This is a genomic window from Gordonia sp. NPDC003422 (assembly GCF_053588675.1).
Genome location: NZ_JBSFQL010000004.1, coordinates 1 through 57,671, shown reverse-complemented (window position 1 = coordinate 57,671; position 57,671 = coordinate 1). Strand labels below are relative to the sequence as shown.

The 57,671-nt window shown below is 63.5% G+C and carries 46 protein-coding genes, 1 tRNA gene and 1 pseudogene (1 of these 48 running past the window's edge); 25 read left to right on the top strand and 23 right to left on the bottom strand.

All coding sequences use genetic code 11. The annotated features are described in order from the left end of the window. Positions 1-29, bottom strand: the 5' end (the start) of a protein-coding gene (locus tag ACWDTF_RS05120; RefSeq protein ID WP_240860453.1) for a PH domain-containing protein. Its footprint begins 439 nt before the window's first position; the window shows 29 of its 468 coding nt (coding positions 1-29); its start codon is at positions 27-29; the stop codon falls past the left edge of the window. An 81-nt stretch (positions 30-110) separates the two neighbouring features. After that, positions 111-401: a cell division protein CrgA gene (gene crgA, locus ACWDTF_RS05115; RefSeq protein WP_240860452.1), complete on the bottom strand. Its 291-nt coding sequence runs from the start codon at positions 399-401 to the stop codon at positions 111-113. A gap of 124 nt (positions 402-525) precedes the next feature. On the opposite strand from crgA, the gene ACWDTF_RS05110 reads away from it, so the two are divergent. Next, positions 526-1,179, top strand: a complete 654-nt coding sequence (locus ACWDTF_RS05110) for an aminodeoxychorismate/anthranilate synthase component II (protein ID WP_240860451.1) — start codon at positions 526-528, stop codon at positions 1,177-1,179. A gap of 4 nt (positions 1,180-1,183) precedes the next feature. Here ACWDTF_RS05110 and pknB read toward each other — a convergent pair whose 3' ends face one another. The 7 genes from pknB to ACWDTF_RS05075 all read right to left on the bottom strand — a co-directional run bounded on the left by pknB (position 1,184) and on the right by ACWDTF_RS05075 (position 10,914). Continuing rightward, positions 1,184-3,103, bottom strand: a complete 1,920-nt coding sequence (gene pknB, locus ACWDTF_RS05105; RefSeq protein ID WP_449754052.1) for a Stk1 family PASTA domain-containing Ser/Thr kinase — start codon at positions 3,101-3,103, stop codon at positions 1,184-1,186. Next, entirely contained in the window at positions 3,103-4,440 is a 1,338-nt protein-coding gene (locus ACWDTF_RS05100; RefSeq protein WP_240860449.1) for a protein kinase domain-containing protein, read from the bottom strand. The genes pknB and ACWDTF_RS05100 overlap by 1 nt, the downstream gene beginning before the upstream one ends. Next, positions 4,437-5,924, bottom strand: a complete 1,488-nt coding sequence (locus ACWDTF_RS05095) for a penicillin-binding transpeptidase domain-containing protein (protein WP_240860448.1) — start codon at positions 5,922-5,924, stop codon at positions 4,437-4,439. Before ACWDTF_RS05095 ends, ACWDTF_RS05100 begins: the two co-directional genes overlap by 4 nt. Next, the gene (locus ACWDTF_RS05090) at positions 5,921-7,351 is read right to left on the bottom strand and encodes an FtsW/RodA/SpoVE family cell cycle protein (protein WP_449754051.1); all 1,431 of its coding nucleotides are present in this window, start codon (positions 7,349-7,351) and stop codon (positions 5,921-5,923) included. The genes ACWDTF_RS05095 and ACWDTF_RS05090 overlap by 4 nt, the downstream gene beginning before the upstream one ends. Beyond that, the gene (locus ACWDTF_RS05085; protein ID WP_240860443.1) at positions 7,348-8,886 is read right to left on the bottom strand and encodes a PP2C family protein-serine/threonine phosphatase; all 1,539 of its coding nucleotides are present in this window, start codon (positions 8,884-8,886) and stop codon (positions 7,348-7,350) included. The genes ACWDTF_RS05090 and ACWDTF_RS05085 overlap by 4 nt, the downstream gene beginning before the upstream one ends. Next, entirely contained in the window at positions 8,883-9,344 is a 462-nt protein-coding gene (locus ACWDTF_RS05080) for an FHA domain-containing protein FhaB/FipA (protein WP_449754050.1), read from the bottom strand. Before ACWDTF_RS05080 ends, ACWDTF_RS05085 begins: the two co-directional genes overlap by 4 nt. A gap of 340 nt (positions 9,345-9,684) precedes the next feature. Beyond that, a complete protein-coding gene (locus ACWDTF_RS05075; RefSeq protein ID WP_308221065.1) occupies positions 9,685-10,914 on the bottom strand; it encodes an FhaA domain-containing protein in 1,230 nt (409 codons plus the stop codon). A 485-nt stretch (positions 10,915-11,399) separates the two neighbouring features. On the opposite strand from ACWDTF_RS05075, the gene ACWDTF_RS05070 reads away from it, so the two are divergent. After that, positions 11,400-11,485 (top strand) — tRNA-Leu (locus ACWDTF_RS05070). Between the two features lie 179 nt (positions 11,486-11,664). On the opposite strand, the gene ACWDTF_RS05065 is transcribed toward ACWDTF_RS05070, so the two are convergent. Next, a complete protein-coding gene (locus tag ACWDTF_RS05065) occupies positions 11,665-12,450 on the bottom strand; it encodes an abortive infection family protein (protein ID WP_012831983.1) in 786 nt (261 codons plus the stop codon). 161 nt (positions 12,451-12,611) lie between these two features. Here ACWDTF_RS05065 and ACWDTF_RS05060 point away from each other — a divergent pair, with 161 nt between their 5' ends. The 3 genes from ACWDTF_RS05060 to ACWDTF_RS05050 are packed head-to-tail and all read left to right on the top strand — an operon-like array spanning position 12,612 to position 21,177. After that, on the top strand, positions 12,612-16,613 hold the full coding sequence (locus ACWDTF_RS05060; RefSeq protein ID WP_449754049.1) for an Eco57I restriction-modification methylase domain-containing protein: 4,002 nt from the start codon (positions 12,612-12,614) through the stop codon (positions 16,611-16,613). Next, positions 16,610-20,071 carry a helicase-related protein gene (locus tag ACWDTF_RS05055; RefSeq protein WP_449754048.1) on the top strand — a complete coding sequence of 1,154 codons (3,462 nt, stop codon included), beginning with the start codon at positions 16,610-16,612 and terminating at the stop codon, positions 20,069-20,071. Before ACWDTF_RS05060 ends, ACWDTF_RS05055 begins: the two co-directional genes overlap by 4 nt. Continuing rightward, a complete protein-coding gene (locus ACWDTF_RS05050) occupies positions 20,068-21,177 on the top strand; it encodes a Swt1 family HEPN domain-containing protein (RefSeq protein WP_449754047.1) in 1,110 nt (369 codons plus the stop codon). The genes ACWDTF_RS05055 and ACWDTF_RS05050 overlap by 4 nt, the downstream gene beginning before the upstream one ends. 198 nt (positions 21,178-21,375) lie before the next feature. Here the strand turns inward: ACWDTF_RS05050 and ACWDTF_RS05045 are convergent, their stop codons facing one another. Both ACWDTF_RS05045 and ACWDTF_RS05040 read right to left on the bottom strand, forming a co-directional pair. Then, on the bottom strand, positions 21,376-22,809 hold the full coding sequence (locus ACWDTF_RS05045) for a hypothetical protein (protein WP_449754046.1): 1,434 nt from the start codon (positions 22,807-22,809) through the stop codon (positions 21,376-21,378). Beyond that, positions 22,806-23,879, bottom strand: a complete 1,074-nt coding sequence (locus tag ACWDTF_RS05040) for a hypothetical protein (RefSeq protein ID WP_449754045.1) — start codon at positions 23,877-23,879, stop codon at positions 22,806-22,808. Before ACWDTF_RS05040 ends, ACWDTF_RS05045 begins: the two co-directional genes overlap by 4 nt. A 75-nt stretch (positions 23,880-23,954) precedes the next feature. Between ACWDTF_RS05040 and ACWDTF_RS05035 the strand changes: the two genes are divergently transcribed. Continuing rightward, positions 23,955-24,566 (top strand): hypothetical protein, encoded by a 612-nt coding sequence (locus tag ACWDTF_RS05035; RefSeq protein WP_449754044.1) that lies wholly within the window; start codon positions 23,955-23,957, stop codon positions 24,564-24,566. Continuing rightward, positions 24,563-26,218, top strand: coding sequence for an ATP-binding protein (locus ACWDTF_RS05030; protein ID WP_449754043.1), 1,656 nt, complete (start codon positions 24,563-24,565; stop codon positions 26,216-26,218). The genes ACWDTF_RS05035 and ACWDTF_RS05030 overlap by 4 nt, the downstream gene beginning before the upstream one ends. A 592-nt stretch (positions 26,219-26,810) precedes the next feature. Here the strand turns inward: ACWDTF_RS05030 and ACWDTF_RS05025 are convergent. The 3 genes from ACWDTF_RS05025 to ACWDTF_RS05015 form a co-directional block, all read right to left on the bottom strand. Beyond that, positions 26,811-27,836 (bottom strand): HIT family protein, encoded by a 1,026-nt coding sequence (locus tag ACWDTF_RS05025; protein ID WP_449754042.1) that lies wholly within the window; start codon positions 27,834-27,836, stop codon positions 26,811-26,813. Further along, a complete protein-coding gene (locus tag ACWDTF_RS05020) occupies positions 27,833-28,324 on the bottom strand; it encodes a TIR domain-containing protein (RefSeq protein ID WP_449754041.1) in 492 nt (163 codons plus the stop codon). Before ACWDTF_RS05020 ends, ACWDTF_RS05025 begins: the two co-directional genes overlap by 4 nt. Positions 28,325-29,030: 706 nt before the next feature. Beyond that, positions 29,031-30,767, bottom strand: coding sequence for a hypothetical protein (locus ACWDTF_RS05015; protein ID WP_449754039.1), 1,737 nt, complete (start codon positions 30,765-30,767; stop codon positions 29,031-29,033). Between the two features lie 1,197 nt (positions 30,768-31,964). On the opposite strand from ACWDTF_RS05015, the gene ACWDTF_RS05010 reads away from it, so the two are divergent. Together ACWDTF_RS05010 and ACWDTF_RS05005 are read left to right on the top strand one after the other, a co-directional pair. Next, on the top strand, positions 31,965-32,801 hold the full coding sequence (locus tag ACWDTF_RS05010; protein ID WP_449754038.1) for a hypothetical protein: 837 nt from the start codon (positions 31,965-31,967) through the stop codon (positions 32,799-32,801). Then, entirely contained in the window at positions 32,798-34,585 is a 1,788-nt protein-coding gene (locus ACWDTF_RS05005) for a hypothetical protein (protein WP_449754037.1), read from the top strand. Before ACWDTF_RS05010 ends, ACWDTF_RS05005 begins: the two co-directional genes overlap by 4 nt. A gap of 427 nt (positions 34,586-35,012) precedes the next feature. Here ACWDTF_RS05005 and ACWDTF_RS05000 read toward each other — a convergent pair whose 3' ends face one another. From ACWDTF_RS05000 to ACWDTF_RS04990, 3 genes are all read right to left on the bottom strand, one after another. Further along, positions 35,013-36,251 (bottom strand): IS701 family transposase, encoded by a 1,239-nt coding sequence (locus ACWDTF_RS05000; protein WP_449754036.1) that lies wholly within the window; start codon positions 36,249-36,251, stop codon positions 35,013-35,015. 216 nt (positions 36,252-36,467) lie between these two features. Next, a complete protein-coding gene (locus ACWDTF_RS04995) occupies positions 36,468-36,737 on the bottom strand; it encodes a hypothetical protein (RefSeq protein ID WP_433257193.1) in 270 nt (89 codons plus the stop codon). Positions 36,738-37,102: 365 nt separating this feature from the next. Beyond that, on the bottom strand, positions 37,103-38,170 hold the full coding sequence (locus tag ACWDTF_RS04990) for an Hsp70 family protein (RefSeq protein WP_449754035.1): 1,068 nt from the start codon (positions 38,168-38,170) through the stop codon (positions 37,103-37,105). A gap of 175 nt (positions 38,171-38,345) precedes the next feature. Between ACWDTF_RS04990 and ACWDTF_RS04985 the strand changes: the two genes are divergently transcribed. From ACWDTF_RS04985 to ACWDTF_RS04975, 3 genes are all read left to right on the top strand, one after another. Further along, complete coding sequence (locus ACWDTF_RS04985) at positions 38,346-38,819, top strand: nucleotidyltransferase domain-containing protein (protein WP_240860417.1); 474 nt, start codon at positions 38,346-38,348, stop codon at positions 38,817-38,819. Further along, positions 38,819-39,217 (top strand): HepT-like ribonuclease domain-containing protein, encoded by a 399-nt coding sequence (locus ACWDTF_RS04980; protein WP_449754034.1) that lies wholly within the window; start codon positions 38,819-38,821, stop codon positions 39,215-39,217. Before ACWDTF_RS04985 ends, ACWDTF_RS04980 begins: the two co-directional genes overlap by 1 nt. A gap of 437 nt (positions 39,218-39,654) precedes the next feature. After that, positions 39,655-40,623 carry a DUF808 domain-containing protein gene (locus ACWDTF_RS04975; protein WP_449754033.1) on the top strand — a complete coding sequence of 323 codons (969 nt, stop codon included), beginning with the start codon at positions 39,655-39,657 and terminating at the stop codon, positions 40,621-40,623. Here ACWDTF_RS04975 and ACWDTF_RS04970 read toward each other — a convergent pair. Further along, on the bottom strand, positions 40,612-41,004 hold the full coding sequence (locus ACWDTF_RS04970) for a hypothetical protein (protein WP_355277879.1): 393 nt from the start codon (positions 41,002-41,004) through the stop codon (positions 40,612-40,614). The genes ACWDTF_RS04975 and ACWDTF_RS04970 overlap by 12 nt on opposite strands. Before the next feature lie 256 nt (positions 41,005-41,260). Between ACWDTF_RS04970 and ACWDTF_RS04965 the strand changes: the two genes are divergently transcribed. Beyond that, positions 41,261-44,011, top strand: a complete 2,751-nt coding sequence (locus tag ACWDTF_RS04965) for a cation-translocating P-type ATPase (RefSeq protein WP_449754032.1) — start codon at positions 41,261-41,263, stop codon at positions 44,009-44,011. A gap of 242 nt (positions 44,012-44,253) precedes the next feature. On the opposite strand, the gene ACWDTF_RS04960 is transcribed toward ACWDTF_RS04965, so the two are convergent. Further along, a complete protein-coding gene (locus ACWDTF_RS04960; RefSeq protein ID WP_449754031.1) occupies positions 44,254-45,408 on the bottom strand; it encodes a serine hydrolase domain-containing protein in 1,155 nt (384 codons plus the stop codon). A 126-nt stretch (positions 45,409-45,534) separates the two neighbouring features. On the opposite strand from ACWDTF_RS04960, the gene ACWDTF_RS04955 reads away from it, so the two are divergent. Next, on the top strand, positions 45,535-46,335 hold the full coding sequence (locus ACWDTF_RS04955; RefSeq protein WP_449754030.1) for an oxygenase MpaB family protein: 801 nt from the start codon (positions 45,535-45,537) through the stop codon (positions 46,333-46,335). A 119-nt stretch (positions 46,336-46,454) separates the two neighbouring features. On the opposite strand, the gene ACWDTF_RS04950 is transcribed toward ACWDTF_RS04955, so the two are convergent. Beyond that, entirely contained in the window at positions 46,455-47,159 is a 705-nt protein-coding gene (locus tag ACWDTF_RS04950; protein ID WP_449754029.1) for an endonuclease/exonuclease/phosphatase family protein, read from the bottom strand. A gap of 55 nt (positions 47,160-47,214) precedes the next feature. On the opposite strand from ACWDTF_RS04950, the gene ACWDTF_RS04945 reads away from it, so the two are divergent. Further along, complete coding sequence (locus tag ACWDTF_RS04945; protein WP_449754028.1) at positions 47,215-47,997, top strand: M15 family metallopeptidase; 783 nt, start codon at positions 47,215-47,217, stop codon at positions 47,995-47,997. Between the two features lie 176 nt (positions 47,998-48,173). Here the strand turns inward: ACWDTF_RS04945 and ACWDTF_RS04940 are convergent, their stop codons facing one another. Further along, entirely contained in the window at positions 48,174-49,451 is a 1,278-nt protein-coding gene (locus ACWDTF_RS04940) for an integrase core domain-containing protein (protein ID WP_449754027.1), read from the bottom strand. A 132-nt stretch (positions 49,452-49,583) separates the two neighbouring features. Between ACWDTF_RS04940 and ACWDTF_RS04935 the strand changes: the two genes are divergently transcribed. From ACWDTF_RS04935 to ACWDTF_RS04915, 5 genes are read left to right on the top strand one after another with little or no spacing between them, the layout of a single operon-like run. Then, complete coding sequence (locus ACWDTF_RS04935) at positions 49,584-49,946, top strand: ArsR/SmtB family transcription factor (RefSeq protein ID WP_109239101.1); 363 nt, start codon at positions 49,584-49,586, stop codon at positions 49,944-49,946. Further along, entirely contained in the window at positions 49,943-51,046 is a 1,104-nt protein-coding gene (arsB, locus tag ACWDTF_RS04930) for an ACR3 family arsenite efflux transporter (protein WP_449754026.1), read from the top strand. The genes ACWDTF_RS04935 and arsB overlap by 4 nt, the downstream gene beginning before the upstream one ends. Then, positions 51,039-51,722: an arsenate reductase ArsC gene (locus ACWDTF_RS04925; RefSeq protein WP_449754025.1), complete on the top strand. Its 684-nt coding sequence runs from the start codon at positions 51,039-51,041 to the stop codon at positions 51,720-51,722. Before arsB ends, ACWDTF_RS04925 begins: the two co-directional genes overlap by 8 nt. Positions 51,723-51,763: 41 nt before the next feature. After that, on the top strand, positions 51,764-52,189 hold the full coding sequence (locus ACWDTF_RS04920) for an arsenate reductase ArsC (RefSeq protein ID WP_449754024.1): 426 nt from the start codon (positions 51,764-51,766) through the stop codon (positions 52,187-52,189). Further along, positions 52,186-52,596 carry an arsenate-mycothiol transferase ArsC gene (locus ACWDTF_RS04915; protein WP_449754023.1) on the top strand — a complete coding sequence of 137 codons (411 nt, stop codon included), beginning with the start codon at positions 52,186-52,188 and terminating at the stop codon, positions 52,594-52,596. The genes ACWDTF_RS04920 and ACWDTF_RS04915 overlap by 4 nt, the downstream gene beginning before the upstream one ends. Before the next feature lie 22 nt (positions 52,597-52,618). On the opposite strand, the pseudogene ACWDTF_RS04910 reads toward ACWDTF_RS04915, so the two are convergent. Further along, positions 52,619-52,879 (bottom strand): annotated as a pseudogene (locus tag ACWDTF_RS04910) (glyoxalase/bleomycin resistance/dioxygenase family protein); the annotation flags it as partial. A 348-nt stretch (positions 52,880-53,227) separates the two neighbouring features. Here ACWDTF_RS04910 and ACWDTF_RS04905 point away from each other — a divergent pair. The 5 genes from ACWDTF_RS04905 to ACWDTF_RS04885 all read left to right on the top strand — a co-directional run bounded on the left by ACWDTF_RS04905 (position 53,228) and on the right by ACWDTF_RS04885 (position 57,646). Beyond that, positions 53,228-54,187 carry a PstS family phosphate ABC transporter substrate-binding protein gene (locus ACWDTF_RS04905; protein ID WP_449754022.1) on the top strand — a complete coding sequence of 320 codons (960 nt, stop codon included), beginning with the start codon at positions 53,228-53,230 and terminating at the stop codon, positions 54,185-54,187. An 8-nt stretch (positions 54,188-54,195) separates the two neighbouring features. Next, on the top strand, positions 54,196-55,140 hold the full coding sequence (gene pstC, locus ACWDTF_RS04900; protein WP_449754021.1) for a phosphate ABC transporter permease subunit PstC: 945 nt from the start codon (positions 54,196-54,198) through the stop codon (positions 55,138-55,140). Next, complete coding sequence (gene pstA / locus ACWDTF_RS04895) at positions 55,140-56,060, top strand: phosphate ABC transporter permease PstA (protein ID WP_449754020.1); 921 nt, start codon at positions 55,140-55,142, stop codon at positions 56,058-56,060. The genes pstC and pstA overlap by 1 nt, the downstream gene beginning before the upstream one ends. A 122-nt stretch (positions 56,061-56,182) precedes the next feature. Continuing rightward, entirely contained in the window at positions 56,183-56,977 is a 795-nt protein-coding gene (gene pstB / locus ACWDTF_RS04890; RefSeq protein ID WP_449754101.1) for a phosphate ABC transporter ATP-binding protein PstB, read from the top strand. A gap of 72 nt (positions 56,978-57,049) precedes the next feature. Then, positions 57,050-57,646, top strand: coding sequence for a response regulator transcription factor (locus ACWDTF_RS04885; RefSeq protein ID WP_449754019.1), 597 nt, complete (start codon positions 57,050-57,052; stop codon positions 57,644-57,646). Positions 57,647-57,671 lie beyond the last annotated feature (25 nt).

Genomic DNA, 57,671 nt, shown 5'->3' with positions numbered 1-57,671 from the left:
GCCCAAGAGGCGTCGACAGAGTTATCCACAGAAGTTACTCACAGTGGGGATGAATTACACACATGTGATTTCCACAGTGTGGAGAACCTGATGCGGACAATATGCGCAGGTCAGCGCCACCGCATGGTCATCAGGAGGCCGGCGACCATCAGTGAGAAGCCGATGAGGAAGTTCCACGCCTCGAGGTTCGCCATCCAGTGCAGGGGCTGGCCCTCGCCGCCGTATGTGGTGTTGCTCGCGGCCAGGTAGTAGACGACGAGCCAGGCGAGTCCGAGCACCATGAGCCCGAGCATCACGCCCACGTAGATCGAACTGGACGGTCCGGCCTTGACCTTGACCGGGGTCCGGCTGGCCGGGTTGATGGTGTAGTCGGTCTTCTTCCGGACTTTTGACTTCGGCATGACTTCCTCTGTAGTACGACACCGCGCAGTTGGGATGGCTCCCGGCGCGCGCAAAAGCTCTCCTCTACGGTATCTCACCTGGTCGCCGTCGTAACCACCCCTGCTGCGGCGGTAGCCTGTCGGGGTGCAACGCATCCTGGTCATCGACAACTACGACAGCTTTGTCTACAACTTGGTCCAGTACCTGGGCCAGCTCGGTGTCGAGGCTGTGGTGTGGCGCAACGACGACCCGCACTTGGACACCGAGAATCTTGTCTCGGCGACAACCGGATTCGACGGTGTGCTGCTCAGCCCGGGCCCGGGGACCCCGCAGCGCGCCGGCGTGACGACGCCGATGGTGACCGTCGCGGCCGAGCACGGGTTCCCTCTGCTCGGTGTCTGTCTCGGACATCAGGCGATCGGTGCGGCTTTCGGCGCGACCGTCGACCGTGCGCCAGAACTTCTGCACGGCAAGACGTCTCAGGTCGCCCACGACGGCGTCGGCGTCCTCGCCGGCCTACCGGATCCGTTCACGGCCACCCGCTACCACTCACTGACCGTGGTGCCCGACACCATCCCCGACGAACTCGTCGTCACCGGTCGCACCGAATCGGGCATCGTCATGGCCATGCAACATCGGGAGCTGCCGATTCACGGCGTGCAGTTCCACCCGGAGAGCGTGCTCACCCAGGGCGGCCACCGCATGCTCGCCAACTGGCTCGCGGTGTGCGGCATCGAGATCCCCGAAGAGCGCGTCGCCGCGCTGGAAGCCGAGATGGCGGCTGCCATCACGCGCTGAGGAGTCAGTTGGGCAGCAGACTCGCTTGTCCGACGACGATGCTGATCGACCCGTTCTTGCGCACCTTGCTTCCCGGGGCGGGGTCTTGCCCGATGACCTTGCCGTCGTCGGGGCTGCCGAGCGGGACGTTGCGCGTCGACCGCGTCAGCGTGCTGCGATCCCAACCTGCCCGGCTCAGCTCGGCCAAGGCTTGGGCGGGGGTGCTGCCGCGGAGATTGGGCATCACGAACAGGTTGCCGCGCGACACCGAGACCTGCACGACGCTGCCCTCGCTGACCTCGACGTCGGCCGACGGCGACGAGCTGACCACTCGACCGGCAGGCTGGTCGGAGTCGACCTGCACGACGACCATGCGGAGCTGGATCTGCTCGAGATACACCTGCGCCTGCTGCCGGGTTTGACCCACCAGATTAGGCACGGTCACCAGCTTGGGACCGTTGCCGATGCGCAGTTCCACGACCCCGGTCACGGGCACCTCGGTGCCGATCATGGGGGCGGTCTCGACCACCTTGTCCTTCAGTTCGGCGGTCGAGTCGACGCGGACGGTCTTGACGTCGGTGAAGCCGAGGCGTTTGAGCATCTCGGTCGCTTCGGGCAGCGTCTTGCCGCGGACGTCGGGGATCTTCTCGCGTGGTGGACCCGACGATATGTAGAGCGTCACCTCGGAACCCTCGGCGGCCATCACGTTGTCGCCGCCCGGTGTGGTGCGGGTCGCGTGGCCGACGTCGATGGTGGCACTCGGCTCCTGGAGTTCCTTGACCTCGAACCCGGCCTTCTCCAGCGCCGACCGCGCGTCGGGTGTGGTCAGGCCCGCGACATCGGGCACCGAGACCTGCCGGGCGGAGTCGTCGGAGCTCCACGGCGCCCAGAAGAACAGCGCAGCGACCAGCAACAAGACCACGGCCGCGACCGCCCCGAACATCACTGGTTTGGAGCGGCGTCGGACCGCCTGCGGCCCGGTGTCGTCGTCCTCGCGTCGATGTGAACCACCGCCGGCCGCCTCGGCGCGCATGGCCTTGCGTGGGCCGGTGTCGATGAACTCGGTGCGTTCGGCGTCCGACAGCAGCAGCGGCGCCGACGGTTTGCCGCCGGCGAGCACCTTGATCAGATCGGCGCGGAGATCGCCCGCCGACTGGTAGCGGTTCTCCTTGTTCTTGCTCATCGCCTTGAGGACCACGGAGTCGAGTTCGCGCGGGATCTCTGGCTTGACGTGCGACGGCCACGGCGGATCCTCGTGGACGTGCTGGTGTGCGACGGCGACCGGCGAATCACCGGTGAACGGCGGCTCCCCGGTGAGCAGCTCGAAGAGCACGCACCCCATCGAGTAGATGTCGCTGCGCGGATCGACCTTGATGCCGCGCGCCTGCTCGGGCGACAGGTACTGCGCGGTGCCCATCACGGCCGACGTCTGCGTCATGGTCGCGCTGGTGTCGCTCATGGCGCGGGCGATACCGAAGTCCATCACCTTGACCGCACCGGACTTGTCGATCATGACGTTGGCCGGTTTCATGTCGCGGTGCACGATGCCGTTGCGGTGTGAGAAGTCCATGGCGGCGGCGACGTCGGCCATCCACGTCATCGCCTGCCGCGGGGCGACCGGACCGTTGGAGCGCAAGATGTCGCGCAGCGTGTCGCCGTCGACGTACTCCATCACGATGAACGGCAGCGGACCGTCGTCGGTCTCGGCCTCACCGGTGTCGAAGACCTGCACGATGGTCGGGTGGTTCAGCTTGGCCGCGTTCTGGGCTTCGCGTCGGAAGCGCAGGTAGAACGTCGGATCGCGGGCCAGATCGGCGCGCAGCACCTTGACCGCGACATCCCGGTGCAGGAGAAGATCGCGGGCGTAGTGGACCTCCGACATACCGCCGAACCCGAGCGTTTCGCCCAGTTCGTAGCGGTCGGAGAGGTGATGCGGCGTCGACATCATGGTATCGGCGGGAAGGACAACCAGGGCGGTGCGGTCTGAGCGCCGGGGTCGGTGCTCTCGCTCGTCTGGGGTTCGGTGGTCGGTGTGGTGGTGTTCTCGGTGGTCGTGCGGGTCGTCGGCCGCCGAGTGGTGGTCGTCGTGGTCGGCGTGGGGGTGTCGTCTTCGGTCTCGGTGGTCTGCGGCGGTGCGACCGTCGTCGTCTGGAACTGCGTCACCGTCGTCGACGACGGGGTCGGCGCGCTCGCCCCCGACGAATCCTTGGTGAGCAACCAGAAGCCGATCAGGCCGATCGCACCGACGAGCAGCGCGGCGGCCACCCCGGCGAGCACCTTCTGGCCGGTGGTCCAGCTGTCATCCGGGGGCGGGATCGGCGTGGAACGGGGGGCGGTCGGCGGGCGTGACGCCGCACTTGCCGGCGCGGTACGGGACAGCGCCGCAGCACCAGCGGCCCCGGCAGCCGCTCCCGCGACCGCGGCGGCACCCGGACGCGGCGGCCGACGACCCGCCCGCACCGCGGCGACGGCGTCGGCGAACTCGCCACCGTTGGCGTAACGCTGACGCGGATCCTTGGCCATCGTGATCTCGATGAGTTCACGCACACCCGACGGCAGGTTGCTCGGCAGCGGCGGCGGGGTTTCCCGAATGTGCTTCATGGCCACCGTGATTGCGCCGTCACCGAGGAACGGTCGGCGGCCGGTGAGCGACTCGTAGCCGACGACGCCGAGCGAATAGACGTCCGACGCCGCGGTCGCCTCGTCGCCGGTGGCCTGCTCGGGCGAGATGTACTGGGCGGTGCCCATCACCATGCCGGTCTGGGTGACCGGTGCGGAGTCCACCGCCTTCGCGATACCGAAATCGGTGATCTTCACCTGGCCGGTCGGGGTGATCAGGATGTTGCCGGGCTTCACGTCGCGGTGCACGAGCCCCTGGCTGTGCGCAGCCTGCAGCGCCCGACCGGTCTGCTCGAGCATGTCGAGGGTGTTGGTCAGCGAGAGCCGGCCGAGACGGGAGATCACCGAGTTGAGCGGCTCACCGTCGACGAGCTCCATCACCAGATAGGCGAGCGCTTCGCCGCCGGCCCGATCGGGTGTCTCGCCGTAGTCGAAGACGTTGGCGATGCCGGGGTTGTTCAGCTTGGCGGTGGTCTGCGCCTCCGCGCGGAACCGTGCGATGAACTCAGGATCGTTGGTGTACTCGGCCTTGAGAACCTTGACCGCCACCCGACGATTCAGCCGGGTGTCGAGCGCCTCCCACACCTGTCCCATACCGCCGGTCGCGATCAGCCTCATCAGGCGGTAGCGATCGGCGATGGTCATGCCGTTCTGCAAGGTCATCGACCTGGACCTCCCACCACTGCGTTGATCACTTCCCGTCCGATCGGTGCGAGATCGGCGCCCACCGACTTCACGCCATTCCTACCGTTTTCCACGACGACCGCAAGGGCCACCTGTGCGTTCGTCGACGGACCGAACGCGATGTACCACGTCACCGGCGTCGCGTTCGGGTCCGACAGTTCGGCCGTCCCGGTTTTCGACGCAACGGTGACAGCGCCGCCGCTACCGTTGGTCTCCTGTTCGGACAGCACCATCATCCGGGTCAGGGTCGACGCCTGATCCGAGGTGATCGGCTGGTTGATCGTCGCCGGTTGAGTGGTCTCGAGGGTGCGCAGATCAGCCGCCTGCAGTTTATCCACCAGGTACGGGCGCATCCGCACGCCACCATTGGCGACGGTAGCGGCGATCATCGCGTTCTGCAGCGGGGTGAGGCGGACGTCGCGCTGACCGATCGCCGATTGGGCGAGCACATCCGGGGAGGTGATCGAACCGACGGTCGACTCGGTCACGGTCATCGGGATGTTCGGTCCGGGCTGATCGATCCCGAACAGCCGGGCGGTCTCGGTGAACACTGTCGTCGCATCTTTCATCTTCGTGGTCACCAGGTCGGCGAACGCGGTATTGCACGAGAACTTGAACGCCGTTTCGAGCGTTACGGTTCCCCCCGACGACCCGGGGCACGTCTCGCCGTCGTAGTTCTCCAAGCTCTGGTTGGTGCCGGGCAGCACGATCGACGGCGACGCGGTCAGCCGGATGCTGGTGTCGATCCCGTCGCGCAGTGCGGCCGCCGACGTGATCACCTTGAACGTCGATCCGGGCGGGTAGAGCTGGTTGATGGCGTGGTTGAGCGTGGGCTGACGCGGATCCTTGGTCAACCGGTCCCAATTGCGGAACTGCTCGTCGGCGTCGTGGCTGGCCAGCAGGTTCGGGTCGAAGCTGGGTGTCGAGACCATCGCGAGGATCTTGCCGGTGTTCGGTTGCAGCGCCACCAGCGAACCGCGGCACGGACCGTCGCACGGCCCGTTGCGCAGGGCGTTGTAGGCGAGCCGCTGGATCCGGGGGTCGATGGTGGTGACGACATTGCCGCCGCGCGGATCACGGCCGGACAGCATGTCCATGAACCGTTGACCGAACAGCCGGTCGTCGGAGCCGTTGAGGATGCTGTTCTCGGCATCCTCGATCTGGCTGTTGCCGTAGATGTGCGAGAAGTAGCCGGTGATGGGTGCGAACCCGAACGCCGTCTCCCCCGGATACACGCGTTGGAACTTGAAGCGGCCGTCGGTGGGCACCGAACTGGCGATCACGGTGCCGCCAGCCGTGATGAGACCACGCTGCCGGGAGAACTCGTCGAGCAGGATGCGGTCGTTGCGGCTGTCGGTGCGCAGGCTGTTGGCCTTGAACACCTGGACGTAGGTCGCGTTGGCCAGTAGTGCCACCATCATCAGGATGACCGCGACCGACACCCGTCGGATCGGCTTGTTCATGCGCGGGTCACCGCCTGCGTGGGCAGCGATTCGACCGGCTTGGGTGCCGGTCGGCGCTTGGCCGGATCGGGCTCGCGGGCCGCGTTGGAGATCCGCACCAGCAGGGCCAGCAGAATGTAGTTGGCCAGCAGCGACGACCCGCCGTACGACATGAACGGCGTCGTCAGACCGGTCAGCGGAATGAGTTTGGTGACGCCGCCGACCACCACGAAGACCTGCATCGCGATGGTGAACGACAGCCCGGTGGCGAGCAGTTTGCCGAAGCTGTCGCGGACGGCGACGCCGGTGCGCAGTCCGCGCATGATCAGCACCAGGAACAGCAGCAGGATCGCGGTGAGGCCGGCCAAGCCGAGTTCCTCGCCGATCGTCGCGATGATGAAGTCGGTGTTGGCGAACGGGACGGTGTTGGGCCGGCCCGACCCCAAACCGGTGCCGAGCAGGCCGCCGGTGGCCAGGCCGAACAGGCTCTGGCCGATCTGATAGCCGTCGCCGTAGAAGTCGGCGAACGGGTCTCGCCAGATGGACACCCGGAGTTGGAGGTGGCTGAACAGCGAGTACGCCAGGACCGCCCCGGCCGCGAACAGCGTCAGACCGATCACCAGCCAGCTGACCCGTTCGGTGGCGACGTACACCATCGTCAGCATCGTGGTGAAGATGAGCAGCGACGTGCCGAGGTCGGACTCGAAGGCCAGCACGCCGATCGCGATCGCCCACGCCGCCAGCAGCGGTCCGAGGTCACGTGCGCGCGGAAAATCCATCCCGAGGAAGTGTCGGCCTGCGGTGGTGAACAGGTCGCGCTTGGCCACCAGGAACGCCGCGGTGAAGATGATGATGAGGATCTTGGAGAACTCGCCGGGCTGAATGTTGAAGAAGGGCGTGCGAATCCAGATCTTGGACCCGTTGATCGTCGACCATCCGGCCGGCAGGATCGCCGGGATCGCGAGGAAGATGATGCCGCCGAGACCGAGGGTGTAGGCGTACCGAGACAGCGTGCGGTGATCGCGTACGACGATGAGGATCGCCGAGAAGGCGATGACGCCGAGGAACGCCCAGAGCAACTGCTGGTCGGCGTTGCTGGTGTGTTCGGTGGGGACGGGTGTCTCGTTGGATGCGGTGCCCAGGTCGAGCCGGTGGATGAGCACCAGGCCCAGCCCGTTGAGGACGGCCACCACCGGCAGCAGGATCGGGTCGGCGTGGGGTGCGTACCGGCGGATCACGAAGTGCGCCGCACCGAACAGCAGGATGTAGGCGCCCACGTACTTGAGGAGCGCCCAGGTGATGGACTGCCCTTGTGCGGCTTGCACGATCAACAGCGCCACCGTGACCAGGCCGATCGCGAACACCAGAAGCAGAAGCTCGGTGTTGCGGCCGGTCTGCTCGTTCGGTTGACGCGGGGGTGCGTGCGGAGCGGGCGCGGACTGGGTCATTTTTGTCGGCAGTCCGGGTAGCCGACAGGTGGGGTGTTCGGCACGGTGCCGGTGGCGTTCGGATCGTCGAGCGGGGGTCGCGTGGTGGACGGTGCCGGAGCGGGGTTCGGGCGCGTCGGCGCCGTGGTGGCGCCCGGAGTCAGCGTCGAATCGGCTCCGCCGCCGCCCGGATATCCGGGTTGGTTGCTCGGCGTCGTCGTGCCGGTCCGCGGTGGCGGAGTGCTCGTCGGCATGTCCTGGCACACCGGAAGCAATTCGCCGCTGATCGAGTTCTCGACCTCGTCACGACTGAGGTTCTTGATCTTCAGGTCGACGATCGACTGCGCGGTGGCCTGTTTCAGATCGAGCAGGCGCAGGGTGCGGGCACATTCCTGGCCCTCGTCCTTGAAGACGATCTGCGGCACCATCTGCGCGTCGGTCTCGATGCATCCGTTCGCCGCAGGCCGATTCATCGTGCGGAAGAGGAACTTCTCCGGCGAACCCTGACGGATCACGACGTTGCCGTCGGTCAGGTTGTTGACCTGGGTGGTGTCGGTGGCGGTCGCGTAGTAGTTGCTGTAGATCGTCGCCCGGATCACGAAGTACCCGATGACGAGTGCAGCGACGACGATCAGCGCCACGCCGAGTGCGATCCAGCGGCCCAGATGACTGCGGCGGCCGGTCGGCGCCGGCTCGTCGAGGACGGTGGGGCGCAACGGTTCCGCGGGTGGCGGCCGCAGCGCAGCGGCGCGTCCGGCCGCGGTCTTCGGGTCCGGGGTGTAGGTGTCTTCGTGGCCGCCGGCGGCACCACCGACGATGGGCCGGGAGTCGCCATATTCGGTGTCGACGACGTCGCCGATCACCACGGTCACGTTGTCCGGACCACCGCCGCGGAGTGCGAGCTCGATGAGGCGGTCGGCGCATTCGCGGGGGTCGGCGATGGAACCCAGTGTCTCCCCGAGGGTTTCCTCGGTCACGACGTCGGACAGGCCGTCGCTGCACAGCAGGTAGCGATCCCCGGCACGGGCCTCGCGCACGGTCAGTGTGGGTTCCACCTCGGTGCCGGTGAGGGCGCGCATGATCAGCGAACGCTGGGGATGGGTGTGCGCCTGTTCGGCCGTGATGCGACCCTCGTCGACCAGGGTCTGGACAAAGGTGTCGTCGCGGGTGATCTGGGTGATCTCGCCGTCGCGATACATGTATCCGCGCGAATCACCGATGTGGCACAACCCAATTCGACTTCCGGCGAACAGGATTGCGGTGAGCGTGGTGCCCATGCCCTCGAGTTCGGGCGACTGCTCCACCTGCGCGGCGATCGCCTCGTTGCCGGCATGGGTGGCGCGGTCGAGCGCGCTGAGGAGGTCGCCGCCGGGTTCGTCGGCGTCGAGGGAGCTGAGCGCCTCGATGACGAGTTGGCTGGCCACCTCGCCGGCCGCGTGCCCGCCCATGCCGTCGGCGAGGGCGAGCAGGCGAGGACCGGCGTACGCCGAATCCTCGTTGTTGGACCGGACCAGGCCACGGTCGCTTCGGGTGAAATAGCGCAGGACAAGGGTCACGGGCGCAACTCGATCACGGTCTTGCCGATCCGTATCGGCGTGCTGATCGGGACCTTGACCGGCGTCGTCACCTTGGTGCGGTCGAGGTAGGTGCCGTTCGTCGACCCGAGATCCTCGATGTACCAGTCGTCGCCGCGGCGCGAGAGCCTCGCGTGGCGTTCTGACGCGTAGTCGTCGGTGAGAACAAGGGTCGAGTCGTCGGCGCGGCCCATGAGGACGGGCTGGCTGCCGAGGCTGATGCGGGTGTTCGCGAGCGCGCCGTGGGTGACGACGAGGTGTCGGGCCGATCCGCGCTGCGCGGGGCTGCGTCGTCGCTTGTCGCTACCGGAATAGCGGGGGAGTCGGAGGCCGCCTGCGCTGGCGATGTCGGTGCGCAGGGTCCGGATCACGGCGAACACGAACAGCCACAGCAGCAGCAGGAACCCGATGCGGGTCAGCTGCAGCACCAAGCCCTGCATCTTTCGTTCACCTCCAGCGCCATCACACGTCCGGTCTGTTCGCTCCGCCCCCTGGCGCCAGTCGAATCAGCAGACCCGACTGCATCTTATGGGCAGATCGCTCAAACTCCGTCATTCGGATATGACAGTTCAGTATCAACCGTGACCGCCGTGCCGTGCGGCACTTCGGTCGGCTCGTCGCGGTAACCACCGCTCCCTGAGGTGCGAGGAGCGCATTCCCCTCCGCTCCCTGAGGTGCGAGGAGCGCCGGCCCCACCGCTCCCTGAGGTGCGAGGAGCGCTAGCGACGAGCCTCGAAGGGCCGGTGAGACGACCTCGCGACCCACCAACCGTCGCAGCTGCTACTGGAAGCGCACCGTGATGTCGGAATGGCCCACCCGGATGCGGTCACCGTCGGCGAGTTCCCAGCTGTTGACCGCGACGTCGTTGACGGTGGTGCCGTTCGTCGAGTTGAGGTCGGTCAGCATCGCGGTGTTGCCGTCCCAGCGGATCTCGACGTGGCGACGCGAGACGCCGGTGTCGGGGAGGCGGAACTGCGCGTCCTGACCACGTCCGATGACGTTGGAACCCTCGTGCAGCTGGAAGGTGCGGTTGCTGCCGTCCTCGAGGAGCAGGGTGATCGACGTCGGTGCATAGCCGGCCGGTGCGCGACCGTAGGCCTCATGCGGCTGCTGATAGTCGTAGCCGGGCTGCTGGCCGTAGGCAGGCTGCTGGCCGTAGGCCTGGTCGTACCCGGGCTGCTGTCCGTAACCCTGGTCGTATCCGGGCTGCTGGCCATAGCCCTGGTCGTACCCGGGCTGCTGTCCGTAACCCTGGTCATATCCGGGTTGCTGGCCATAGCCCTGGTCGTATCCCGGCTGCTGTCCGTAGCCGGGCTGGGCGCCGTAGCCCTGCTCGTAGCCGGGCTGCTGGCCCTGCTCGTATCCCTGCTGTCCGTAGCCGGGCTGCTGTCCGTACTGGTCGTAACCGGGCTGGCCGTACTGGTCGTATCCCTGCTGTCCGTACTGGTCGTATCCGCCCTGTTGGTAGTCGTAGCCACCCTGCTGGCCGTACGCGGGATCGGCGCCCCTGCGCTGGTCGTATCCGGGGTTGTGCGTCATCTCTGGGGCTCCTACTGGTTGTGGGGCATTTTCTTGTGGTCTGTTCGCTTGCACTGGGGGAGGTCCCGCCGGCGGCGGTGGCACCGGACGCGGCGCCGCATCCGGGTTAACGGTGCCCCGTGCCCGGAAAATCCCCGTGTGCAAGGACGGCGATTGGTCGAACTCTACGACGACTTTGCCGTAGGTCTGCCATCCATTGTCTTTGATGAAGTTTTCCAAATGCTTCGAGAATGTCTTGCGATTCAGCTCATATTCGGCCGCGATCTGGTGGTGATCGGTGGGACTGAACAACAAGGTGTAGCTATTTGCCGCGAGTACGGTGCCGTCACCGACGTCCCGTACGGACTCCTGAGCTTCCCGCTGCAACCCGTTCTCAATCTCCTGCGGGGCCACTTGACCACCGAAAACGCGCGCAAAGCTGTCGTCAACCGCACCTTCGAGCTTGCGTTCGATCCGTTGCAGGATCCCCACCCGTGACCTCCTTTCGCGGCATATGAGCGTGTCGCCGTGCATCTGGCCTTGATTGATGATAGCGACAAGTGCAAACAATCGTGCCATCAAGACAACTGGTGCACCGTGTGTAACATCCGCAACAGCTTCTTCGCCAACTCACCATTCAGCCGTTCGACGCTCTTCCCCTGCTGATTTCAGTAGACGAGGCGTCCGTTCTTGCTGGTTGAGCGGGAGGCTCTGAACTGCGAGCTGCTCCTTCATTGCTGGTTGAGCGGCGACGGCTGCCCGACCGCGAGCCGTCCCTTCTTGCTGGTTGAGCGGCGACGTGCGAGCGTAGCGAGTTCGACGCCTGTCGAAACCCCGGTGCGCCGACAGTGTCAGCAACCAGCTGGCCACCCACCGCAACAATCCAGTTTGGAATCGCGACCAACCGGCTGTTATCGTTCTCGGGTCCGTTGGTCTCCCAGGCCGACGAACATGCCCGCCGAGCAATCGGCGGCCACGGGCGAGTGGCGGAATGGCAGACGCGCTGGCTTCAGGTGCCAGTGTCCTTCGGGACGTGGGGGTTCAAGTCCCCCTTCGCCCACCACGGAGCAGTTCAGCTCAAAGTGGTACATCAGGTCAGGTTGCGGAATCGTAGCCTGACCTTTGGTTTTGTCGCGGGCGGCTCGATGGCTCGCCAAAACCTTTGATTGTGGGGACATTGGGTTGACGTGTCCCGTGCAGCGCGTATGCGGGCTATGACTATGTACCGACGTACTCCGGGGATCACGCCTTCCTATCCGGTTTCTCGATGTGGGTATCGATCAAGAACCCGGCAATTGCAAACCCCGCGTTGACCGCGAGCTTCGCATGCCGCGGTGCAGGGCCAACGGAGCGTTTGCCACGACCATGAGCATCGCTGAGGGCATTTCGCATTCCGGCGAGGCCGCTGACGACTGTTGCAGCGCCGCTGAGAATTTGCTTGATGATTTGTTCGGAGTGCTGGTCAGGCGAGACCTCCATCGCCGATGCCGCAACCTTGTAGAGCTTCGCGAGGTCCCAGGAGTTTTCGTAAGCAACTGACCGTTCGTCGCAGATGTGCTTGCAGACACTTTCCAACGTTGTGCGAGTAGCGGTGATCGCGCCGTCTGGGTCGGACGTCACCTTGCCCAGCGCCGCCGTCCACGACTTTGTGACTGCCTGCCAGTCCTCCAGCTTTTCCAAGCCTTGGCTGGCTGCTTTGGCACCTGGGGTCCCATCGGCTAATAGGAGCGAACGGAGCTTCTCGATCTCCTCGTCTGGAGGCATTCCGTACCTACTGCCACCGTCGTAGCTGCAGAGCTCGAGCAGAAAGGTCTTCTGCTGCTGCAACGGCATTGACTTGAGGCCAGCTTGGAAGATCTGCCACCGTGACATGGCTCCACCACCCCAGCCCTGGTACGGGCCAAGCGCATCGGTGTACTCGGCAAAGATCTCGTGGATCTCGGGGCCGCTGAATCCTGTCTCGCGCGCGAACATATCGGTGGCTAGCTTCATGACGCGGTAGGGCAGGTCGTTCGTCTTCGAGGACACGTACTCATTGTTGGCTATGAATCACTGGATCGCGTGAAGCTCCATCGAGTCAGTACCGCCGGCGGGTGCCAGGACTTCCCCCATTCCGTCGGCCGACGCCGATAAGGTTTCTGACCGGGCGGCACGATGGCAGCCCGTAGGTGAGCCGGAGGAGTACAGCTGTGCGTTTGAGCGCCGACAAGACCGTGAAGTGGACTGCAGCGTCCGCGCCCGACGGGGTTGCTCCTGAGAAGGTCTATTTCGGCCCGGACCCGCACCACCTCGGAGGCTTCCAGGTTGCTGTCGCGCGTGCTGCCTCGGCGCCGTCCCGCCAAGTGCTTCGAGAACTCTTTAACGCGCGCAAGGGCAAGACGCAGGTCCAGCTCATCATCGCAATACTCCACGACGAGACCGCTTACATGTTTGGCCCCGACCCTCAGGCGCAGGCCGTTGAACTCCCGATCGAACAGGCTCAGCGTCAGCTTCAGTCCGTGCTTGCCGAACCTGACGTGCTGGCCGCGACGGAGCGATACGCAGCCTTCCGGAAGGCGAACGACACTACGGGTGTCGTGGGCTTTACCAATAGCGGTCTGTTTGCGACGCACCACATTACGAGCAATGTCCCGAAGCGATCCGACTGGGAGGCTCTCGGCAAGAACGCCGCGCCACTGCTCAGCAAGCGGGGTAGGCAGCTTGTCGAGGCTCTTGGGTTCGGCACGTCACCAGGGCCAAACGGAACGATGCTGCTTTCGACGGGTGGCCACCCGCCTCGCGCGGTTGCAGTTCTACTTGACGACTCCGAGCACTTTGACACTAAGACCCAGCGCTTCCAGCTTTCGCCGGTGGCGTTTGGCCTGGCGGTCGCGTCGAGGCAGGAGGTTCCGTGGCTCGTCGTGCTTCGGAAGGATCAGATCAGGCTGTACCCGGGCCGCGACGGTGTCGGCGTTGGATCCAAGGGCCAGGCCGACACGTTCTTCGAGGTCGACTTGTCGACCATCGATTCCGAGTTCGCTGCCCTGCTTCCCCTGGTGTTTTCTGCGGATGCACTCGTCGCCGATGGCACAGCAGATGGACTGCTGCGCGACAGTGCCCGTTACGCGACAGAGTTGGGCGCGCGCCTTCGGGAGCGAATTTACGACGAGATTGTTCCTCCTCTGGCGGTCGAAGTCGCACACCGTCTTGCGAAGAACGCAGGTGTGAAACTCGATGCTGATGGACTCGCGCTCGCCTACCGTGTCACCCTTCATATTCTCTTTCGACTGATCTTCCAGGCATATGCCGAGGACCGTGGCCTTCTGCCGTCTGGCCGAAACGAGGGCTTCGACGCAAACAGCCTCAAGACAAACGCCCGACGATTACTCGACGCGGATACTAGCGACTTCGGAGATTCATCCACTATCTGGTTCGACCTCGTGCAGGTGTGGAACGCGATCGATCACGGTAACCCGCAGTGGCAGATTCCCGCATATAACGGAGGGCTTTTCTCCACGGACCCGGACCGATCGCCCGAAGGCGCACTTATAAAGCGAATCGAGCTGCCGGATAATGTGCTCGGCCCAGCGCTCAAGAGTCTTCTCATTGACATTAACGAGGACGGAGTACTCGGCGCTGTCGACTTCCGCTCGCTGAGCGTTCGCGAGTTCGGCACTATCTACGAGGGCCTCCTGGAGAGTTCGCTCTCTCTTGCCGAGGAGAACCTCACGGTTGACAAGAATGGAGCGTGGGTACCGGCGAAGCGTGGTGATGAGGTGTGGGCGCGCTCCGGGGAGGTCTACTTCCACACAGCGTCTGGAGAGCGAAAAGCGACCGGTTCCTACTTCACGCCAAAGATAGTCGTGGATCACCTCATAGAGCGGTCGATTGTCCCCGCACTCGGTGTCCATCTACAGAAGATTGCCGATCACCTAAACAACGGTGATGCATCCGCCGCTGCACGTGACTTCTTCGATTTCCGCGCGGCAGACCTCGCGATGGGCTCTGGGCACTTCCTAGTCGCGGCCGTCGACAAGATCGAAGCGCTCATGCGCACTTTCCTTACGGACCATGCAGTTCCAGGCGTTGTCGAGGAGCTGTTAAGGCTCGCGGAGGTCGCACGGAACGCTCTCGGCACCGACGATGTCGCCAAGAGCGAGGTCGACGAGGTGGGCCTTCTGCGTCGGCAAGTCGCGCGCCGCTGCGTCTATGGCCTCGACATCAATCCGATGGCGGTCGAATTGGCTCGCCTCGCCCTGTGGATTCACACGTTCGTGCCCGGCCTCCCTATGAGCAACCTCGACCATGGGTTGGTGAACGCCAATAGCCTTACTGGTATCGGCACAATCGACGAGGCACTCGATGCTCTGCAGCCCGGCCGTAAACCGGGTGAGATCAGCCTCTTCGATGAAATTCTCACCGATCAATTGGCGTCCTCGAAGACCCTGCTTATCGATGTTGCAAGCGCCAGCGAGGCGAACAAGGCAGAGGTGCAAGAGGGCGCGCGGATGCTTGCTAGAGCGCGTGCGTCTGCAGCTACCGCAAACAAGATCTTTGACGCTGCTGTTGCTGCACGGATCGGTTGGATCCAGCCTGGACTAATTGTGGACAAACCGTCCTTGCAATCAGTCCTTGAGCGCCCCGAGACAGCGAAAGCCGCGGAGCAACTCAACCCAGCTCACATGCCGTACCTCTTTCCAGAGGTCTTTCTGCGTGATCGGCCCGGGTTTGATGTAATCCTTGGCAACCCTCCCTGGGAGACCGTCAAGGTAGAGGAACAGAAGTGGTGGGGCCTCAGGATGCCGGGGCTGCGTTCACTGCCGCAGAAGCAGAAACGAGCCGGACTCGTTGCCTTCCAGAAGGCGCGACCGGACCTTGTTGACGAATATGAGGCTGAACGACAGACAGTTGACGCCTACGCCACCGTGCTGCGGACAGGCCCATTCGTTCTTGGGAGCGGGGACGTCGACCTCTACCAGGCGTTCGCGTGGCGAAACTGGCAACTACTGCGGCTCGGGGGACGAAGTGCCGTCGTACTCCCAAGAACAGCTTTGTCAGGGTCACCGCTCGAACACTGGAGAAGACTCGTGTTGGCCGAGGGGTCCTTTGCGGACGTGTGCTTCCTGCTCAACAACCAGCAGTGGGTGTTCCCAGAAGTCCACCCGCAGTACACAATCGGTTTGACTGTCATGGAGCGAGGCGGAGATCAGCTCGTCAGGTGGGCAGGACCGTTCGCTAGCGAGGAAGCCTTTGCTAGAGGAGCGGATAAGTTGGCGTCAGTTCCGAGTGACGAGTTCGCCACGTGGTCGAATGCCGCATCGTTTCCACTTATTCCTGATCCGAAATCAGCCGAAGTATTCCGACAGATGAAGAAGAGCCCGCGATTCGATGAATCACGTTCGGGCTGGGAGTTTCGCCTAACCAATGAGTTACATTCTACTAACGATCGCTCGCTCTATAATTTCGATTTAGCCAAAAGCGCAGGAAAGACTCCCGTACTTGCTGGCTCGTCCTTCAATTTGTGGACGCCTGACGCTGGCGACCCGTATGCGTACAGTGTCACTTCGAAGCTGCGTGAGCACCTGAAAAAGAAGCTCGCGACGCAACTTCGGCAGCGCAGGTCCGCTTACTTCGGGATGACTTTCGGCGTAAAAGACCTTCCGATGGATCACGCCAGGATCGTCTTCAGAAAAATTGCACGTCCGAGTGACAGTCGCACCTCAATCGCATGCCTCATTCCACCAAGGAGCTCGATCACCGAGGCTGGGCAGATTGTTGTGACCGTTCAAGGTGATCCGAAGGCGGAGGCATACTTGCTCGGCGTTCTCAGCAGCATTCCATTCGACTGGGCGGCCAGACGGTGGGTCGAGCTAAATTTCAACTTCTACCTGATGAATCCGATGCCTGTGCCCAGATACACGCCTGGTGGTCCGTTGACGACGCGCATGGTAGAGATCGCTGGAAAGCTCGCCGCCGTTGATGAGCGTTACGCCGATTGGGCGGCCGCGGTTGGCGTTCGGGTCAGCTCAGTGAAATCGGCCCCCGAGAAGGACAGCCTGATTGCCGAACTCGATGCGCTGGTGAGTCTGATGTACGGCCTTGAGGAGGATCAGGTCGAGCACGTGTTTGCAACTTTCCACCGTGGTTGGAACTACGAGGCCCGTCTCGACGCGGTCATTACTCACTATCGAGAGTGGAAGGGTAAGGCATGACCCAGCTTCCTGACTTTGCGACCAATCACGCATCGACCGAAGCCGGGCTCACGGTTGCTGACAAAGTCAATGAACTGTTCTGTCTGCTGCGTGAGAACAAACTGACTGCTCCACCGATTGCTATCGCGACGGCCTACGTCAACCCAGCGGGCTTCGCGCTTCTCGCTGACGAGTTGGAATTAGCGCCCCGAGTACGGCTGTTGCTCGGTGCTGAACCCGAGGAGGAATCGGTCCGGGCAATCACATCGGGTGACTCCGATCAGGACGCGCGACGAGATGCTGCACTCGAACACCACCAGGCCTGGCTGGAAGCGGAGCGGGACACAATGGGCTTCGCTCGTACTCCTACGGCCGAGGCGAAGCGGATGGTCGAGTGGCTGAAGAGCATTGACGTCGAACAGAATCCAAGAGTCGAGGTGCGTCGCTATTCGGGGGGCTTTCTGCACGGGAAGACGTACCTTGTCGAGGACAGCGCGGCGCAAGCCGCGATTGCGGGGTCGTCGAATATGACTTACGCGGGCCTCGCCCGCAATGCGGAGTTGAATCTTGGCACGGGTGGTGGGACGAGTGCGGCCGGGAAGGTGCGGGAGTGGTTCGAGCACTACTGGTCACAGAGCGACCCGTATGACCTCGCTGAGCTCTACGGCCGCCTGTGGGATCCGCATACGCCGTGGGTGGTCTACCTTCGGATGCTTTGGGAACTGTATGGCGAGCACCTCGATTCCGACGAGAACCCTGAACCCCACACGCGCCTTGAGCTGACGCGCTTTCAGGCGGATGGGGTGGTGCGTATGGAGCGCCTTCTCGATGAGCACGGCGGTGTCCTGGTCGCCGATGAGGTTGGCTTGGGAAAGACATATCTTGCGGGCGAGGTCATCTACCGAACAGCAAACATCAATCGGCAGCGGGTGCTCATCGTCGCGCCGGCCGCGCTGAAATCGTCGATGTGGGAACCGTTCTTGGAATCCTACGACTTCAGCCGCTGGGTGAAGGTCTACTCCTACGAGGAGGTACGCAACCGCCTCGACCCGGACAGAGGGCCGATTGACACGTTCCTCCAAGAAGTTGCGGACTATTCACTCGTCGTCATCGACGAGGCGCACAACCTGCGCAACTCGGGAGCCCAGCGGTCAGGTGCAGTGGATCGGGTCATCACCGCTGGTGGGCCCAAACGCGTTGTGTTGCTTACTGCTACGCCTGTCAATAACTCGCTCACCGATCTCGAAACTCTGGTGAAGTACTTCATCCGCGACGACGCCCGCTTTGCGGCGCTGGGAATCCCGAGCATCCGCGAGTACATCAAGCACGCGCAGGCCATGGATCCCGTCAATCTGACACCCGAGCATCTGTTTGACCTGATGGATCAGGTTGCGGTGCGTCGGACCCGAAAGTTCGTCAAGGAGCATTACGCCAACGAGCTGATCCGGGGCGCGGATGGGCAGCTGACCACTCTGAGGTTCCCGCAGCCCAAGGTTCGCCGTATCGACTACGACCTCAACGATGACGGCCTGGCTCTCATTGACGCGATGGTCTACGCGCTCGACGACCCGACCGATCCACACGCCACACGCGCGTGGGAAGAACGCAGTCGCGATCCGCAGCGGCTGATGCTCGCACGCTACCTCTCCAGCATGTACACGGTCGACCACGACTTGCAGGAATACCAGATCACCAACGCAGGCCTGCTTCGGTCCGGCCTCCTCAAGCGACTCGAATCCAGTCCACAGGCGCTCCACGCCTCTCTCGAAAACATGATCGCCTCCCACGAGAGCTTCCTGGAGGCGCTCGGAAAGGGCTTCGTCCTCAAAGGCGAAGCGCTGAGTGATTGGGTCTCCTCCGACTCCGACGACCTCGACGCCTTCGTGGCCGAATTCGACAACGACGAACAGATCGAATCGGTCGACGGTTACCACCTCACCGAACTTCAGGGTGACGTCGAGTCCGACATCGCTTTGCTCTGTGAGCTGCGAGATCTCGCCCACGTTGTGATCGAAGGTGTCGAGCCCAAGGTTGAGCAACTCATCGAGGAACTGACGACGATTGCGGCCGACGCGCAGCGCGTCGACCCGCGCGGTCTCTCGCATGCCGACCGCCGGAAAGTCATCGTATTCTCGGCCTTCACCGACACGATCATCCCCATCCACGAGGCCGTCGTGGAAGCAATCGAATCAGCGCCCGCAGGATCTCCGTTGGCCGACTACCGTGCTCGCATCGCCCCGCCAATCATGGGCTCCTACGCCAGAACCCACGAACGCGGAGCAACCGGCGGCGTCGACCAAGGAGGCCGAGCGTCAACCATCGCCGGCTTCGCACCCGCGACGGCCGGACCTCGAAACGCAAAGGGCGAGCCAGCGGCGAAGGACGAGTTCGACATCCTCTTCACCACCGATGTGCTCTCCGAGGGTGTGAACCTCCAACAAGCCGGGCAGATGATCAACTATGACCTGCCATGGAACCCCATGCGAATCGTCCAGCGACACGGTCGTGTCGACCGCATCGGCTCCAAGCACGACTACGTCCACTTGGGGCTCTTCTTCCCGGCCGAACGCCTCGACGCCCTGCTGGACCTAGAGGCACGTCTTGAAGCAAAGCTGGCGCTAGCCGATGCGGCGGTCGGGGCAGGGAGCGTACTCCCGGGCCGCGGACCAGGACACGAAGTGAATCTCACCGACGACCAAGTCGTCGACGAGTTCGAGAAGCTACTCGACGCCGGTGGATCGAGTGCCTCACTGTCCGGCGAGGAGTACCGTCGGCGACTGTCCAGTGCGTTCAACATGGACCCGCTGCTGAAAGCCGACATCCTCAGTCTCCCCTACGGTTCGGGAAGCGGATTCGTGAACCCCGTGGTGAACGGCAACGGCTACGTCTTTTGCATCAAGATCGGAAAGAGCCCGAAGCCCTGGTTCAGATATGTGCCGGTCGACGACGACTGGTCGCTCCGCCACAACGAAGACGGCCAACCATTGATCTCTCCCGACACACTCCTTTCCCTCCGCGTCGCCGATCCACAAAACGCCAGCGCTGATCGATGGCTCCCCGACGGGGTCTACGGCCACGCATTCGACGCGTGGGAGGTCGCCCGCGACAGCGTCTACAACGTCTGGCAGGAGCTAACCGACCCGAATGCGTTCCAACCCGACCTGCCATTGTCCTTCCGGGACGCATACGCACTCGTGTTTAAGAGAGGCGGGTATCTCGGCAGGGACGCTCAGATCGCGCTCGCCAATCGCCTACGCAGCGTCCCCTCCGCCAAAGTGTCGCGTCAGGTCCGTGGGGCCATCAACCAAGGTCGCACCGATGAGGAACGCATCAAGCTCGTCACCGAGGTGCTAGACGAGGCCGGAATCAGCGCGCCACCGCCACGCGAACCCCTCCCCGATGTCGAGAAGCACGAAGTCCGCCTCGTGACCTGGCTCGCCGTGAAAGGTACACGGGCACTTGAGGAGACAGCACAGTGACCTTCGATGCACGCTACTCCGTCGATCAAAGCCTGCACCACCTCGCGCAGCGACTCGACCCGATCATCGGCACCAAGTTGGCGCCCAGCCTCAGCGGCCTTCCATGGCCGACAGTCCTGAGTGAGCTCGACAAGATGAAGGGCAAACCACCCAAGTCTTACTCTGCTGAAGACCTGCAATCGCAACTCAGAATGATCACCGAACGCCTCGGCAAACTCGGGTTCCCGTTTGATGACTACACACGCGTGGTCACCACGCTCGGCAACGAACTGCGGATTGTCCGAAACCGGTGGGCACACCATGATGACCTGACTACATTGGATGCCTGGCGCGCAAACGATTTCGCGGTACGACTCCTAGAGCACTTCGGTGACGACCAGGGTGCCGCCGATGCGCGAAAGCTTCGTGACGAAGCATTCGACGCCTTGGTCGAGGCGAAAGTTCTCGCTGAGCACGTCGCACCGACGCCTCCGCAACAGCACACCGAGGCGCCGGAGCCCGATGCCGAAGCTGAGCCGGACTCGGACGTCGTCCGCCCAGACCCTGCCGTGTTGAAGCGCTCCGACTCTGCGAGCACCCCAACCATCGGCTCCGGACGGTCGGAGTTCGAACCGTGGACAGTCGTCGTGGTCGGTGATGTTGATGTTCTCGATGCCTTGCCGAAGAAGGTCGCCAAGGAACAGGTCCGTGCTGTCGCGACTGAGATCGCCGAGTTCGAAGGCCCGATCCACATCAATCGGCTGGCCCAGCTCACAGCTGCATCCTTTGGAGTGCGACGGCTTTGGCCGGCGCGCGAGAAGAAGCTGATCTACCAGATCAAGCAGACCGGGCTGGTCATCGATACCGACAAAAGTGTCTGGCCAACCGATCTCGATCCAGCAACATGGGCTGAGTTCCGTCCCAACGACAGCACTGTCGACCGACCTTTCACCGAGATCAGTCCAGCCGAGATTGCTAACGCAATGCGCTTGCTTCGAGCCGACAACCCAGCGATCAGCGACGCCGACCTCGACGCGGCGACCCTTCGAACCTTTGGACGGAAGCGAAAGACCAAGCAGTTCGCTGCACAACTTGAACGGGCGCGACATCTCGTTGATCAGAAGTGATCGGACCGGAATTCACTCCAGGCTCCGGCGAGTTTACGCAGCAACGAGGAGTGCAGGGATCGGGTGGAGCATTGTTCGCTGCGATGCGACGGCGCGGTGTAGCCGAGGACTTCCCCCAACGGCAGAGCCTAACCGAGAGTGGTGTACCGAGAGGGAGGGCTTCAGCGTCGGGCAGTCCTGATGCCACATGTGAAGCGCTCAGATCCACAGCTCCTGACCACCGACCTTGAGTTCGGCCGTTCGTGCCGCAACGTCCACCGCGATTCGTAGCACGTCTCCGGGCTTTGTCCCCATGGCCTTGATTGCAGGAAACCATCCCCAGCAGAAGGTGTGCTCGGCGCCAAGCTTCACCGTCGCGACTGTCGCTCCGTCAAACTCGACCTTCAATGCATCGCCAGCGAGCATGTTCTGGATCTCGGAGACGAACGTCATCACTCCTGTGTTCATGAACGAGGTTGTGACATCCATGGTTTGGACGATCCGACCGTCGTGCGCCCACGCCCAAGACTTTCGTCGCGGCTCCGCCATCGACCGTGCCTTCGCAGCTTGTCGGATCACCTGCACCGCTGCGGGGTTCGGTGTACTGCCGCGGAGGCCCCACACATTGGAACCGAACTTCTCCATCCACTCCGCGTAGGTGGTCCACACCCCGTAGGTCCCCTTCGAAATACCTGCGTCAATACACGCCTCCTCCAGCGACCGGCGGTCCATCACCTGGTACGGCGACTCCTTGAGAACAGCGATCATCGTGGCGGAGATACTGCCCTGGACGTCGTGATAGTCGAGCGGTTCCACCGGCCGCACGAGTTCGCCGTCGACGACGAAATACGGACTGTCTTCGAAGAACACCGTCATCGCGGCGACGGGCGGAAGTACGTCGATCTTGCGGAACTTCCACATGCGCCGCGCGCCTTCGTGGATCGAGGCCACAGTTTGCGGGGAGTTGACGGACAGAATCGACCGCGCGGTATTGACGAGACGGTTGGCATGCAGTCCATCGTTGTCCTTCTCAACCCACAGCCATTCTCCCGCCCAACGGACGCTCGGCTCGCGCCTGAGGACGATCTCGATGTCGGCGCAGTCGAGCGGGATGCCGGGGCTGGCGAGGTCCTGACGGATCTCCTCGACAGTGGTCAAGCCATGGGCGCTCGTGTGCCTGCTCGCTGTCGACAGCGCCTTCATCAGCGGTACCTCCGACTCCTCGACGACCCAGCCGTCCATACAGACAAGGTCGGTTCCGACAAGTCCGGTGGGTGAGGTTCCGGTGATGCCGAGGATGTTGAGGAACGCCGCACCGGTGAGAGTTGAACGCGTCAGACCCAACGAAGCCAGGTGATCACCGATCGGTTCGGGTACCGGCGAATCTGCAACGAGGACATTGGCGATTTCCATTGCTTGTGCGACCGCGACGCCCTCTAGGTGCGGCTTGATCTTCGCCACGACTTGGCGGACACGCTCCCGGGTGACACCGATCGCGGCGCCCGCTTCATCGAGCGTCGCGGCCTCGCCGGCGGTGCCGACACGCATGGTCATGGCTTTGAGCCAGGCCTCGGATGGCGCTTTTGTGAATGCAGTCGTGTATGCCTGCACGATCGCGGCCTCGACCTCGTCCTCGAACGTCGGCTCTGTCATGAAGACGTGCCCTCCCCTTCTGTGGTCATGATGGCTGCTGTGCCGGCGAGGACGTTCAACGCCAGTGTCACGCGGGTCCCGACAGACACACCCAACTCAGTGAGCAGCGGGCCGAAGCCCCAGATTCTCGCATTCCGCACCGTCACATGCGTCGGCTTCGTCACCGACGCGACGCTGAACTCGCGGCCCTCAACGATCTCCGACACCGCACGGGGCACCGCGATAACCGGACTCGGGCCGCGCGGAACGGAGAACTCGATCTGGAGCGACCCGTCCGCGCTCCATGCGAAGGACGTCGGCCGGCTGCGCGCGGTGCGGCGCGGCTCGGTCACTCGAACATGCTCGTCGGCGGCAGCAGGCCGCCGGCCCCGCAGCGCCCACCGTCCGCGACTGACTCGAGTAACTGCTGGGTGCATGCTCAAAGCGGTGGCGACGGTCGTCGGTTTCAGCCCCGCTTCTTCGGCCGAATCGAGCAGTACCTCTCGATCGACGCCACCCGGCTCGTTGGCGAGGGCTCGCGACAGGAACCGGCCGACCTTATCCAGGTCCTCGGGGAGTACTGCACCGACGATAGGCGGTTCGCCGGCGCCGGATCGGGCCGAAACGGTCAACCCGCCGACATCGTTCGCCCAGTCGCGAAAAGCGTCGATGTTGTCGGGTAGCGGTGAGTACGGCGGTTTGCCCCCTGCCCGTGCCCAGGCGTTGAGGACCTCGTCGTAAGGGAGCGGGCCGGTCATGGTGAGCAGTCGACGAACCGCCCGGGCGGTAGCGGGTGAGTCGGCCGACGGCTCTCGAGGCGCCCGAAGCGTAGCCGACGAACTCACTGAGTTGCTCGCGCTTCCCGCCGGCAGGTCCATCATGCGGAGCAGGTCCTTGCGCGCTCGACGGACGGTCTCCCGCGAGACGCCGAGATCGGCAGCGATGGCATCGAGAGTCTCGCGATCTTCGCGGCCGGTGTCCAGGCCGGTGGCTCGCAGGGCCATGGCCACCTTGGTCGACGACCAGTTTCGAGTGACGTCGAGCGCAGCACGACGCAGCCCGTCGATCTCGGAGCCATGCGTGGACGTCACATCTACATCTTGACACAGGGTAGCAAGTGTGCGAGGGTCTCATTTGGTAGTAAGTGTGCGAGCGAAAGAAGGCGGATGAGGCTGACCAAGAAAGACGTAGCGGTGATGGCGCTCGGCAAGGTCGGCGGCGCCAGCACTGTGGTCGACACCGAGGATGCCGCGATTGCGGCCCACGCGATCGACCGCGACGCCTTCGGGTGGAAGAAGTACCCGGAGCGCGTCGATCTCGACGCCGTCCGCACCACGCTCCGCCATGAGGGCGAGGCGAAGAACCCTCGCATCGAAGGATCGGTGCAGAACGGCTGGCATCTCACACCGCACGGCCTCGCGTGGATCGAGGCCAACCGCACCCTCCTCGGCGACGGCGAGATCACCATCGCCGCGACTTCTGCGGCCACGCAACGTTGGCGAGCCGAGACCCGCGAGACCGGATCCGCCGTCAATCGGGTGCGCACCTCCGAGGCCTTCCGGCTGTGGAGTCAAGGCAAGGAGTTCAACTCCCGTCAGGCGGCAGGGGTTTTCCGCATCGACGAGTACACCCCGAGCAAAGACCGCACACGCAAGGCCGCGCAGCTACAGGAGCTGACGCGCGGCCACGACGACATAGAAGCATTCATGAAGACTGCGATACCGGCCGCGCTCGACCTTCGAGCACCCGTAGGTCGCCAGCAGAAGGGCAACGAATGAACAGCAACCTTGTGGTGAAATCCCACGTCGGCCGCGACATCCTCCAGTCCGCGCAACTCTTCAAGACGCCGGAAGCCGCCGTCTGGGAGTACGTGGTCAACTCCCTTCAGTACGTCGAGCCGAACGTGGTCCCGCATGTTCGCGTCACTGTCGATGTACCGCGCAAGAAGATCACCATCGAGGACAACGGTATCGGGATGGACCGCGGGGACCTCCAGCATTTCTTCACCATGCACGGAGAGAATCAGCAGCGCCGCGTCGGCGTTCCGGGTCGAGGGAAGTTCGGCACCGGCAAGTCGGCGGCCTACGGGATCGGCTCGAGCCTGATGGTCTCGACCACCAAGGACGGCAAACGACAGACGGTTGAGCTCACCCGCAAGGCCATAGACCTCTCCGATGGCACCTCGGTCCCTGTCGAGTTCATCGAGGACAACGTCGACGCATCCGGTAACCCCAACGGCACGACGGTGACGATCAGCGGTATCAGCGTCCGCCTGGCCAAGGAACCCATCGTCGCACTCATCGAACGCCACCTTTCGGCATTCCAGGGGAGCCCGATTGTCACGGTCAATGGCCGCCTCTGCGAGATCGTGCGTCCGAAGCCCGCGATCACCAAGGTCTTCAAGCCAACGCCGGCTCAAGCCGCCGTACTGGGAGACATCGAGCTCACCGCGATGGCAGCAACAGCACCCCTCGAAGACAGCCATCGTGGTGTGCAGATCACCATCGGTACCGACAACCTTGTTGCCGTCGAGACGGCCGGTGTCGACGCCAAGGAATACGGAAAGGTCCTCTTCGGTCATATCGACTGCCTCGCGCTAGACGACGCAAAGTACGACCCTGTTGCCGCGTACACGAACGACCGCAGCATGAAGCTCAACCCTGCGCATCCCGTGGTACAGGCACTCATCCCCTTCATCGGCGCCAGTCTCGAACAGCTTCGGCAGGAGCTCGTGGAGGAGGGCCGGAAGGCGAAAGCAGACGCGGATCGCAAACGCCTCAAGGAAACGACGAACAAGATCGAGGAGATCCTCAACACCGATCTCAAAGACTTCCGTGAACAGATCGAGGGCATGGGTAACAACACCCGACGTCGTACCCCGGTCGACGGCGAATCGGGGGGCGACGAAGAGCATCCGACGGACAGGGTCGTGGACCCGGAGGGTACGGAGGCCGGCCGCGCGGACGGTGTCGGCGGCGAGAGTGTCGACAAGCCTGTACCCGGAGGCGGCACGCCTGGTGGTGGCGGCGGGGGGAAGAGCGGTGGCGACAACGCCTCACCGGCTGCAGAGTCCGACGGCGATGAGAAGATCGCGCCGGCAGGTGCGGGTCACCGCCGTCTCCGCGGTGGTCTGACCATCGACTACGACCACTTTGGCGCAGACTACGACCGTTACCACTGGGAGCAGGACGAACGAAAGATCATCATCAACCTGGACCATCCAGTGGTCAAGGCCGCCAAGGGATTACCGGATGATGAGGCCACCTACCGTCGTCTCATCTATGAGATCGCGTTCACCGCCTACGCCGTGGCTCTCGCGGACTTGCAGTTCGAGCGTGACCCGGCGCTGAACTCCAGCGACGCGACCTACGAGATCCGTCACGCCCTGCGGCGTGTGTGGGCACACGCCGGCGCGCTGTACGCAGTCTGATCAGATTCGACTCGTCACGTTGTTGCAGGCAGGCCGATCTGGCGGCGTTGGTATCGAGCAAGCTGGCGCCATCCCGCCCAATTTCTAGGAGCGGTGGCTATTGCCTACGATGTCGTCGCCACAGGCGATACGGGCCAGCCGGCTCGTCGAGACCGATCGCGAGGCTGGGTCTGGCCGATCGCCGAAGTGACATCGGGTCCTCGCAAGGATGTCGTGTTCTCGGCATCGCGCGGACGCAGTGGGTTGCCCGCCCAGATCCGTCCGATGTCCGACGCGGTGGATTCCGCAGCGCCCATGAGATGGCGCAGTTCCCTGATGAAGTCCTCGACCTCTACGCCCATCGTCGGTCTTGCCCGCTTTCAGGAACTGCGCTGCGTCTACAGGTGCCGTCGCACCCAGCGCTGATGGCGCTCATCGAGATTTCCCAGCGATGCTCATCTGAATTCCGACTTCCCGCGAGCCAGGCTCGCGCGTACGCGGTGACCGGTCACGGCCGAACGGAGGGTAAGCAGTTCGACCTGCGACAGCGGGTGGAGCGTTTGGTCGAATCCTCACAGCGGGAAGGCTGACCCCGGAGGGGATCGTAGCTTCGTTACGGCCGCGGCGGCACGGGGACGCTTGCCGGGATGGGCACAGAGGTGGTGACCGTGGTCTGCGTCGTCGTCGGCGGGGATTCAAAGTTCTCGCGCGTACTTGCAGGCGCGGGACGGGTAACGGCGGCGGCGATCAGTACGCCGACCCCGAGTACGAGCATCGCGACGTAGAAGGGGGCGATCGACCATGACCGCCAGACAGACCATTCCGGGACATATGACTGCTTGAACTTCTGCCACCTCGTCTTCTCCGGCGTGCCGTCCGCCGGCGGCTCGTCAGCGTCAGTCGGATCGAGAGTGAACCGTGGGACCATGCGTTCCGCTCGCGCGACAGTGTTGTAGAGCTTTCGGAACGCCTTCTCGCTGCGCAGGTAGTTGGCGTCGAGGTACGCGAAGAGGACCACCGCGGTAACACCGAGAAGCGCGAGCGGCCACAGTTGCTGGGTTAGAGCGAAGCCGAACGCTGCTGTCGTGACCGGAAGGAGCCATCCCTTCGCCGATGAAGACGCCGCGGACTGTCGCGTCACCACCGCCTGGATGTAGTCGAGGTGCTTGCGTCGATCCTCGGGCGACAACTCCGGCTGTGCGGGCGGCGGAGTGGACCGGACCGCAGCTATCACGCGACGAAGTGCATCGTCCTTACTGGCTTCCGTGTAGTCGGTATCCGGTGGCCAGATCGGTCCCATCGCGTCCCCGCTTCGTCGAGGAACCAGATGCACGTGAAGGTGTGGCACCGTCTGGGTGGCGGCGTTGCCGTTGGATTGGATGACGTTGAGTCCATCCGGCAGGAGCGCAGAGCGTAGTGCCGAGGAGACGAACATTGCTGCGGTCGATAGCTCCACCGATTCCTCCGGTCGCAGTCCCCAGATGTCTTCCACGTGCCGCATCGGCACCACAAGTACGTGGCCTAAGACGGCGGGTTCCGTCGGAAAGAACGCGACGACGTGCTCGTTCCTGTACACCTCCCGAACGTCTGGATCGTCGCCGGCGACGATGGCGCAGAACGGGCACGGTTCAGAGCTCACAGCAGTCGAGTCTTGGCCTGCGCAACCCAGCCCTCCAGGTTGTTGGACAGATTCGCGTAAGTGGCCTTGGTGTCAATCTGTCCCTGGAAGTTCGTCTGTGTCGGGTCGAACACGGGAACGCCGCTCACACCTGAAATCTTAGTGAACGGGTCCGCTCCGCGACCGTCGGCGCCGGAGCTCATCGATGCCAGCCCGTGGATGCGCACCCCGACGAGCGGCTTCTTGTCGTCCCACGCCTTCTCGATCTCGTACAACACCCACGGCCGAGAGGCGGTTTCCTGACCAATCAGAACGACAACGGCGCGTTTGTAGGTCATCTCCTTGTGGATCCAGTTCTTGATCGCCTGATCACCCTGCCGGCGCACCGCCTCCCACTGCTGGGCGCCAAGAAGAGGCTGACCCTCAAGCGCCCCGATCTGTCGGACGAGTTGCACTCGGTGCACGTCGCGCCCGTAGTGGAAGGAGTAGAACACAGTCTTGGTGGCCATCGTTGGCTCCTCTCAAGGCTTCGGCGTCCTGCCGGAAGCACGGCTCGTTGAGGTTAGCTCCGAGGGGTGACAAGAACGCCCCGCGCGTTCAAGAGCCCTCAACGGGTTCACCCGGTCGGACGACACGGAAGACGAATTGGGGCGCCGCAACACCCACGGTCGGACAGTTCATCGCAGCATCACTCAGACGGCAGGCCACGCGGGCGACACCGCGAACGTCTACCGCCAACTCCGCTGGAACTGCCATACGCCATGTCAGATCGTTGGGCTGACATGCCCATCTCTTTCGCTGCGGCCGTCGGGATCTCCAACGCGAACGGCGGCGTGACACAGGGCCGCAAGGACTGAAACGATGCGATGAATCGGAAAATCATCCGGTCCGGCTTGATGCCCGGGATACTGCGAGCATCAGCATGTAGTGCCACACGGTCCCGGAACGTTGCCTTTTGACCGCGCACCGTGCCTCCCGTCCGTACTCCAGATCGAGCCCGAGGTACGAAGAGGTACGTACCCGGAACCCCGAAACCGGATGAACGGTTTAGTGGCGTCTGACGGTAAGCGTCGGAGAGATATCGGCTGGACAACAAGGCAGGACCCGGCGATGACCGCCGGGCCCCGCCTTTCTGGGACGCACGTCTACCGTGTCGGGCCAACTACAAGGCGAGGTCGGCGTCAAGAACACCGAATGAAACCTCCGCCGCGTGTGCTATCGATCGATGACTGTGGTCCAGTCTGGGTCCTCGGTGTTTACACCGGGTTGTTCGATTCCGCCCAGTGACCAGCAAGCGATGTCCGGGTGGTGAGGGTTCTTCAGCTTGTTCGGAATGTAGACGTAGAAGTACGGGTCATCCCCAGGCGCTAGACGCAATTTGAAGCCCTCGGCGGTACCACTGTTCAGAGCCTCACGGGCTTCTTCGGCGTTGATCGCCCGTGCTTTGGGGTGGTGGACAGCGATGGTGCCCAGAGGAAGCTCCCGTTCACCGAGTTCGAGGTGAAAGTCTTTGACGAAGTACGTGACGGGGCCGCCGGCGTCGAGGATTCGCTCGAGTTCAGGTGATGTTGTGCCGGTGAGAATTACGGTTCCGGTCGCGACAAGTGGCGAGGCAATTAGATACCCATCGATCATGCAGCGCGCCACGCGAAGGTTGACACGATCCCAAGTCGATACCTCGGCAGGTAGCGCGAAGTAGCTGGAGCAGTATGGTTGGACGGCCTCCAGGTCGACTGCGATACCGACGATCGCGCCAAGCTCGTCGATGTTGTTGAACTCGAGTCGATCCAGGCCGAGTATGCCAGCGCGCTGTCCCTCCAGGTAGAACTCGCAGGTGGACGTGGAGTGAAGGTTGACGAGCAGATCGACTAGCTGAATTACGCGGCGTGGCTGGATGTTTCGCATGTTATAAGTCATGTGAAGCGCTCCGGTGTCGCCGGCTTTGTCTGGTTGGTCGATCTCGATGACGGCGTGATCGTAGAACTCGATCGTGATCGCCCAGCCCTGTGTTCCGTGGTTGACGTAGGTCACTGTGCCCTCGTGGGCTGATTGCAGCGCGCCGTTCTCATCCACGAAGCGCAACTCGGCTGCCCTCCCTTCAGCGTTCGGCAGCGATTCGGTAGTGATACGTAGTTCGCCGGTGGCGTCGTGAGTCGCGAAAGCCGCTGGGCCAGTGATGGACACGTTTGACAGCGCTTCGGGTGGGAGCACAATCGTTCCACCAGAACCGTACTGGATTGACCGCTCGAACTGCCGACGCAGTTCGGCATGTTCGGGACCGAACCGTGTCGCGAAACTCAGCGAGATCGGACTGTCCCGCCAAGCGTTTGGCGTCTTGGGGTAGGCCGACAGCTCGACCATGCCGCCGACCCGTGCAAAGTTCACGCCCCAATGCAAGTCCATGGCATCGCCGCGACCTCCCAGAGCCGCGATTCGCTCTGTGAGAGAGCGTGTCCCGCCGGCAAGTGACTCGGTCTCTTTGCCATACAAGAGGATGTCGTTCTTGAGTTGATCGGTGGCTAGGTACTGGTGCACATCGGGGTACTGAGCGATCAGATCGTCGAGTTCCAGGCGGTCGGCAATTCTTACGCGAGGAGTGTCGTCGCGTTCGAGTGACTGGACGTACTTGCGTTCTCCTGGTGTGAGTTTGGTCGGAACGACGAGGATCCACTCGAACGGCAACGGACTGAGCTTGCACGCGCGGTCAAACGACTTCTTGATCTGCTTCTGTCTAGATGTCTTTCTATCCCCGCTGAAGCCATCGGCGAAGTACTTGATCTGATAGACACGGCGGCGATCACCTTGTGCAACATCGATGTCCACTCCTTGATCGCCGCCTCGACCGTCGGGACTAACGACTTCAGCGATTCCTGACCACTGACGCCTGACGAGCGCTTCTACAATCCGTTCGAACTCGTCCTTGCCAAGTCCGGGCCAATCGACAGGTGTCAACGGACGGCCCCTCCTGCTTGCTCGCCAGCCGGTCGGTTTGGCTCACCGCCATACCTGGTGAGATGCCAACTCGCATGCGCGCGTTGTTGACGTAGCTCGGTAGCGGCAGTGCTCCATGTCGAGACCTCCAACAGAGCCGCTTCGATGAACTCAAGTTCCCGGATCAGGGCGACGCGATTCGCGGAATATGCTGTGGCACAGGCTTTTGAACAGAAGAGCGGCCGTCTTCCCTTGTTCTTGATGGGATACGAACACGGATTTGTGCATCCCGGATTCAGGCAGATGGCAACCGGTGGATAGAGAGTCCGGTGAGACAGGAGATCGTCGACCGATTTCGGGGTCGTCAGCGAGCGGATACTCATGGTGCGTTGGTCTACCAGGACGCACCGACAGGACGGCACGCCAAAGGCGGACCATCCTCCTCAAACAATGTGGGCTTCGACGTATGCACCAATCTTAGGCGGTGATTAGGGCATGCACTGAGCGGTTGACCTGCGACACGCCGACAGATGGCAGCGGTGCAAATGAGGGATTCTCTCGTACTGTTCGTGGTGTGCCCGCTCATCGAGGGCGGAGGCAAGCGCTGCTACGAACAGCGCCCGCCCCCTTACGGGCACCCGAACGGCTAGGGAAGGGGCCCGTCGTGGCTCATGGTAGTGCCTGTTGGTTGCGCTCCCGTCGTGTGACGGTGTTGCAGCAGGCCGACGTGTGGTGCCGCCCCCACTCGGGTCTACCACCACCAATGTGAGTGCTGTGCTGCGGTGGAAACGCTGCGGGACAGCGTTGCAAAATCTCGGCGTGCGTCGCCGGGAGTGCCGTGGGAGGGCCGGAATAGGCCCCGACCCCCCACGGGCGGCAGATGCCGCGTCCAAAACTCACAAGTTCTCAGCTAGCTAGGAGATTCTGGCATGTTCATTTCACCGTGCCCGCGGCACGAAATCAAGCGCACCGGCCTCATGTTTTGGGGGTGTTGGTGATGGCACGCGGCAAGGGTGGCCCGACGCCGCAACCCCAGCCGAACGATCGCGGCGGCAAGCGCGCCACAGATCGTAGAGTTCGCCACGACAAATCCGAAGTTGTTGTCGGAACAATCTCCACCGATGGTCTCGATGTAGATCGTCTGAATCGGTTGCGCGGCATGGGTATTAAGGTGGACAAGCTACTGTCGGGGAGTCGGTGCGGGAGGACGCGGCGCGCGTGCAGGCATCAGTCCCGTTTCGCTCGGAGATCGTCGACCGGGACGCGTTCGGCGCAATCGTGCACCTGTTGGTCGCCTACTACCACGACACTGGCCGGGTCGATCCGCTGCGGGCACTGCGCCGCAGCAACGTCGACGCGTACTTGATGTCACGCAACCGACCTGCCCGCCGGACCCTGCGATACCTGCTCTACACCGCTGGCCGCGTCTGGTACCCGCATGAGTACCCACCGGCATTCACTTTGGACGCTCCGCGCCAGATACGCACCGCGCCGGCCACCGACGAGGAGATCGACGCGCTGTACCGCGTCGCATTGACCCTCGGTGAGAAGTGGGAGCCGGCGCTGACGGTGCTCGTGGACCTCATGTACGGGGTTGGTGCCCGCCCAGAGGAGCTCAAGCATCTGCGGCGCGAGCACATTCGGGTAGAGCGGCATCACGGGGAGCGGTGGGTGGTGGTCACCTTGCAAACCCCGAAGACAGCGCCACGAGACGTGCCGGTCCTTGACGAGCAGATCGGGAGAGAATTGGAGTACTACGCCGCGAATGCACGCCACGACCTCCTCCTGGCATTCGGCTCGGCCCCTACCGTCGAAAGGAACGGCATCAACCGGGTCAACGATCGGCTTGCTGAACGTGGCCAGCCCGAACGACTCAACGCGCAGGCGCTGCGCCATGCGTGGATACAAGAAATCGTGCAGTTGGTGCCCGTCAGCGAGTTCTGCTACCTCGCCGGGGTCACAAGCCTGCACCACATGAGCGACCTGGATGTGGTTGCCGACGCGACGGGCGACATCAACGAGATCACCGCTCACTTCCTGGAGGACGGGCAATGAGTATTCATCCCAGCATCAACCACTCTGAAGTCCACACCAGCGACAGGATCTTCACTCAAGCAGTGGTCGTCGTGAACCGCTCCGGTGCCGCAGCGATGATCGAGGCGTGGCGAGCCGAGAGCGTGGCCGCACCCCGCGGACCGTTCCGAGGGGCCCTGTCCTACACAGTCGAAAGCGTCCTCGTCGCCCTTGCCTGCGTGCTGCTCAGACGAGCCGAACCTACGGTCCGCACGATTTTCCGCACCCTGCTCGACTTCACCCCTGACCAGCTTGCCCAGCTCGACATCGCCGACGCCGATCTCACCGCCATCAGGTCCGATGCTGACCGAGCCTTGAAAAGCTTCAGGAACTGGCTTGATCGAACACTGGCCTGCCTGGACTCGGCACGCGATCAGCCCGCAGTACGAATTCCCGTCGCCCAGCACAAGGCGATCATCCGAGCCCGAACCCCTGAGCAACAAGAGGCATACGCGATAGCGGCGCAACGACTCTCGACTGTCGTCAATCGCATTCTGGCCGGCTCGATTCCCACCGAATACCAACAAAGCGGCCGCGGCGATGTCGTCGTCGACGAGACCATCATCGACACGTCAGATGGGACCTACGACCTTGGCGTCACCGACGACCGCAACCGGTCGGCCATCTACTTCGGTGGCTACTACCGAAGGGACTATCGCAATCGCGTCGACGCCGAGGGGAATCCGCTGACGAAGAAACGGGCGTGGGGAATCGGTGTCACGGCGGTCAGCAGTGTCGGGCCGCCCGATGCCTTGCATAACCGGCCGATCCTGTTCACCGGCATAGCTATTCACCCACCGACGTCGGGATCACTCGAAGGGCTCGACGAAGCCATCGAGCATCATCAACGCAACGGGTTCGACAGTCGATCCGCAAGCCGAACCGCCAGATGGCCGCTGATCACCTTCGACATGGGCTATTTGAAAGACGGCCTCGATCGATGGCAATTTGATCGCAAATATGCTGGCGTCTTCCGCTATCCCGACCACTGGCGACGCGACTTCGAGAGCGTTCCCGCCCAGCCCGGCGGCGCCAAACCGGGACCCGTCCAACTTTCGGGTGCTTGGTACTGCCCGACAGCTGCCGGCATCTCCCTGGGCAAGAACTACGTCAAGCCCTTGCGCGACGTGCTCAATAAGGACGAATGGGAAGCTCGCGAACGCCGACTTCGTCAGCTCCTGCCACGGCTGATGGGGGTCGACAGACGACTGCTTGAACGCAATACTCGACCAGGCCGCCCCGCCGAAGGTACTCAGCCTGCTAAATCCGTCAAGCTGGTGCTGACCTGCCCGGCAAGCATCGGCAACGTGAGATGCGCGAGGTGGCACAACGCCGAGACCGAGGACCGGCTCGACCTGCCCTACATCGAACCCGAGCCCGACATGCCGTACTTCCCGTGTTGCACACAGCGCAGCGTCACAATCACGCTGACCGACGACCAACGAAAGCGTCAACAGCTCAGTCAGTGGGCACCCGGATCCAACGACCACGCGATCTACCACGAGGCTGCCCGCGCGCTCACCGAGCAACGCTTCAATCTGATCAAATCGCGGACAGTCGCCGGCCTGGTCCATCTCAAGTACGGGCCGCGCCGCGAACCGCTGGTCAAGCTCATCATCGCGATGGCGTTCGCCGTCGTGAACGTTCGCGAGATCGAGCGATTCGAAGCGTCAAACCGTGACCTCCCCGAATCAATCGCCGCGAAATGGCGCCGACTCGAAGCGGACCTCGGACAGCCGCCGATCCGAATGCCCAACCGCACATGACCCCTTAACTCAACAACTGCAAACCTGACGAGGGCGGCCCCGAAGCCTGGGCCGCCCTCAGTCGCGCTTCGGCTCGGAAACCAATCGAAGATTAACCGCCCATCCAGACGCCGGAACTCTGTGAGCGGCTCTGCGCTGGGCAAGCCGCAGTGCAGATTCCATGACCCCACCCCGGGCCATCTACGCGACGACCAATCCAGGGCCCGCGGCCAGCACGCAAGGATCGAGTGGCCAACGGCCGAAACTCGTCGGAGATTCGGCATAAACTAGTCGGATATCAGTCCACGAAACATCACGGCTGCAGGCAAGATAAACCGCTCACCACGAGCGGTACACCACAGCAGCAGATACAAGGCCACAGTCTGTCGGACTGTGGCCTCGCTGTTTGTCCAGTTCGGTCGGCTAGTACTACAGCCGTAGATCGGGTTCATTGATGTTGTGACCTGCGGTTTTGGTGGCATTGTTGGGCTCTTCGTTGGTGTCGTCGTCGCCAGATCGACCAGTCGAGCAGTTGGTGTGTGGTGTGCAGTGGCGTCAGGACGAGAGCTATGAAGAGCCGCCGAAATTCGTTGATGCTCAACCGGATCAGTGTCGCATCGGCGCGTTCATGGGTTCGTTGGGTGGCGGTCAGTACCGTGAGGAATGCGTGGGCGAGCATGATGAGGATGGTCGCGCGGTGCCAGGACGTCCAGGTACGTACTTGCAGCTGATCGAGCCCGGTCAGGCCTTTGCTGGTTTGGAAGGATTCTTCGACGGTCCACCGGCGGCCCGCGACGCCCACCAACGCGGCCAGGGTCACTGGTCGGGGGTGATAACAGCGGTAGTAGGCCAGCTCGCCGGTGTGGTCGTTGCGGCGGATCAGTAGCGAGCACTGACCGTTCTCGACCGATTCGGTGGAGTCGATCCACGCCCAGGAAAACCAACGATCGCCTTTGCTGCCACGCCCAGCCGACAGACGTTGCCACGATCGTGACCGCAGCGTCGTGGCGAGTTCGCGTGCCTCGACCTCCCCGGCCGCGGTGGGGATACGTCGGTTACCGGCGATCGCGAGAACGTACCCAATCATTCGGTCGCGCAACATGGTTCGCAGTTTCGGGTCGGCTCCGTACACTTCGTCGCCGGCGACCCAGCCCACCGGCACATCGGCGTCGAGGGCGCGAGTGATGAGGGTGGCGGCCAAGGCCGGTTTGGTGGCGAAGTCGACATCGTCGGGCACTCGGGCATCCGTGCAGCGGTCGCGGTCATCGGTCCATCCCCGTGGCAGGTAGAGGGCACGGTCGATCAGTGCGTGTCCTGCCGAACTGGTGTAGGTCATGTACACAGCGACCTGAGAGTTCTCGATGCGTCCTGCGGTACCGGTGTATTGGCGTTGCACACCAACAGTTTTGGTGCCTTTCTTCACGTCTCCGGTCTCATCGATCACCAGCACCGCATCCGGTTCGCCGAAGGCGTCGATCACCATCGATCGCAGATCGTCACGAATCTCGTCGGCATCCCACACGGCCCGGGACAGTAAGTGCTGCAACTTGTCTGGAGTCGTGTGCCCAGCCAACTCGGCCATCGTCCAACAGTTCTTCGACTCCAACGCCGACATCGACCCCAACACGAACGCCCCAGCGTTGCGGGCGGCCTCACAGCGGGCGAAGCGTGGGGCGATCATGTCCATCACCGTGTCCAACCGCGACCGCCACACCTGATGATCTATCCTCAAACCCGCGGCTGCCGCGGGCGTATTTGGTTTCTTCACAAATCCTGAATCATGCCCCGGCAGCCGCCCTGACCAGCGCAAACACGCCGTGAAGCCTCACCACCCGCGATCTACGGCTGTAGTACTAGAGGAGCGCCGAGGTTGAGATTTCGGGGACTTCGCTGCGCTCGAACCTCATGTCCGGGCGTCTCCGGGCATGGTTTGGGAGGATTCTCCGCCGCGATATCGGGTAGCGCCGAATTCGAAGATGCTGACGAAGAAGAGCACCACGAGGAGTACGCCACCAGCGGTGGCAGCCACTTTCAGTGCCCACAAGGCCCCGTCGGTGTACTGCGACACCCACGCGTAGAACAGGAGGAACACGGCAATGCCCGTGGAGATCTCGGCCGATGCCTCAACACGTGCTGACCACAGGGCCAGCTGTTCACGCGGTGATTTCGCCATCACCTTCGATGCCCCTTGATGACCGTGAAGACACCGGTCATCGCCAGGAGCCAAGGTGCCAAGTCAGCCCAGCTCGTCATGCGCGCCTCCTCGACAGTCAAGTACTGCTGCTGTTTGTAGCCGGATGGTCCGACAAAAAGAGTGCGCGGACCGCAGCGGCGAGACCGGGTCTATTCGGCGGACACGAGCGGCCTGCACTTATGTGAACAGGCGCAGTGCGGGTTGGTTTAGATTGCCGGATGACCTGTCGATGGGAAATGTGTGCCCGGGTGAGGTGTACACCGAGCGGCAAGAACCGGCGAGCTTCAGCAGGTGGCCGTCGACGTATCAACCCAGGTTCGGCGCTCGGCTCGACCGCGGCAAGCTCAGACGACGGAATCCGGAATCGGCAGTGCTGCCCACGGGTTGGGCGCTGCCTCAGCCAGTAGAGCGGCCCCTCGCGCACAGGCGAACTCGGGATCGTCGGGCACGATCACCAGGCAGCCGAACCGAGCGGCCACGGCCTCGGCCAGCAGGGGGAAGCGTGGTGCCGAACCGATCAGGACGACGCGGTCGGGTTCGGCGCCCGGTGCGGCGCAACGCTGCAGGGCGCGCACGATCTCGGCGGAGTGCGGGCGGGCCAGTTGGTAGACGTCGTCGGGATGAATTGTCACGTTGTGCTTTTCGATGCGACGCGTGCAGGGCGCCGCGACCTCCACTCGAATCGAACCGGTATGCAACGTGTTTCGAGTCTCGGCGCAGATTGTACGCACTTGGGCGAGCAGGGCCGGATGGCGCGGTACCGGGCGGCCGGCGCGGGCCGATCTGGCCAGGACACGGCGTCCGAGACGCTCGTCGAGGCGGGACACGCCGAGACCGGGATAGCCGTGTGCGGTGACGGCCGTGAGATGACCCGAGCGCGGCCGTCGGGCATGGCCGACGATCGCGCTCTCGGCACGCAGATCGCACACCGAAACCTGTTGCGCGCCGACGAGTCCTGTGGTGTGGTCGATCCACCCCAGGGCGACGTCGATGTCTGGAGCGAGAAGCAGGGCGCGGTTCTCGCCGAGCCCGGCCCCTACGAGGCTGGTGTGAAACGACGACAGCTGGGCCACCGTCCAATACGTCGGATGCGCGATGAGTACCCGCGAGACGTGCTCGTGTCGGCTGCTTTCGACGGCGGCGACGACCGTCGCGATCAGCGTGGCGGCGAGGTCGTCGGCCAGCCGATCCGGTGCGCCCGGGACCGAGAGCGGACGCGGGTCGCCGATGTGGTCGACGAAATGGCGGTAGATCGCGTCGTGGTTCCGGCGGTCGGGCAGCGTCGGTGCGGTGTCGGCCGGCCATCGCAGAGATGCCGGGAATACCTGTCGCGACTCGCCGGCCGAGCCGTCTGGGCCGACTGCGGCCAGCACGCGATCCGATTGAAGATGAAGCCCGAGAACGACGCTCACGTGAACCTCCGCCGACGTCCGTTGTCTCTGCGTAGGTGGGCCCGATGGGGTCCACCACCATTCAGAATGAACCTGTTAGCTGGTCAAACGATGAGGGCTGGTTGTGGTTTTGCTTACAGTGCCAGCGCCCAAAGTTTGGACCGCCACTCGTTCCGACCGGTGATAAGGTTGACTTATGGGTCTGGTTGCCGAATACCGCAACGCGCGGCGTGCCGAAGATGTTGCGCGCCTGCGACGCATCCTTGCCTTGCGAGCGCTGGCCGCGACCGGGAAGTCCCAACGCCAAATCGCGGAGATCCTCGATATCACGCAGCCGGCCGTCAGTCAGCAACTCAAGTTCGCTCCCGACCTCGACAATGTTCACCCGGAGGTTCTGTTGGAAGCTGCGGCGCCTGTCCTCAAAACCCTTGCGGCCGAACGCGGATACACCCGGATGGCGGTGTTCGGTTCGGTGGCTCGCCATCAGGCGCATCCCACGTCGGATATCGACCTGCTTGTCGAGGCGCCCGAGGCGACGTCGTCGTTCGACTTCGTCGGCTTCAAACAGCTGCTCGAGAAGGTCCTCGGGCGAGAGATCGATCTCGTCGAGTACGGCGGCCTAAAGCCCACCGTCGACGATGACATTCGTCGAGAGGCAGTGCTGCTCTGATGGACCGGAAAGCGGCCAAGGAGCTACTACATATCCACGCCTGGCTGCTACGCGTGGAGGAAATCAACAGCCGCGGCAAGGACGCCTACATGGGCGATCATCTGCTGCAGGAAGCTGGCGACTCCCTGATGATGAAGCTCGGTGAGTCCGCCAATCGACTCTCCAGGCTAGGACTCCTTGCGCCCGAGGGCGTCGAATGGTCGCTCGCAGTCGCCAATCGCAACTTTCTGATCCACCAGTATGACGAAATCAACCGCGAACTCAGCTGGCTCACCCTTTCCAGGGACTTGCCTGCCTGGCACGAGTCGTTGAGTGCGCTCATCGAGGGTGCTTCCACGGTCATCGAGGACAGTGCGCTGGGCACGGATCACGAAGCCCCGCGTGGCGAAGTCGAGTGAAGCGGAGCGGAGGCTTCCGTCGAGGAGAACTTGCGTTGCCTGACAACCACTCACCAGGGTTTGCGCGCGGTCCAACGACTGCGAGCTCAAGCGATTCGACCGCAGCCGCGGCAGCATCGAGCGCGCACGTTGGCTACCTCGCTTCCACGTGCTGAGAGTGAACGGTACGGTGTTCAACCTCGCCACACCCGAACAGCGCACGCCATGCCTGGGCGAGGACGATGACCTCCCCGAACAGAGGGCGAGACCGCCGTCGAACACGCACTTCGACATGCCCGCGAACGTGGCGAATTCACGGTCCGAGCCAGCGAACTCGCACGCCTCCGGACTGGGCCGGCCATGGCAGCACGCGCATCGGGCATATTGCCGATCCCGGTCAGACTGACCGGTGGGCCATACTGTTCGTTGACTCGTGCTTCGCTTCTCTGGAGGTTTCTGTGGCTGGTGGCCTCGTTGCCCTGCTCGACGACATCGCGGCCCTGACCAAGGTGGCCGCGGCGTCGATCGACGACATCGGCGCGGCAGCCGGTAAGGCCAGCGTCAAGGCGGCCGGGGTGGTCGTCGACGACACCGCCGTGACGCCGCGGTACGTCCACGGCTTCACCCCCGACCGCGAGCTGCCGATCGTCCGCAAGATCGCCGTCGGCTCGATTCGCAACAAGCTGCTGATCATCCTGCCGGTGGCGATGATCCTCAGTCAGTTTCTTCCTCAGGCGCTGCCGTATCTGCTGATCGCCGGCGGTCTGTTCCTCTCTTACGAGGGCGCCGAGAAGGTGTACGAGGCGTTCGGCGGTGGACACTCCCACGACCACGCCGACGACGACGTGCCGGCTGCGGAGAAGGGCCCGGAGTTCGAGAAGACGATGGTCAACGGCGCGATCCGCACCGACCTCATCTTGTCGGCGGAGATCATGGTGATCTCGTTGTCGTCGGTGGAATCCGAACCATTCCTGACACGGCTGTTGGTGCTCATCGTCGTCGCCTTCCTCATCACGATCCTCGTCTACGGCGTGGTCGGAGTGATCGTCAAGATGGACGACGTCGGGCTGTCGTTGGCGCAGCGCGAGTCGACGGTCAGCCAGCGAATTGGGCGTGGCCTGGTCAAGGCGATGCCGAAGATCATGTCCACGCTCACCGTCGTCGGTATCGCCGCCATGCTGTGGGTCGGTGGCCACATTCTGATCGTCAACGTCGGCGAGGCCGGATTCCACTGGCCCGCCGACCGTCTACACGACATCGAGCACTGGTTCGAAGAACTCGCCCATGGATTCGGGGGACTGTTGAGTTGGACCGCTGGGACGGTGGTGTCGGCGCTCGTGGGATTGGTGGTCGGCGCGATCATCGTGGTGATCATGCACTTCATCCCGCGGCGCAAAAAGAAGGAGCCTGCTGAGTCAGCGGCGTGATCGCCGAGCACTCAACACTGTCGCCACGCGGTTGCCCAGCACCTTCTCCACCGGATAGCGGTCGATCTGGTCCAGCGTCAGTCCAGCTTTGGGGCTGGTGATGCGCTGCAACTCGTCGCCACCAATGTCGGGAACCTCGAGTGCGATCTCGCGCGCTTCGTCGACGTCGATGTTCTCGTGGGTCCACAAGTAATCGGAGCCGCGGTGATGGTCCTCGGTCACAAACCAGTTGGCGATGAACATCGATCGGTTCGGGATCAGCGTCCACACCTTGCGCTGATCGATGAAAGCGCGGGCGTTCGGCTTGGTGGCTGCCAGCCAGTCCACGGACTCATCGTCGACGCGGATGAGACGCCAGAACTCCCAACCGTTGGTCGGCATCGTTACCTCCGAGAACTCGTTGTTTCTTGACTGTGACATCCGCACCGATGACACCGGTCAGCGTCGTCGTCTGGATTATCCAGTTGACGCCCATGTCACGTGTCATCGATGCGGATCTCACCACGACGTCGTGCGGGAAGACACCAGATCTGCCAGGGAGTCGGCAAGCGCCCGACGAGTAGTGATCTGTGCTTAGCTCAACACAGATTCACGGTGAGACCCCGTGCTCGAACGCGGGACGTCGCGAAGGAGCGCCATGGCTGACATCGACCCCGACGCCGTCCACACGTCGAGTCCGGACACCATCACCACGACCCTGAATGTCGATACCGCACAGGGACTTTCCGACACCGAAGCAGCGCATCGACGCGAAACCTCCGGCGCCAACCGGCTCGACGAACAAGCCGGCGAATCAGCTCTGCGCAAGATCGTCCGGCTGCTCGCCGACAAGATGACGCTGGTGCTCATCGCGGCCGCCGCCGTGAGCGCGGGGGTGTCGCACGAGTGGGAGACGCCGGTGGTGATCCTGCTGGTCATCACGTTGAACACGGTGCTCAATTACGTCCAGGAGTCGCGCGCGGAGGAGAGTCTCAAGGCGCTGCAGACGATGTCCATCGCGCGATCCCGCGTCCGGCGCGACGGTCGTGAGCAGCAGATCGATCGCACCGATCTGGTGCCCGGCGACGTCGTTCTCCTCGAGGCCGGTGACGCGATACCAGCCGACGGCCGAGTGGTCGAGGCGGCGCGATTGCAGGTGGCCGAGGCGGCGCTCACCGGTGAGTCGCAGCCCGTCGACAAGACCACCGAAGCCCTCGACGACCCCGACCTCCCCGTCGGCGACCGCACCAACATGCTCTACATGAACACCGAGATCACCCGCGGCCGCGCCGTCATGGTGGTCACGGCGACCGGCATGCACACCCAGATCGGCAAGATCGCCGGGCTGCTCGGCTCGGCGGGCACCGACAAGACCCCACTGCAGCGTCGCATCGATCAGCTGGCGACACTGCTGACGATCATCGCGATCGTCGTGGTCGTGATCGTGTTCGTTCTGGGTCTGCTTCGTGGCGAGTCGTGGGACGACCTCCTCCTCACCGCCGTGTCGCTTGCCGTCGCGACCATCCCCGAAGGCCTGACCGCCGTCGTCGCGTTCACTCTCGCGCTGGGTGCGTCGCGGCTGGCGAAACGCGGCGCCATCATCAAACAGCTCGCCGCGGTCGAGACGCTGGGAAGCACCACCCAGATCGCGACCGACAAGACCGGCACGCTCACGCTCAACGAGATGACGGTGCGACGCTTCCTGGCCGGCGGCAAGAGCTACCGCGTCACCGGTGAGGGGTACGCGACCGACGGCAACATCCTCAGCGACGGTGAGGAACCGCTGCCCGACTTCCGCCGCGCCTACCTGGCGATGTCGCTGTGCAACGACGCGTCGGTCTCCGAGGGAACGCTCGTCGGCGACCCCACCGAGGGTGCGCTCGTCGTCCTCGCCGAAAAGGGCGGCATCGACGTCGCGGGTGCGCGCGAAAGTCATCCGCGCCTCGGTGAGGTTCCGTTCGACTCCGACTACAAGTTCATGGCCACCTTCCACGAGACCAGCACACCCAACCCGCAGGACCGGGTGCGCTGTTACGCGAAGGGTGCGCCGGGCGTTCTGCTGACTCGCGCCAATCGTCTGCGCGGTGGCGACGGCGAGCGTGAACTCACCGACGCCGACCGTGACCGCATCACCGACGCGGTGGATTCCCTTGCACGCCAGGGGCTGCGCACCTTGATGATCGCCGGGCGCACCCTGGAAACACTGCCGTCCGACGTGGAGGGATTGTTCGACGCGGTGCAGGACCTCGTCGTCTACGCCGTCGTCGGCATCTTGGATCCGCCACGCCCCGAGGCGCGGGAAGCCATCAAGATCGCCCACGGTGCAGGCATCGGCGTCCACATGATCACCGGCGACCACCTCACCACCGCGAGCGCGATCGCCCACGATCTCGGCATCGACGGCGACTCCGTGTCGGGTAGTGACCTCGACCAGATCGACGACGACCAACTCGTATCTCGTGCTGAAGGATTCGGGGTCCTGGCCCGGGTCGCGCCCGAACACAAGATCCGCTACGTCGAATCCCTCCAGAAGGCGGGTGACGTCGTCGCCATGACCGGTGACGGCGTCAACGACGCACCCGCGCTCAAACAGGCCGACATCGGCATCGCCATGGGGATCACCGGCACCGACGTCTCCAAGGGCGCCGCCAAGATGATCCTCACAGACGACAACTTCGCCACCATCGTCGCGGCCGTGCGTGATGGGCGCGGCATCTACGCGAACATCATCAAGTTCGTGAAGTTCCAGCTCACCACCGCATGGGGATTCGTGATCATCTTCCTCACCGCGGGGGTGTTCGGGATCGCCGGCGGCGCACCGTTCACGGCGCTGCAGATCCTGTTGGTCAACATCATCATGGACGGCCCGCCGGCGCTGGCGCTCGGCGTCGACCCCACCGAACCCGACGTCATGCGTGAGAAACCACGGTCACCGTCGGAACAACTCCTCAACCGAAATCGGTTGGTCCGCATCCTGTTCCTGGGTGTCGTGATGTCGGTGGGCACGATCCTCGTGCTCGTCTTCGCCGACGACATCTTCCCCGACAGCGCCGACGACGCCCTGTTCGCAACAACTCTGGGCTTCACGACCTTCGTCTTCTACCAGGTCTTCAACCTGCTCAACGTGCGGTCGGATCGCCACTCGGTGTTCTCGTTGCAGACGTTCACCAATCAGGCCGTGTGGTTCGCCATCGTCGGCGTGATCATCCTGCAGATCGCGGTGCTGAATGTCGGTTTCCTGCAGAACCTTTTCGACACCACGTCGCTGACTGCTCCGCAGTGGGCGTTCGCGGTGGCGGTCGCATCGTCGGTGCTCTGGGCGGAGGAGATCCGGAAGGCCGTGGTGCGTATTGCCTTTCCGGTACAGGGGATCACAGCAACAACACCCACACAAACCGCAACACGATGACCGACAACCCCAGAATGGCGGTGGCCACAAGCCATCGTCGTGCCAGTCGATCTCGAGTCTCGCGATCGCGGTCGGGGCGATCCCGAAGGTAGACGTAGGCCGCGATGACGGCGCAGGCCGAGGCGGCAGTGCCGAGGACGAGCAGGACGATGAGGAGGGAGATCAGCGTTCGTCACCTGCCCTTCGAGGCTCGTCGCTTGCGCTCCTCACACCTCAGGGAGCGGAGGGAAGCGGCCACGAAGTTACGGCACGGCCGCCAGGATCGCGCGGATGTAGGCGTCAGATCGGTCCGACCCGATGATGCCCGGCGCCATCTTGTTCATGACATAGGAGATGGTGAGTCGCCGGTCGGGGAACATCGCGGTGATCGATCCACCCCACCCGCCCCAGAAGCAGATCCGCTCGTCGGGCAGCGAGGGTACGGTCACCGGCTCAGGCAGGCCGAATCCGATCCCGAAGCGTAACGGCACGCCGAGAACCAAATCCACGCCGCGCGCCTGCTCGTCGAAGATGTGGTCGATCGTCTTCTCGGACAACAGGTTCACGCCATCGACCGACCCACCGCGAGAGATCGCCGACAGTGTTCGCGCCAGCGCACGGGCATTCGAATGTCCGTTGAGCGCGCCCATGTCGGCACGACGCCACGCAATGCTGTTGGCGGCGTTGGCACTTGCGACCGGACCGGTGAAGGTGCGGATCATCGGCGAGTCGGCGGGCACCGACGAGAAGTCGAGATCGAGCGGCGGTGGCGGGATGATCTCGGCGATCCGCTCGTCGTCCTCGGGCTTGGCCCCGATCTGGAGGTCGACGCCGAGCGGCCCGGCGATCTCGTCGGCGACGAACTGTTTGAGGTGCTTGCCGGTCACGCGTCGCACGATCTCACCGAGCAGATGCCCCTGGTTCTGCGCGTGATAGCCCGACGCGGTACCCGGCTCCCACCACGGCGCCTGCCGGGCCAACTGGCCGACGGATTTGTCCCAGTCGTACATGTCGGTGATGGTGAACGGCTGATCCCAGCCCGATACCCCCGACGTGTGCGCCATGACGTGGCGCACCTCGATCGCTTCCTTGCCGTTCTGCGCGAACTCCGGCCAATAGGTGGCCACCGGCGAGTACAGATCCACCAGGCCCCGCTCGACCAGCATCAGCACCGCGAGGGCGGTGACCTCCTTGGTCGTCGACCACACGTTGACGATGGTGTCGCGGTCCCACGGCAGCGTGCGAGCCGCATCGCGGTGACCGCCCCACAGGTCGACCACGAGGTCGCCGTCGATATCCACGGCGATCGCGGCACCGAGCTCTTCACCCGACGCAAGTTGCTCGGATAGCGCGTCCCGGACGCCGGCGAAGCGCGAGTCCGCTTCGCCGTGTACCTCGATGTCGGCGCCATTGCCCACGTCGGTCTCCTCACTCGGTGATCCCCGCGTCTCGATGGTAGGTCGCAGTTTGGTGACCGGGGGCGAAACGGCGGCCAAGTCTGACTACAGTTGTGATCAGATAATCGGTCCGACGGGGGTGCCACGATGACCATCAGCAACGACGCAGATGTCACGCTCGACGAGAACTCACTGCTGTGGCGCTATCTCGGCGACCGCCGGTTCGTCATGTCGATCTGCCGTGCGGTGTCGCTACAGATGCTGCACCCGTCGATCGCGTCGGCCACCCACGAGTTCTCGCTGGTCAAGCGCCGCGTCTTTGTGCACAAGCAGCGCACGGCACCGTGCATCGTGCGGTCGGCGTACGACGCGGACTTCGACGAGGTGCGCATGATCCGCTACAGCCACGACGAGTTCCACGGCCAACGCCCCGACGGTCGGCGCTACCACGCGCTCAACCCCGACGTGTTCTTCTTCGAACACGCCACCTACGTCGACGCCCTGTTCACGTGTGTCGATGTCTTCTTCGGCGGCCTGACCGAGCCAATGCGGGAACAGCTCTACGCCGAGACCTGCGAGTGGTATCGCCGCTTCGGTATCTCGTCGCGCGTGATGCCCGCGACCCTTGCCGAGTTCGACGAGTACTTCGCATATGCACTCGCGACCGAACTCGACCCCGAACCTGGCCTGGCCTGGTACCGCGATCAACTCCTGCGACCCGACTACTGGTTCTTCAAGAAGCTCCCTACCGCCGCAGTGCGGGCCATCCAGCACCCGGTCGCCGCCGAGTACCTGGGCATCACGCAGTCCGACGGAGACCGACGCGCCCTGAAGCGTTATGCGTCAAGGCTTTCGGCCATCGACGCGGTGGCACCGACACGGAACATCTGGCCAGACGAGGTGCGCGACAGGGTGATTGCCGCGCGTCGGAGATCTTCTGATCGCTGAGATCGGGGCACACCATCCGCTGCCCGATCCGCAAACAACCAATCTGCCAGTTCACGTCGCTACCCACCTGGCCGCAACACCGAGTTCGACAAGCCCAGCGAGGAGCCTCGAATGCCCGATCAGAGTCGACCAAGCCGGCACACCACGCCCGCGTGATCACTCAATCTGACTCCGTCGATCTGCCCCGGCCAGGTCCGAAGTTCGACGCACTCCATCGTTGACGCGACATGATCGATCAGTGGTCCATGCTCGACCTCGCCGGCCGAATGCACCCGCCAGGGCGACAGCAGGTCGGTCAGACGTTGCGCCACTCGGATCGGTTGGCGCGCACGAGGTATCCGCTGATTGAAGTCGCCGGCCACCACAGTAGGCAGCCGGTCATCGAAACGACTTGCCAGCTCCTCGATCTGGTCGCAACACTCGAGATGCTCCGACCAGTTGGTCGCATCCTTTCGCCCGGTGGTCACGTGCGCGCTCGACCACGGGATGCACACAGCCAGAATCTGAATCTCCCCGATTGGAGTGTGGTTCCGAGCAGCTACCACGCGGCCTTTCCCGGCGCCCCGGTCGAGCTGGACGATCTCGGTCAGCGGCCAGCGGGACCACAGCAGAGTCTTGCGGCGATGGGCAGCAGCGTCGTATCCCCAGTCGTCACCTGCATCGACGACATGCCCGTGGTCGGGGAGCAACCAGTGTTGCCCCTCGGTCACGATCCAGACGTCAGCGTCGACGGCACAGATCTGCCTGCGTACCGCCGCACCCCTGCCGGACGTCGGCGCCCATTCGGTGTTCCACGAGGCCACGGTGATGGTGTGCGCATCCACGAGGCAAGCCTATGACTCGACGCCTGGACGTCCCACACGTGGTAGAAACACACCAATGCGTCGACGATCGATTCTGCGGTTGGTCACCCTTCTGCTGGCCGGCACCGTCGCGGTCGGGTGCGCCAACGAAACCCTCTCGCAACGTTCGGCTTCGGCGTCGCCATCGCAGAATGTGAGCCCGTCGATCATCTCGCCGCCAGGCAGCGTCACCGTTTCGCCGACGCGGATTCCGCCAGTGTCATCGGACGCCCGGTCTGTCGGTTTCATCGATGTCCGTAGCGTCGTGCCCGACGCGCTGATCGACCTGCGCTACGCGACCCCGCACAACTTCGTCGGGGTGCGGCTGTATCCGGCGAACGCGCGCTGCCTGGTTCATCGATCGATGGGTCCGGGCTTGCGCCGAGCCGCGCAAGAACTGCGACGCAGCAACGAGGTGTTGGTGTTCTGGGACTGTTACCGCCCGCATTCGGTGCAGCAGACGATGTACGAGAAGGTGTCGAATCCCGCGTGGGTTGCGGCGCCGGGGCCGTATTCGCGGAGCCATGAGTCGGGTCGGTCGGTCGACGTGACGTTGGCGGCTCGTCGCGCGGGTTGCCCGGCGAATCGCCGCATCGCCGACCGCTGCCTCGTGGAGATGGGTACCGACTTCGACTCTTTCACCCCGGCGGCGACGGCCTATGCCACCGACGGGGTGTCGGCCGCGGCGCAACGCAATCGCGCGAGATTGCGGGCCGCGATGTCGGCAGGCGGGCTGTCGGTGTACTCGGGCGAGTGGTGGCACTTCGACGGTGCCGGCGCGGACGTCCGACGACCGATCATCGACGTACCGCCCTACTGACCAGCCGCCAGAAACTCATCGAAAGAATTCTCGAGAAATCCCTTGCGAGGCCCGCTCGGAGCGGGTACTCCCGAACACGGGTTCGAGGGGCGGCTTTCGGGGGTGAGCATCGGATGTGTGATGTATCGGGTCTTCGGTGACAGTTCTGTGTCAGGACTTCGGTGACAGCTGGTGTGTCAGGACTTCGGTGACGGTCTGGTCTTCGTGGGGCGTGGGCCGCGGGGTTGTCGGTTGCCGACGTAGCGAACTCCGGAAGCGGGTCGAGGGTGTTCGACTACGACCTCTCCATCGGTGTTCGCGATGACGATCGCGCTGTCGTCGGCGACGACGAGGACCTGGTCGAAGGCGTGGTCCACATCGACCATGTAGGTGACTGAGTCCACGCTGATGGTGCCGGAAGTGCTGACAGTCCTGACCAGGACGCCCTCGGGTAGATCGGCGGTTGGGCGCGGCGCGGGCGGGCGCGATGTAGGCCGATTGAACAGTGATCCACCGGCTATCGGGTGTGGCGCATGGGCTTTCGGTGTGGCTTGCCACGCGGCCAGTGGCGTGACGCGCCCTGGCAGGCCCTGGTGAGGCCGTTGGGTGTTGTAGATGTGATCGAACGCATCAACCTGGGCCTGCAGCTCGGCCAGGGTGTCAGCCAATGGCTGCTTGTCCAGATACCGGAACAACGTCTGATGGAATCGCTCGTTCTTTCCCTGCGTGGTCGGCTTGTAGGGCTTGCCGGTGATCGTTTCCACCCCGAGCACGCGGACGTGCTCGACGAGCTGACCGAGACGGCCGCGCCGCGAGGGGTTGAGCGCGGGCCCATTGTCGGTGAGGAGTCGTTGAGGTACTCCGTGGGCGGTCACTGCCTTGTCGAACACGGCGATCGCAGCCTCAGCCGTTTCGCCTGCGGCCACATGTGAGCCCACGGCGTAGCGAGAGCGATCGTCGATGAGCTGCAGGATGACGCACCTGCGTCCACCGGTCAGGACGTACTCGGTGCCATCGAGTTGCCAGCACGCATTCGGCGCCGGGTAGACGAACCTCCGCCACGCCGAGCGGGGCTTCTTCTTTGGCTCACGGCGAGCGACACCGGCTTCGCGGAAGATCCGGGCCAGCGAGGCCGTTGAGGGCACCTGAGTCAACCCCATCGACTGCATCTTGTCGTGCACGCTGATCGGCCCGTGATCCAGACCTGAGGCTTCCAGAGCGGCGCGCACGGCCACCGCCTGCGCTTTGACCTCGTCATTGAGCGCTGACGGGCTCGACTTCGGGCGGCGGGTGCGGGGTTCCAGGACCGCCGACGGCCCATCCGCTCGTGCTCGTTTACGCAACTCGTAGAACGACTTCCGCGAAATCCCGTGTTCGGCGCAGAATGTCGAGACCGCTCCGCGGGGTGCATCATCAGGCCACTGCGAGATCGCCAGCCGCACGACAGGATCGATAGGTTCGTTAACTACCACCACCTGAGCGTCGAGTGCTTGCAGTGTGAACCGAAGGCCAGGGTGCCGGCTTGGCTGGAGCCCATCGGGCGTGTCGTACCCGCTAAACGGAATCGACGCCTTGTCGCTTGCATCGACGTATGTCAATATTGACGAGTGTCGAATAAGAATCTTCTGCTGCCACCGGGCCGCGGCCTCAGTGGTGACCAGACCGGGGCTGTCACCCCACTGTTGAAGGCGCTTGCGGACCCGGTTCGGTTGCGGTTGTTGTCCGAGGTTGCCGCGCATCCGGGAGGCGAAGCCTGCGTGTGCGACATTTCCGGACCCTTCGAGCTGTCGCAGCCGACGATCTCACATCACCTGAAGGTGCTGCGCGAAGCGGGCTTGGTGACCAGTGAGCGCCGCGCGACGTGGGTGTACTACCGGGTGAACGCTGAAGCGCTGCAGCAACTGTCGGACCTGCTGGACGATCTCGCCACGGTCGTGGGGGAAACACGCTCGTGTGAGGTGGGCCAGTGACCGCCCCCGACACCGCGGTCGCGGGCAAGCTGTCGATGCTGGACCGATTCCTGCCGGTGTGGATCGGCGCCGCGATGGTCGCCGGCCTGCTGCTGGGCCGCAACGTTCCCGGCCTGGGAGACGCCCTGGCGGCCGTGGAGATCGACGGCATCTCGCTGCCGATCGCTCTCGGACTGCTGATCATGATGTATCCGGTGCTGGCGAAGGTGCGCTACGACCGACTCGACTCGGTCACCGGCGATCGTCGCCTGCTGCTGGGATCGCTGCTGCTGAACTGGATCGTCGGACCCGCGTTGATGTTCGCGCTGGCCTGGCTTCTGCTCCCCGACCTACCGGAGTACCGGACCGGACTGATCATCGTCGGTCTGGCGCGCTGTATCGCGATGGTCATCATCTGGAACGACCTGGCATGCGGCGACCGCGAAGCCGCTGCCGTCCTCGTCGCACTGAACTCGGTGTTCCAGGTGATCATGTTCGCCGTGCTGGGCTGGTTCTACCTCTCGGTGCTACCCGGATGGCTCGGCCTGGAACAGACGACCATCGACACCTCGCCGTGGCAGATCGCGAAATCGGTGCTGATCTTCCTCGGAATCCCCCTGGTCGCCGGCTACCTCACCCGCCGCATCGGCGAACGGACGAAAGGTCGCGACTGGTACGAGTCCGTCTTTCTACCGCGTCTCGGGCCGTGGGCGCTCTACGGTCTGCTGTTCACGATCGTCATCCTGTTCGCGCTGCAGGGTGAACAGATCACCTCCCAGCCCTGGGACGTCGTGCGGATCGCTCTCCCGCTGCTGATCTACTTCGCGGTGATGTGGGGCGGCGGCTTCGTTCTCGGCGCCGCGATGGGACTGGGATACGAGCGCACCACGACGCTCGCGTTCACCGCTGCGGGCAACAACTTCGAGCTCGCCATCGCCGTGGCGATCGCCACCTACGGTGCGACCTCCGGCCAGGCCCTGGCCGGAGTCATCGGCCCACTCATCGAGGTCCCTGTCCTCGTCGCCCTCGTGTACGTGTCCCTGGCACTGCGGAAACGCTTCACCACGCCAACCACTGCCTCCAGCCCGGATGTGTCGAAGGAGCCTGTTCGCGATGCCTGAGAATGTGTTGGACGAGCAGCTGAGTCGCGGTGAACACCGCGCCCAACCCGAACTGTTGATGCCTCATACCGTGCTCGCCCGTACCGCAGCTGACTTGGCCGTCAAGTATGAGGGGGTGGTGTCTCGCCAGACGGTGGAACGCTGTGTGTTCGAGTCCTACACCGCGTTACGGCGCACCTCCCGGGTGCATGCGCACCTGACGACCTTGGCGGGCCGGTTCGCTGCTGATCGGTTACGCGCCCTGGCCCAATCCGATGGATCGGTGCCCAAGGATGTGCCCGAGGTCTTGTTCATCTGCGTGCAGAACGCCGGCCGCTCGCAGATGGCCGCAGGATTGTTGACCCACCACGCCGCTGGGCGGGTACACGTGCGCTCGGCCGGGTCAGCACCCGCGCACTCGATCAACCCGACCGTCGTCGAAGCAATGAGCGAGATCGGCGTCGACTTGGGCACGCAGTACCCCAAACCGCTCACCGACGATGTAGTCGCCGCCGCCGACGTGGTCGTAGCCATGGGTTGCGGCGACGCGTGTCCGATCTATCCCGGCAAACGCTATCTGGACTGGACGGTCTCAGACCCCCAGGGCCGCCCCCTCGACGAGGTTCGCGCGATCCGCGACGATCTTGACGCCCGAGTTCGTGATCTTCTCACCGAACTCACCACCGAACGTGTGTGACGTACCTGATGTTCCTTCACCGCTGAAAGGGCTTGTGTCTCATGTCTACATCTCGACCTAGCGTGCTGTTTGTGTGTGTCCACAACGCTGGCCGATCGCAGATGGCAGCCGGCTTCCTCACCGCCTTGAGCCAGGGCAGCGTCGAGGTCCGCTCCGCCGGATCTGCTCCCGCCGACTCCATCAACCCGGCCGCGGTCGAGGCGATGGCCGAAGCCGGTATCGACATCTCCGCACAGTCACCGAAGATCCTCACCCCCGACACCGTCGAATCCTCCGACGTGGTGATCACCATGGGCTGTGGCGATGCATGCCCGGTGTTCCCCGGCGTCAGCTACCGGGACTGGGCCCTCGACGACCCAGCCGGCCAAGGCATCGACGCGGTCCGCCCTATCCGCGATCAGATCCGCGGACTCGTCGCGAACCTCCTCGACGAACTGGTACCCGCCGACCAGCAGGTCGGCCAGTGAGCACACCACCGCAGGTGCTGTTCGTGTGCGTGTCCAACCGCGGCAAATCGGTGATGGCCGAACACCTCGCACCCACGGTCACCGACCGGATCACCCCGTCCTCGGCCGGCACCAGCGCGAAGATCGGCGGCCAGGTCAACGACCTGTCCGCCCAGGCGCTCGCCGAAGTCGGCGCCACCGTGGACGGGCATCAGCCGCGGCAACTCACCGACGAACTGATGCAAACTGCAGATCTCGTCGTGGTGGTCGGCACCGCCGACGTCACCCCACCCGACGGCGTCGCCCTCGAAGTGTGGAACACCGACGAACCCTCCGAACGGGGCATCGACGGTATCGAACGGATGCGACTAATCCGCGACGACATCACCAACCGGATCCGCGCCCTCGCCGACCGCATCGCGCGGTAGGCGAGAACGCGAACCGAGGCTGTCAGCAGCAGGCTGTGCGCGCCTCGGCCTGGTCTGCGGCGCTGCCGCCGCAGCACACCGAGCCCTGCTCGGCGTCCTCGGTGGCGTTCTGTTCCAACAGTTTCGGGCTGGCCCCGAACGTCTCGGAGTCAGCGAGCACGGTGTAGACCTCCCACTTCTCCTTCGCCGGGCCGGTCACCCACACCTTGTCCTGCGTCGCGAAACAACAGGTCGAGTTGATCTCCTCCTGCGTGAACAGGCCCTCACCGGACAGCCGCGCGATCGGGTGCACGTCGAGTGCTGAAGCAGCTGACCCCGGTGGGCCTGAGATTCGTGACCTTTCGAACGTTTGTCAGATGGAATGCATCCACCACCTGGCGCCAACAGTGCAGGTTCCTGCGTCGGTATCGCGGCACTGAGATCCCCGTGTTCTGGCTGCCGTCGGGCCATCCCGGCGGGCATCGCAGGCAGTCGCCGGATTCCCCACTGACTACATATAGACGTCGGTCTATTTTTCACTCGCGTACCCCTCCGTGTTCACCCCCCATTCATATAGACACTGTTCTATACGTCCGTGTGGGCTTGATCAGTTCGGCCTTCCAATCGTTCACCTACAGACAGGATTTGACAGGTGTTTGCCCTTCGGAAAAGTGCGCTAGTGGCGCTCGCCGTGTCCGGCATGGCGTTGAGCCTGGCGGCGTGTGGTGGACAAAGCTCGAGCGGATCGTCCGGTGACGGACTCAGTGGAGATGTCATCGTGGACGGGTCCTCGACGGTCGAGCCGTTGAGCTCGGCGGCGGCGACGATGTTCCGAGATCAAGAACCGGGTGTCAACGTCACCGTGGCGACCTCGGGGACCGGAGGCGGGTTCAAGCGCTTCTGTGCCGGCGAAACGGACATCTCTGACGCCTCACGACCGATCAGCGAGGACGAGAAGGCGGCTTGCGCGAAGAGCGGTGTGGAGTTCACCGAGATCATCGTGGCCAACGATGGCTTGTCTCTCGTGGTCAACCCTGAGAACGAGTGGGCGGACTGCCTGACGACCAAGCAGTTGGCAACGATCTGGGGTCCGCAGTCAGAGAACACGGTAACCACCTGGAACCAAGTGGATCCATCGTTCCCCAACGAGAAACTTGACCTGTTTGGCGCCGGCACCGATTCGGGTACCTTCGACTACTTCACCGAAGCGATCAACGGTGAGGAAGGCGCGATCCGCACCGACTACACGCCGTCTGAGGATGACAACCTGACTGTGCAGGGTGTCAGCGGCTCCAAAGGCGCGCTCGGCTTCTTTGGGCTGAGCTATGCCGAGGAGAACTCCGAGGCGGTCAAACTCGTCGCCGTCGACAATGGCGCGGGGTGCATCACGCCGAGCAAGCAGACCGTCCAGGACGGCACCTACGCCCCGCTGGGTCGGCCGCTGTTCATCTACGTCAACAACAAGAGCTACACCGACAAGCCAGCGGTACGTGGTTTTGTCGACTTCTACATCGACAACGAGGAGCAGGTTGCCGAAGACGCCCTGTTCATCGACCTGACCGATGAACAGAAGCAGACCGCACAGAGAGAACTTGGCAGCCTCGTCGGCTGAGATCCACGATGAGCACTCCGACACTGGCTCCCGCTAAACGACCCAACGAAGAATACTCAGTCACCCGTGGCACGTCGCGTTACGGCGAACGGCTAGTCCATCTGCTGTTGCAATTGGCGGCGTGGCTCTCAATTGCGATCACCGTGGGGATCGTGATCTCGCTTCTGATCCCTGCACTGAGCTTCTTCGCTGACGTCTCGGTATGGGAGTTTCTGACCGGCACCCGGTGGGCTCCCCAGTTCGCCAACCCGTCGTTTGGGGTGCTCCCGCTGGTTACCGCCACCCTGTGGACCACCGCCATCGCTCTTGCGGTGGCGGTGCCCTGCGGGCTGGGAGTGGCAATCTACCTCGCCGAATACGCCCGCCCGCAAGTGCGTAAGTGGCTTAAACCGATCCTGGAACTGCTTGCTGGCATACCCACCGTGGTCTTCGGGTTTTTCGCGCTGTCGTTTGTGGCGCCGACGATCCTGCAGGGATGGCTCAGCCTGGATGTCGGTACATTCTCCATCCTGGCTGCAGGTCTGGTGATGGGGGTGATGATCATTCCGACCATCGCCTCGCTGTCAGAGGACGCAATGTCTGCGGTCCCGCTGGCGCTACGCCAGGGATCCTCGGCGCTGGGCGCCAACCGCATGCAGACATCGCTACGCGTCGTCTTCCCAGCCGCCCTGTCCGGGATCGTCGCGGCCATCGTGCTCGGAATATCCCGGGCTATCGGCGAAACGATGATCGTGGCCATCGCCGCGGGCGCGCGTCCCCAAATGGTCACAGACCCGACGATGGAGGGAGCGACTATGACCGGGTTCATCGCCCGCATGGCTCTTGGCGATTCACGAGTGGGCTCGCTGGAGTACAACACTCTCTTCGCCGTCGGGCTCTTGCTGTTCGTACTGACCTTGGGCGTCAACGCCGTCAGCATCAAACTCGTCCGCCGCTTCCGACAGGAGTACTGATGTCACTCAACACCCCGATACGCAGCGATACTGCTGCTAACACACAGACTCCGATACCTGCCAACGGCCGCAGCAAGGAACGCAGCCCGGCAGCGATGGTGTTTCTTATCCTGCTGTGGCTGAGTCTGTTCGTCGCTTTCGCCACCTTGGTGGCATTGATCGTCACCACGCTCTCGGAGGGCGCGGGACGGTTGAACACCGACCTGTTCACCGAATATCCCTCGTCGAGGCCGGCCGAAGCCGGTGCCCGGCCAGCCATCCTCGGATCGATGTGGGTCATCGGCACCACTGCGGTGTTGGCCATCCCACTCGGTATTGCGGCCGCACTCCATCTCGAAGAGTTCGCCGACCGCAAACACTGGATCAACCGCCTCATCGAGGTCAACATCCAGAACCTCTCGGCAATCCCGTCGATCATCTACGGCATGCTCGCCATCGGCACGCTCGCACTGATTGGCGTGGGCAACAAGAACATCGTGATCGGTGGCGCGTTGGCGCTCGCGCTGCTCATCCTGCCTGTCATCATCATCGCGACCCGCGAGTCGCTGCGCGCTGTACCGCGGGAAATGCGAGAAGGGTCCCTGGCTTTGGGCTCGTCCGAACTGCAGACGGCCTGGCGCATCACCCTTCCTTCGGCCATCCCCGGAATCGCGACCGGCACCATCCTGGCACTCTCGCGGGCCCTCGGCGAAGCAGCGCCCCTGCTACTCCTCGGCGCGCTGGTATTCATCTCCTTCGACCCCAACGGCCTGATGAGCGGATTCACCACCATGCCGATTCAAATCTATGGCTGGACAGGCGCACCGCAGGCGGGCTTTCGAGAGTTGGCCGCAGCCACCTCCATCCTCTTGGTGGGAATGCTCCTACTCATGAACGCACTGGCCATCATCATCCGCAACCGTTATCAGCGTCGCTGGTGACCAACTCTAGGAATCCTCAGATGCAGCAACGATCCGCCACCACAGATCCGCGAACCGATACCTCACCTGCCGACTCCGCTCGGGAACTGACCACCCGCCCCACCCCGGCAACGCATCGCCAGCTGTCAACCAACCCGGTTCACGTCCTCGAGTGCGACCACGTCGATGTCTTCTACGGAGATTTCCTCGCGGTACGTCAAGTGTCGCTGGCATTCGCGCGCAACGAGATCACCGCGCTCATCGGCCCGTCGGGGTGTGGGAAGTCAACAATCCTGCGCTCATTGAACCGGATGAACGATCTCGTCGACGGCGCCAGGGTTGCCGGGGAAGTTCGCTACCGCGGCCAGAACCTCTACGCCAAAGGTGTCGACCCGATCGAGGTACGCCGCCGCATCGGGATGGTCTTCCAAAAACCCAACCCGTTCCCAAAGTCGATCTATGACAACATCGCCTACGGCCCTCGAGTCACCGGCATGAAGGTTGAGTCGATGGACGACCTCGTCGAAAGTGCACTCACCCGGGCAGCTCTCTGGGACGAGGTCAAGGACAAGCTCAAACAGTCCGCATACGGCCTGTCCGGAGGACAGCAGCAGCGACTGTGCATTGCTCGCACCATCGCTGTCGAACCCGATGTCATCCTCATGGATGAACCGTGCGCGTCACTGGACCCGATCGCCACGATGCGTATCGAAAACCTGATGACCGAACTGCGGGATCGCTTTACGATCATCATCGTCACTCACAACATGCAGCAGGCCGCGCGCGTGGCTGACCGCACGGCCTTCTTCACCGCCACCGTCGACGAAACATCCGGAGATCGAACCGGCGAACTGGTCGAGTTCGCTTCAACGATCAAAATTTTCGAGAACCCTGACGACAAGCGGACCGAGGACTACATCACCGGCCGGTTCGGCTGAGCAATGCTCCCGCTTGTGACCCCTGCACGGCTCCGAAACAGCAGGCGACGGCCCCCCGGTTGTGCGACGGTAGTGCTCGTAGACCCCAACGGTTCCGATGAGGAAGCGCGAAAAGCGTTACATGCCGAAGCTATCGACCTGCATACCTGTCTCGATCCATTGCATGCGGCGGCGACCATCGGCCTACACAACGTCGATGTCGTCGTCCTCCATGCCGACCTCGGTGCACTAGCGATGGAGCAGTTCACCCAGATCGCGCATGGTGAACTAGGCCTACCGGTACTGATCGCCTACCACCGAGAGCACCTCCAGACTTTGGGGCCCGCGGTGCTGGCGGGCGCCCGCCCGGTCATCGACCTCCCCTACGAGAGCGGGCAATTAACCGCCGCGATCCTTCACGTCGCACCCGCGCCCGGCCCGTCGGCGCTGGTCGTCGGTGATCTGTCCGTCGACCCCGGCGCATACAGTGCCCGCCTCAACGGCCAGCCAATCGTACTGACCGCCCTCGAGTTCGAGCTGCTCTACGAACTAGCCAGCGCGGCCGGCGCGGTGATCACCAAGCAACAATTCGTACAACGGTTTTGGAGCGATCTCACTTCTGACGAGGCTCAAGGAAGTTCCCCAGGTGTGCTCATTGAAATTCCCCACCTGTGGGCGCTCCTACTGTAGCGACCTTCGGGTTGGCGCGGTGGCG

Bases quoted from the DNA above. Each gene is read 5' to 3' on its own strand.
- crgA (WP_240860452.1), bottom strand. From the start codon at position 401: ATGCCGAAGTCAAAAGTCCGGAAGAAGACCGACTACACCATCAACCCG.
- pknB (WP_449754052.1), bottom strand. From the start codon at position 3,103: ATGTCGACGCCGCATCACCTCTCCGACCGCTACGAACTGGGCGAAACG.
- ACWDTF_RS05100 (WP_240860449.1), bottom strand. From the start codon at position 4,440: ATGACCTTGCAGAACGGCATGACCATCGCCGATCGCTACCGCCTGATG.
- ACWDTF_RS05095 (WP_240860448.1), bottom strand. From the start codon at position 5,924: ATGAACAAGCCGATCCGACGGGTGTCGGTCGCGGTCATCCTGATGATG.
- ACWDTF_RS05090 (WP_449754051.1), bottom strand. From the start codon at position 7,351: ATGACCCAGTCCGCGCCCGCTCCGCACGCACCCCCGCGTCAACCGAAC.
- ACWDTF_RS05080 (WP_449754050.1), bottom strand. From the start codon at position 9,344: ATGCAGGGCTTGGTGCTGCAGCTGACCCGCATCGGGTTCCTGCTGCTG.
- ACWDTF_RS05055 (WP_449754048.1), top strand. From the start codon at position 16,610: ATGACCCAGCTTCCTGACTTTGCGACCAATCACGCATCGACCGAAGCC.
- ACWDTF_RS05045 (WP_449754046.1), bottom strand. From the start codon at position 22,809: ATGACAGAGCCGACGTTCGAGGACGAGGTCGAGGCCGCGATCGTGCAG.
- ACWDTF_RS05035 (WP_449754044.1), top strand. From the start codon at position 23,955: ATGAGGCTGACCAAGAAAGACGTAGCGGTGATGGCGCTCGGCAAGGTC.
- ACWDTF_RS05030 (WP_449754043.1), top strand. From the start codon at position 24,563: ATGAACAGCAACCTTGTGGTGAAATCCCACGTCGGCCGCGACATCCTC.
- ACWDTF_RS05020 (WP_449754041.1), bottom strand. From the start codon at position 28,324: ATGGCCACCAAGACTGTGTTCTACTCCTTCCACTACGGGCGCGACGTG.
- ACWDTF_RS05005 (WP_449754037.1), top strand. From the start codon at position 32,798: ATGAGTATTCATCCCAGCATCAACCACTCTGAAGTCCACACCAGCGAC.
- ACWDTF_RS05000 (WP_449754036.1), bottom strand. From the start codon at position 36,251: ATGGACATGATCGCCCCACGCTTCGCCCGCTGTGAGGCCGCCCGCAAC.
- ACWDTF_RS04995 (WP_433257193.1), bottom strand. From the start codon at position 36,737: ATGGCGAAATCACCGCGTGAACAGCTGGCCCTGTGGTCAGCACGTGTT.
- ACWDTF_RS04985 (WP_240860417.1), top strand. From the start codon at position 38,346: ATGGGTCTGGTTGCCGAATACCGCAACGCGCGGCGTGCCGAAGATGTT.
- ACWDTF_RS04980 (WP_449754034.1), top strand. From the start codon at position 38,819: ATGGACCGGAAAGCGGCCAAGGAGCTACTACATATCCACGCCTGGCTG.
- ACWDTF_RS04970 (WP_355277879.1), bottom strand. From the start codon at position 41,004: ATGCCGACCAACGGTTGGGAGTTCTGGCGTCTCATCCGCGTCGACGAT.
- ACWDTF_RS04965 (WP_449754032.1), top strand. From the start codon at position 41,261: ATGGCTGACATCGACCCCGACGCCGTCCACACGTCGAGTCCGGACACC.
- ACWDTF_RS04955 (WP_449754030.1), top strand. From the start codon at position 45,535: ATGACCATCAGCAACGACGCAGATGTCACGCTCGACGAGAACTCACTG.
- ACWDTF_RS04945 (WP_449754028.1), top strand. From the start codon at position 47,215: ATGCGTCGACGATCGATTCTGCGGTTGGTCACCCTTCTGCTGGCCGGC.
- ACWDTF_RS04925 (WP_449754025.1), top strand. From the start codon at position 51,039: ATGCCTGAGAATGTGTTGGACGAGCAGCTGAGTCGCGGTGAACACCGC.
- ACWDTF_RS04920 (WP_449754024.1), top strand. From the start codon at position 51,764: ATGTCTACATCTCGACCTAGCGTGCTGTTTGTGTGTGTCCACAACGCT.
- pstC (WP_449754021.1), top strand. From the start codon at position 54,196: ATGAGCACTCCGACACTGGCTCCCGCTAAACGACCCAACGAAGAATAC.
- pstA (WP_449754020.1), top strand. From the start codon at position 55,140: ATGTCACTCAACACCCCGATACGCAGCGATACTGCTGCTAACACACAG.